The organism is Sphingomonas sp. GlSt437, from assembly GCF_048015635.2.
Lineage (GTDB): Bacteria > Pseudomonadota > Alphaproteobacteria > Sphingomonadales > Sphingomonadaceae > Sphingomonas.
The window spans coordinates 1,255,102-1,312,772 of the sequence record NZ_JBPGYA010000001.1 but is presented as its reverse complement, the minus strand read 5'-3'; the positions used below and the strand labels follow the sequence as shown (position 1 = coordinate 1,312,772).

General features: G+C 65.4%; 51 protein-coding genes and 1 pseudogene (2 of these 52 only partly in view). 34 read left to right on the top strand and 18 right to left on the bottom strand.

The annotated features are described in order from the left end of the window. Nucleotides 1–298, bottom strand: partial view of a hypothetical protein gene (locus tag ACLB0R_RS06415; RefSeq protein ID WP_240885796.1) — the 5' portion only. It extends 68 nt beyond the left edge of the window; 298 of the gene's 366 nt are visible here — the first part of the coding sequence; its start codon is at nt 296–298; the stop codon falls past the left edge of the window. A 102-nt stretch (nt 299–400) separates the two neighbouring features. Between ACLB0R_RS06415 and ACLB0R_RS06410 the strand changes: the two genes are divergently transcribed. Both ACLB0R_RS06410 and ACLB0R_RS06405 read left to right on the top strand, forming a co-directional pair. After that, a complete protein-coding gene (locus ACLB0R_RS06410; protein WP_240885795.1) occupies nt 401–847 on the top strand; it encodes a MerR family transcriptional regulator in 447 nt (148 codons plus the stop codon). Further along, nucleotides 847–1,173 carry a YnfA family protein gene (locus tag ACLB0R_RS06405; protein WP_416642474.1) on the top strand — a complete coding sequence of 109 codons (327 nt, stop codon included), beginning with the start codon at nt 847–849 and terminating at the stop codon, nt 1,171–1,173. The genes ACLB0R_RS06410 and ACLB0R_RS06405 overlap by 1 nt, the downstream gene beginning before the upstream one ends. Before the next feature lie 132 nt (nt 1,174–1,305). Here the strand turns inward: ACLB0R_RS06405 and ACLB0R_RS06400 are convergent, their stop codons facing one another. The 3 genes and pseudogenes from ACLB0R_RS06400 to ACLB0R_RS06390 form a co-directional block, all read right to left on the bottom strand. Beyond that, nucleotides 1,306–3,147: a ParB/RepB/Spo0J family partition protein gene (locus ACLB0R_RS06400; protein WP_416642473.1), complete on the bottom strand. Its 1,842-nt coding sequence runs from the start codon at nt 3,145–3,147 to the stop codon at nt 1,306–1,308. 85 nt (nt 3,148–3,232) lie between these two features. Beyond that, the gene (locus tag ACLB0R_RS06395; RefSeq protein WP_240885792.1) at nt 3,233–3,649 is read right to left on the bottom strand and encodes a DUF2958 domain-containing protein; all 417 of its coding nucleotides are present in this window, start codon (nt 3,647–3,649) and stop codon (nt 3,233–3,235) included. Beyond that, nucleotides 3,646–3,966, bottom strand: a pseudogene (locus ACLB0R_RS06390) (zincin-like metallopeptidase domain-containing protein); the annotation flags it as partial. The gene ACLB0R_RS06395 and the pseudogene ACLB0R_RS06390, both read right to left, overlap by 4 nt. Before the next feature lie 139 nt (nt 3,967–4,105). Between ACLB0R_RS06390 and ACLB0R_RS06385 the strand changes: the two are divergent. Genes ACLB0R_RS06385 through ACLB0R_RS06370 form a run of 4 tightly spaced genes read left to right on the top strand, consistent with a single transcriptional unit; the run spans nt 4,106 to nt 9,267 of the window. Continuing rightward, on the top strand, nt 4,106–5,239 hold the full coding sequence (locus ACLB0R_RS06385; protein WP_184107147.1) for a tyrosine-type recombinase/integrase: 1,134 nt from the start codon (nt 4,106–4,108) through the stop codon (nt 5,237–5,239). Continuing rightward, complete coding sequence (locus ACLB0R_RS06380; protein ID WP_184107145.1) at nt 5,239–7,011, top strand: site-specific integrase; 1,773 nt, start codon at nt 5,239–5,241, stop codon at nt 7,009–7,011. The genes ACLB0R_RS06385 and ACLB0R_RS06380 overlap by 1 nt, the downstream gene beginning before the upstream one ends. Before the next feature lie 44 nt (nt 7,012–7,055). Beyond that, nucleotides 7,056–8,837 (top strand): hypothetical protein, encoded by a 1,782-nt coding sequence (locus ACLB0R_RS06375; RefSeq protein WP_240456262.1) that lies wholly within the window; start codon nt 7,056–7,058, stop codon nt 8,835–8,837. Nucleotides 8,838–8,895: 58 nt separating this feature from the next. Continuing rightward, a complete protein-coding gene (locus ACLB0R_RS06370; RefSeq protein WP_298674892.1) occupies nt 8,896–9,267 on the top strand; it encodes a hypothetical protein in 372 nt (123 codons plus the stop codon). On the opposite strand, the gene ACLB0R_RS06365 is transcribed toward ACLB0R_RS06370, so the two are convergent. Further along, nucleotides 9,174–10,118, bottom strand: coding sequence for an ArdC family protein (locus ACLB0R_RS06365; RefSeq protein ID WP_416642472.1), 945 nt, complete (start codon nt 10,116–10,118; stop codon nt 9,174–9,176). The genes ACLB0R_RS06370 and ACLB0R_RS06365 overlap by 94 nt on opposite strands. Nucleotides 10,119–10,990: 872 nt before the next feature. On the opposite strand from ACLB0R_RS06365, the gene ACLB0R_RS06360 reads away from it, so the two are divergent. Together ACLB0R_RS06360 and ACLB0R_RS06355 are read left to right on the top strand one after the other, a co-directional pair. Further along, nucleotides 10,991–12,205, top strand: coding sequence for a hypothetical protein (locus ACLB0R_RS06360; protein WP_416642471.1), 1,215 nt, complete (start codon nt 10,991–10,993; stop codon nt 12,203–12,205). A 51-nt stretch (nt 12,206–12,256) separates the two neighbouring features. Continuing rightward, nucleotides 12,257–12,757 (top strand): hypothetical protein, encoded by a 501-nt coding sequence (locus ACLB0R_RS06355; RefSeq protein ID WP_240885789.1) that lies wholly within the window; start codon nt 12,257–12,259, stop codon nt 12,755–12,757. A gap of 61 nt (nt 12,758–12,818) precedes the next feature. On the opposite strand, the gene ACLB0R_RS06350 is transcribed toward ACLB0R_RS06355, so the two are convergent. Together ACLB0R_RS06350 and ACLB0R_RS06345 are read right to left on the bottom strand one after the other, a co-directional pair. After that, the gene (locus tag ACLB0R_RS06350; protein ID WP_276616582.1) at nt 12,819–13,112 is read right to left on the bottom strand and encodes a DNA -binding domain-containing protein; all 294 of its coding nucleotides are present in this window, start codon (nt 13,110–13,112) and stop codon (nt 12,819–12,821) included. A gap of 184 nt (nt 13,113–13,296) precedes the next feature. Continuing rightward, nucleotides 13,297–13,605, bottom strand: a complete 309-nt coding sequence (locus ACLB0R_RS06345) for a transcriptional regulator domain-containing protein (RefSeq protein WP_434953783.1) — start codon at nt 13,603–13,605, stop codon at nt 13,297–13,299. Nucleotides 13,606–13,873: 268 nt separating this feature from the next. On the opposite strand from ACLB0R_RS06345, the gene ACLB0R_RS06340 reads away from it, so the two are divergent. From ACLB0R_RS06340 to ACLB0R_RS06305, 8 genes are all read left to right on the top strand, one after another. After that, nucleotides 13,874–14,632 carry a LuxR family transcriptional regulator gene (locus ACLB0R_RS06340; RefSeq protein ID WP_416642470.1) on the top strand — a complete coding sequence of 253 codons (759 nt, stop codon included), beginning with the start codon at nt 13,874–13,876 and terminating at the stop codon, nt 14,630–14,632. A gap of 56 nt (nt 14,633–14,688) precedes the next feature. Then, a complete protein-coding gene (locus ACLB0R_RS06335) occupies nt 14,689–15,303 on the top strand; it encodes an acyl-homoserine-lactone synthase (RefSeq protein WP_416642469.1) in 615 nt (204 codons plus the stop codon). A gap of 16 nt (nt 15,304–15,319) precedes the next feature. After that, complete coding sequence (locus ACLB0R_RS06330) at nt 15,320–16,201, top strand: phytanoyl-CoA dioxygenase family protein (RefSeq protein ID WP_416642468.1); 882 nt, start codon at nt 15,320–15,322, stop codon at nt 16,199–16,201. Continuing rightward, complete coding sequence (locus ACLB0R_RS06325) at nt 16,198–16,806, top strand: GntR family transcriptional regulator (RefSeq protein WP_240885785.1); 609 nt, start codon at nt 16,198–16,200, stop codon at nt 16,804–16,806. The genes ACLB0R_RS06330 and ACLB0R_RS06325 overlap by 4 nt, the downstream gene beginning before the upstream one ends. Before the next feature lie 31 nt (nt 16,807–16,837). After that, a complete protein-coding gene (locus tag ACLB0R_RS06320; protein ID WP_346769089.1) occupies nt 16,838–17,149 on the top strand; it encodes a hypothetical protein in 312 nt (103 codons plus the stop codon). A gap of 132 nt (nt 17,150–17,281) precedes the next feature. Further along, nucleotides 17,282–17,401, top strand: coding sequence for a benenodin family lasso peptide (locus ACLB0R_RS06315; RefSeq protein ID WP_168556591.1), 120 nt, complete (start codon nt 17,282–17,284; stop codon nt 17,399–17,401). A gap of 54 nt (nt 17,402–17,455) precedes the next feature. After that, nucleotides 17,456–18,124 carry a lasso peptide biosynthesis B2 protein gene (locus tag ACLB0R_RS06310; protein WP_240885783.1) on the top strand — a complete coding sequence of 223 codons (669 nt, stop codon included), beginning with the start codon at nt 17,456–17,458 and terminating at the stop codon, nt 18,122–18,124. Beyond that, nucleotides 18,124–19,890, top strand: a complete 1,767-nt coding sequence (locus ACLB0R_RS06305; RefSeq protein WP_416642467.1) for an asparagine synthase-related protein — start codon at nt 18,124–18,126, stop codon at nt 19,888–19,890. The genes ACLB0R_RS06310 and ACLB0R_RS06305 overlap by 1 nt, the downstream gene beginning before the upstream one ends. Here ACLB0R_RS06305 and ACLB0R_RS06300 read toward each other — a convergent pair. The 9 genes from ACLB0R_RS06300 to ACLB0R_RS06260 all read right to left on the bottom strand — a co-directional run bounded on the left by ACLB0R_RS06300 (nt 19,879) and on the right by ACLB0R_RS06260 (nt 34,152). Continuing rightward, nucleotides 19,879–22,023, bottom strand: coding sequence for an Atxe2 family lasso peptide isopeptidase (locus ACLB0R_RS06300; protein ID WP_434953782.1), 2,145 nt, complete (start codon nt 22,021–22,023; stop codon nt 19,879–19,881). The genes ACLB0R_RS06305 and ACLB0R_RS06300 overlap by 12 nt on opposite strands. Next, nucleotides 22,017–24,590: a TonB-dependent receptor gene (locus tag ACLB0R_RS06295; RefSeq protein ID WP_434953781.1), complete on the bottom strand. Its 2,574-nt coding sequence runs from the start codon at nt 24,588–24,590 to the stop codon at nt 22,017–22,019. The genes ACLB0R_RS06300 and ACLB0R_RS06295 overlap by 7 nt, the downstream gene beginning before the upstream one ends. Nucleotides 24,591–24,685: 95 nt before the next feature. Further along, entirely contained in the window at nt 24,686–25,705 is a 1,020-nt protein-coding gene (locus tag ACLB0R_RS06290; RefSeq protein ID WP_276616529.1) for a FecR family protein, read from the bottom strand. A gap of 5 nt (nt 25,706–25,710) precedes the next feature. Further along, a complete protein-coding gene (locus tag ACLB0R_RS06285; protein ID WP_240885777.1) occupies nt 25,711–26,319 on the bottom strand; it encodes an RNA polymerase sigma factor in 609 nt (202 codons plus the stop codon). A 325-nt stretch (nt 26,320–26,644) separates the two neighbouring features. After that, entirely contained in the window at nt 26,645–27,550 is a 906-nt protein-coding gene (locus ACLB0R_RS06280; RefSeq protein ID WP_240885776.1) for a HEPN domain-containing protein, read from the bottom strand. 268 nt (nt 27,551–27,818) lie between these two features. Beyond that, nucleotides 27,819–31,073 (bottom strand): efflux RND transporter permease subunit, encoded by a 3,255-nt coding sequence (locus tag ACLB0R_RS06275; protein ID WP_416642464.1) that lies wholly within the window; start codon nt 31,071–31,073, stop codon nt 27,819–27,821. A 3-nt stretch (nt 31,074–31,076) separates the two neighbouring features. Further along, the gene (locus ACLB0R_RS06270; RefSeq protein WP_240885774.1) at nt 31,077–32,237 is read right to left on the bottom strand and encodes an efflux RND transporter periplasmic adaptor subunit; all 1,161 of its coding nucleotides are present in this window, start codon (nt 32,235–32,237) and stop codon (nt 31,077–31,079) included. Nucleotides 32,238–32,241: 4 nt separating this feature from the next. Beyond that, entirely contained in the window at nt 32,242–33,507 is a 1,266-nt protein-coding gene (locus tag ACLB0R_RS06265; protein ID WP_240885773.1) for a TolC family protein, read from the bottom strand. A 12-nt stretch (nt 33,508–33,519) separates the two neighbouring features. Next, a complete protein-coding gene (locus ACLB0R_RS06260) occupies nt 33,520–34,152 on the bottom strand; it encodes a cation transporter (protein WP_416642463.1) in 633 nt (210 codons plus the stop codon). Between the two features lie 81 nt (nt 34,153–34,233). Between ACLB0R_RS06260 and ACLB0R_RS06255 the strand changes: the two genes are divergently transcribed. From ACLB0R_RS06255 to ACLB0R_RS06210, 10 genes are all read left to right on the top strand, one after another. Next, nucleotides 34,234–34,629 carry a MerR family transcriptional regulator gene (locus tag ACLB0R_RS06255; RefSeq protein WP_240885771.1) on the top strand — a complete coding sequence of 132 codons (396 nt, stop codon included), beginning with the start codon at nt 34,234–34,236 and terminating at the stop codon, nt 34,627–34,629. Between the two features lie 212 nt (nt 34,630–34,841). Further along, nucleotides 34,842–35,960: an aspartyl protease family protein gene (locus ACLB0R_RS06250; RefSeq protein WP_240885770.1), complete on the top strand. Its 1,119-nt coding sequence runs from the start codon at nt 34,842–34,844 to the stop codon at nt 35,958–35,960. Nucleotides 35,961–36,075: 115 nt separating this feature from the next. Beyond that, complete coding sequence (locus ACLB0R_RS06245) at nt 36,076–38,037, top strand: cytochrome c/FTR1 family iron permease (RefSeq protein ID WP_240885769.1); 1,962 nt, start codon at nt 36,076–36,078, stop codon at nt 38,035–38,037. A 32-nt stretch (nt 38,038–38,069) separates the two neighbouring features. Then, complete coding sequence (locus tag ACLB0R_RS06240; protein ID WP_240885768.1) at nt 38,070–38,942, top strand: undecaprenyl-diphosphate phosphatase; 873 nt, start codon at nt 38,070–38,072, stop codon at nt 38,940–38,942. Nucleotides 38,943–39,129: 187 nt separating this feature from the next. Continuing rightward, a complete protein-coding gene (locus ACLB0R_RS06235; RefSeq protein WP_416642461.1) occupies nt 39,130–39,456 on the top strand; it encodes a hypothetical protein in 327 nt (108 codons plus the stop codon). Between the two features lie 134 nt (nt 39,457–39,590). Then, nucleotides 39,591–39,914, top strand: a complete 324-nt coding sequence (locus ACLB0R_RS06230; RefSeq protein ID WP_416642460.1) for a hypothetical protein — start codon at nt 39,591–39,593, stop codon at nt 39,912–39,914. A gap of 190 nt (nt 39,915–40,104) precedes the next feature. Further along, entirely contained in the window at nt 40,105–41,271 is a 1,167-nt protein-coding gene (locus ACLB0R_RS06225) for a TolC family protein (RefSeq protein ID WP_416642459.1), read from the top strand. 2 nt (nt 41,272–41,273) lie between these two features. Next, nucleotides 41,274–42,533 (top strand): efflux RND transporter periplasmic adaptor subunit, encoded by a 1,260-nt coding sequence (locus ACLB0R_RS06220; RefSeq protein ID WP_240885825.1) that lies wholly within the window; start codon nt 41,274–41,276, stop codon nt 42,531–42,533. Continuing rightward, complete coding sequence (locus tag ACLB0R_RS06215; RefSeq protein WP_240885764.1) at nt 42,530–45,676, top strand: efflux RND transporter permease subunit; 3,147 nt, start codon at nt 42,530–42,532, stop codon at nt 45,674–45,676. Before ACLB0R_RS06220 ends, ACLB0R_RS06215 begins: the two co-directional genes overlap by 4 nt. Further along, nucleotides 45,673–46,002, top strand: a complete 330-nt coding sequence (locus ACLB0R_RS06210; protein WP_240885763.1) for a copper-binding protein — start codon at nt 45,673–45,675, stop codon at nt 46,000–46,002. Before ACLB0R_RS06215 ends, ACLB0R_RS06210 begins: the two co-directional genes overlap by 4 nt. Before the next feature lie 230 nt (nt 46,003–46,232). Here ACLB0R_RS06210 and ACLB0R_RS06205 read toward each other — a convergent pair whose 3' ends face one another. Then, nucleotides 46,233–46,580: a copper resistance protein CopC gene (locus tag ACLB0R_RS06205; RefSeq protein WP_240885762.1), complete on the bottom strand. Its 348-nt coding sequence runs from the start codon at nt 46,578–46,580 to the stop codon at nt 46,233–46,235. Between the two features lie 226 nt (nt 46,581–46,806). Between ACLB0R_RS06205 and ACLB0R_RS06200 the strand changes: the two genes are divergently transcribed. From ACLB0R_RS06200 to ACLB0R_RS06170, 7 genes are all read left to right on the top strand, one after another. Next, entirely contained in the window at nt 46,807–48,009 is a 1,203-nt protein-coding gene (locus tag ACLB0R_RS06200) for a TolC family protein (protein WP_416642458.1), read from the top strand. Continuing rightward, a complete protein-coding gene (locus ACLB0R_RS06195) occupies nt 48,006–49,628 on the top strand; it encodes an efflux RND transporter periplasmic adaptor subunit (RefSeq protein WP_416642457.1) in 1,623 nt (540 codons plus the stop codon). The genes ACLB0R_RS06200 and ACLB0R_RS06195 overlap by 4 nt, the downstream gene beginning before the upstream one ends. Before the next feature lie 3 nt (nt 49,629–49,631). Then, entirely contained in the window at nt 49,632–52,748 is a 3,117-nt protein-coding gene (locus ACLB0R_RS06190) for an efflux RND transporter permease subunit (protein WP_240885759.1), read from the top strand. A gap of 104 nt (nt 52,749–52,852) precedes the next feature. Further along, entirely contained in the window at nt 52,853–53,650 is a 798-nt protein-coding gene (locus tag ACLB0R_RS06185; protein ID WP_240885758.1) for a hypothetical protein, read from the top strand. A 38-nt stretch (nt 53,651–53,688) separates the two neighbouring features. Then, nucleotides 53,689–53,964 carry a hypothetical protein gene (locus tag ACLB0R_RS06180; protein ID WP_416642456.1) on the top strand — a complete coding sequence of 92 codons (276 nt, stop codon included), beginning with the start codon at nt 53,689–53,691 and terminating at the stop codon, nt 53,962–53,964. A 29-nt stretch (nt 53,965–53,993) separates the two neighbouring features. After that, on the top strand, nt 53,994–54,407 hold the full coding sequence (locus ACLB0R_RS06175; protein ID WP_240885756.1) for a periplasmic heavy metal sensor: 414 nt from the start codon (nt 53,994–53,996) through the stop codon (nt 54,405–54,407). Continuing rightward, nucleotides 54,404–55,009, top strand: coding sequence for an RNA polymerase sigma factor (locus ACLB0R_RS06170; RefSeq protein WP_240885755.1), 606 nt, complete (start codon nt 54,404–54,406; stop codon nt 55,007–55,009). Before ACLB0R_RS06175 ends, ACLB0R_RS06170 begins: the two co-directional genes overlap by 4 nt. Here ACLB0R_RS06170 and ACLB0R_RS06165 read toward each other — a convergent pair. Beyond that, nucleotides 54,969–55,673, bottom strand: a complete 705-nt coding sequence (locus tag ACLB0R_RS06165; protein ID WP_240885754.1) for a class I SAM-dependent methyltransferase — start codon at nt 55,671–55,673, stop codon at nt 54,969–54,971. The two genes, ACLB0R_RS06170 and ACLB0R_RS06165, sit on opposite strands and share 41 nt — an antisense overlap. A 139-nt stretch (nt 55,674–55,812) precedes the next feature. On the opposite strand from ACLB0R_RS06165, the gene ACLB0R_RS06160 reads away from it, so the two are divergent. Beyond that, a protein-coding gene (locus ACLB0R_RS06160) for a heavy metal translocating P-type ATPase (protein WP_434953780.1) crosses the window boundary here: on the top strand, nt 55,813–57,671 show its 5' portion. It continues 517 nt past the right edge of the window; the window shows 1,859 of its 2,376 coding nt (coding positions 1–1,859); it begins with the start codon at nt 55,813–55,815; its stop codon lies off the right edge, out of view.

The following is a 57,671-nucleotide window of genomic DNA, read 5'->3' as shown; positions in this document are numbered from 1 at the left end:
CGAACAATGCTTCGGCCGCGTCGCGCGCTGCCTCCGGCGCAACGATCGTCAGGCGGACCACGTCGTCCAGTGCGGCGATGTCGAAGGCAAGAAAGGCACAGCAGTCCTGCTCGCCCGCCACCATTCGGCGCACCTCTTCAATGGCGCCAGGTTCGTAATCCAGCGCAAGGCGAAGGTCGTCGCGCCGCGACCTGCGAAGCGCGCGGGCATTGAGATCGGCGATCCATTCGAGACGTTCGTTTAGATTGCCAGCATCGAGCGTGCAGGCGATCGGCGCGGTTTCCCATTGTTCGGTCAATATTGGTCTCCTCCACCCGTCCAATCATGGTTGCGGCGGGCGGCGATCATTGTAGGAGTTGAAGCTACTTGAGGTTCAAGCCCCATTTTCACGAGGCCCTTCATGCCCGGATACAAGATCGGCGAACTTGCCGAACGCACCCGCACCAATGCGCCCACTATCCGCTATTACGAGCAGATCGGCCTGCTCCCACGGCCCGACCGGCAGGAAGGCAACCAGCGGCGCTACGCCGATGCCGATGTCCGGCGGCTGACCTTCATTCGGCGCTGCCGCGATTTCGGCTTCTCGATCGACCAGGTTCGGGCGCTCGTCACGCTGGTCGCGGACCGGTCACGCTCCTGCCTCGAGGCGCGCGAGCTGGCACACGCGCGCCTGCTGGATGTGCGTGCGAAGCTGCGCGAATTTCGGGCGCTGGAGAAGAGTATTGCGGGCTTCGTGGCGCAGTGCGACGCCGAGTGTGTGGGCGGCCCGGGTCCGGACTGTGTGATCCTCGACGATCTTTCGTCACGCGAGCCGAAGGATACCGGCTGTTGCGAGATGGCCGCATAATGGCGACGATTCTCGCCTATGTCGGTGCCGCGCTCGCCGAAATCGCAGGCTGCTTCGCCTTTTGGGCTTGGCTGCACCTCGGCAAATCGTCCTGGTGGCTGCTGCCGGGGATGGTGTCGCTCGCACTGTTCGCATGGTTGCTGACGCTCGTCGACAGCGCGGCTGCTGGACGCACCTATGCGGCCTATGGCGGCGTCTATATCTGCGCGTCGCTCGTCTGGCTTTGGGCGATCGAAGGCGTGCGACCGGACCGCTGGGACGTGACAGGCGCGGCGGTCTGCCTGATCGGCGCTGGCATCATCCTGCTGGGACCGCGCACCACCTGATGCCCTGCACCGATCAGCCAGGGAGCGGGCAACCACCAATAAACCGCGCGCCGCCGCCGGGACGGCGGCGGCGCGCGGCCGGATTTCGAGGGTTTGAAGATGAGAGGGGCGGCTGACGCCGCCCCTCCAAGGTCAGGCGGCGAGACGGTCGGCCCCGCCCTCCTCGTCGGGGTCCGGAAGGGCCATTACCGCGCTCGGCGCACTGGGGTCCGGTTCGTCGTCGCCCGGAACCCGCCGCTCGATCTCCCGCGCCGCCTGCGCCTTGGCATGGGCGGCAACAGTGCCGACGCCGCCGCGCGCGGTGTAGGCGGCGGGCGGGAACGCCATCCAGCGCGGCACCCAATTCTCGCGCCGCTCGCGTCCGTTGGTCCCGTCGAGATGATCGCGGACGATGCGTTTCAGGGTCTTGGTCTTCTCCCCCGCATTGGCGCTGGCGACGGTTTCGCCCGCCACCTCGGCGACGATCCGGGTCAGCACCTCCCGGTCGCGGATCAGCTCGAAAAAGGCGTCGTCGGCCTGCCAGCAGCGGGCCATATCGACGCCGATCTCCATACCCACCGCCTCGACGGCGGCGCTGCCCGACGCCAGCGTTTCGCCCATGACGATGGCGATCACCTCCATGACGACCGTGTCGGGAAGGTCGAGCAGCCGCTGGAAGATGCCGACGACGCCATAGTCGTCGCCATTGCCCCCGGTCACGGTCGGTTCCTCGGCGGAGAAGCCGAGAACTGCCAGCACCGCGCGGCGGCGCTCGTCGAAATCGGCCTCGGCCTTGCTGTTGTCGAGGCTATCGCGGACGTCCTCGTTGCGCGTCGATTGCGGCTCGGCCTTGACGGTCCAGAGGTGCGAGCCGCCGATGGCATGGGCCACCATCAAGCGCAGCGCGATGGCCGGATGACCGGTCAGCGCGGCGCGGACGGCGGCATGGCGATGCAGGTCGACATAGGTCTGCATGGTCGATGTCACCTCGGGCCGCGCCGCTTTCTGGCCGGTCCCGTTTTCCGATCCCTCGGCCTTGGCGATCCGGCGGGCTTCCTTGCCCGACACATAGCCTTCGTGAACGATCACCTCGCCGGTCGCGCGCACGTCGATATAGACGCGCCCGCCCTTGCGCTTGCCGGCCTTCTCATATTCCCATGTCGAGAAATGATCGGACGGCGGCACGATGATCGCGTCGGCCCAGCCCTGTTCGACATAGGCGGCGCGGCGCGCCTCGATTTCGGCATTCTGCGCGGTCCAGAAGGCATCGGCATCGGCGATATAGCGGTCCTCGCCGAACAGGTCGGCGATGGTCGCAAGGCCGCTCGCCTCCACGTCGAACAGCGCATGTTTCACCGGGATCGACTGCCCGCCGAACAGCCATGATTTCAACTGGTGGCCGGTCGGCAGATAGGCATTCTCGTCGTCGGCCAGCGCCAGCCATGCCTTTTGCTGGCTCTTGGACGCCATCGTCAGATGCCGCACGGTCGTCGCGTCGATCCGTTCCTTGCGGTAGAGGTCGCGGATGGCCGGGAGCAGATTGCCGAGCGCCAGCACCCGTTTGACGGTGAGGTCGGGCAATCCGAAGGTCGTGGCGATGTCCTCCACCTTGCGGCCCTCGCGGACAAGGCGGGTGAAATTCTCCCACTGCGTCACCTCGTCGGGGTCAAGCCGTGCCATGTTCTCGATCATCGACGCTTCGATGGCGGCGGCGTCGTCGCCATCGTCTAGGATCGCACAGGGCATCGGCTCCGGTGTCGTATCGCCCGCCGCGCGCCGTTCCTCGGCGACGATCTTGGCGGCATGGAAGCGGCGGCTTCCGGCAACGATCTCGAAGCCATCGGGCGCGCAATTGGGGCGGACGATGACCGGCTGGATGACGCCACGGCTGCGCACGGTCGGCAGGATGTCGGACACGTCCGGGGCTTTCCTGCCGTAGCGCATGTTGGCCTTGCTCACGACCAGCTTGTCGAGCGGGATAAAATCGAGTTTCATGGTCAGCACTCCTTGTGAGTGCCGGTCCGTCGATCTTTCCGGGTGGGCGGACCGGCTTACGATATGCGGCGTTACGCGCCGCGCGTCATCCGCCTTTCCCGCCTTCGGGATCGGTCGGAAGCTCGGGGACCGGCGCGGACTCGATGCGCCAGATAATCGATTGGGCCTGCTGGATCGAACCGGCACGGCGCGCGGTGTCAGCCCAGACCGACAGGCTGGCGGTCGTCGAAAAGCCGATATCGCGCTCGATGCCGAGGCCGAACGGCAGGTGGAGGCTCGCCAGTTCGGACAGGCTGAAACAGCCGAGTTCGGGACAGCCGAAACCGAGGTCGGCCAGCCCGAACAGCGTATCGCCATCGCCGTAAAGCTCGGTCGCAAGCCATGTCGCCGCGCCCAGCGGGTTGAAGAATTTGACGACGGGCACGGGATCATGATCGCTCTCGGCGGAGCGGTCGGCATTCACGCGCAACGCGGCGTGAAGCTCGGGGGTCAACAAGATCATGCCGCCCTCCGTTCGCCAATGTCGGCTTGGGCAGCCTCGGCTCGGGCGGCGGCGTGCCGCGCCAGCAGCCAGTCGGCGGCCTTGCTGGCGGCGCTGGCGGCGCGGAAGATCGCGCGGTTATCCTCGCGCAGCACGTCGAGCCAACTGCCAAGGTAATCGGCATGGCGGACGGTCGGAACGATGCCGAGGGCCGCGCAGAGAAAGGCCGAACCCATTTCGGCAATCAATTCCTCGCGGGCATAATCCTTCGATCCGAAGCTGTTGACGAGGTTCCGGTTCAGCCGCGACTTGTGGCCACTGCCGTGACAAAGTTCGTGTTAGGTCCTGCCCACAGGATGTCCTTTCTGTCCTTTCAGGGCTATCCAGAAGGACACCCTGCACAGGCCCCACTCTCCTTCTTCGCCGAATGGGGTGGGCCCGAGGGCCCACCCCATTCGGCAGCGATCGAGGAGAGGTATGGCGGAGTTGTTGTTCTCGGCAGAAACGTTCAGGCCCGATGGCTCATCGGTTCTGGGCGTGCCGATGCTGCTCGACGCGAAAATGCGACTGATCGAGCCGGCCTGTGCCTGGCTGATGCATGTCGCGCTGGTGCGTGGGCGGACGCGCAGCCCCGAGACCTGGCGCACCTACGGCGAAGCGCTCTATGACTGGTGGCAGACGATTGAGGCGAATGACTGGCGCTGGGACAGTGTCGGCTCTGGTGAGATCGCAGCATACCGGGACAATATGTTGCATCCACCTGATGACGACGAAAAGCCGCTGGCGCGCAGTACGATCAATGGCCGGTTGCGCACCATCGCCCGGTTCTACCACTGGTGTGCCGGGACCGGCCTGATTGATCGAACGCCGTTTACGGCAAGCGACGTCGCACTGTCGCGAAGCCGCCCGCCAGGCTTCTTCGCTCATATCGATGCGAGTGGCGGCCGCGAGCGCGTCAACGAGCTGACCGTGCGCCATGTGACGATGCTGCCGCGTCCGCTGGCGCCGTCGGCGATCCGGCGGATCATAGCGGAAATGCCGGTCAGGGACCGGCTCGTTGTCGAATGGGCGGTCACGACCGGGATAAGGCGCATGGAGATCGCCGGGTTGAAACTCCGCCTTCTTCCGAAGGCCTGCGCCGAACCGATGATGCCGGTGCGAATCGACGCAACAAAGGGCGGAAAAGCCCGCGTCATCTATCCGCCGCCCACGCTTCTGGATCGGACGTGGGCTTATGTGCGGGAGGAGCGCGCCGTCACGGTTAGAAAAATGCAAGCTCGCGCTGGGCCCACTGACCCTGACGCGCTGTTCCTGACCGTAAGGGGGCAGCCGATGACGCCCCGGCGGGTTGGCGCGATGTTCAAAGCGGCGGCAGACGGCGCAGGCGTACCGGCGACGTTCCATGCGCTGCGCCACACGTTCGCGGTAGCGATGCTGAGGTTCCTGCAGCGCGAGGCACAAACCCATCCGGACCTCAATCCGCTGCTCGCGCTGCAGGTGTTGATGGGGCACGCCGATCTTGCGACCACAGCGATCTACCTCCGCGTCGTCGCAACCGACCTCTCGATCATCGAATCCTCAGTCGATGATCTCTATGCGGCACTGCTGTAGTGGCACGCCGCCGGAAGAATTATCGGGTCGCACCATCGCCGATCCCGCTGATCAGCGAGCCCGGTACGCTCGTCGTCAACTTCGTACAAGCAGACGGCACGCTCAAGCGTTCGTTCGATTTTACAATGTTCGGAAAAGTGCCGATGGCGGCCGAGCTGGCGCTGGCGTTCCGACATCATCTTGGCGACAAAGCAGCGTCAACTCGCATCAGCACCTATCGTCGGCTTCCCCTGTGGTTCTCGTTCATCAAGGAACATGATGATGCAATCACGTCGATGCGTGACGTCGATACAGCGGTGCTGCGCGCGTTCATCGCATCGCTCGATACCAAACCCTGGGTGAAGGCGACGAGACATGGGGCATGGTCGTGCATCAAGCAGTTGATCGCATGGTTGCAGCGAAACCGGCCCGAGCTGACCCACTCCGACCTTGATATCCCGTTCAACGCCTTCCCACGCAAGAATGCCGAGACACCGCCTCGAGCGGTGCTGAGCCGAAACGAGATGGAGCGCGTGCTAGCCGCAGCCCGCGCCGATATCACTGCCAGCTGGGCGGTGTTCCAGGCTGGGTGCGCGGCGCTTGCGCGCCTCGACCGTGCCGCGATCGCGGCTGAGGACGATCTGGCGCGGCTTGATCTGGACGATATCGGGGTTCTGCTTGCGATAATCTGCGATCGGTTCGGCGGGATCGTGCCACCGACGCGGGTGATGTCGAAGCCGGGAGCGAAACTGTGGCGCCTTCACTTCGCGATGCTGCGCCATGGCGCCAATCTGAAGGTGGCGGCTCATCTCTACATGATGCCGGAAACGATCGTGCCCTACATGATCGCGATCGGCGCGCAGACCTACGCCAATGCCGAAGCGCTGCGCTTGCTTCGTCGCGACTGCATGAGCGAGCACCTCCTGCTTGACGGCCGCGTGCTCGTCACCTGGAGCAAAGGGCGCTCGAGCCGCGAACAACGGCGCAGCTTCCTCAAGGATAAGAGCTTCTCGGTCCCGACGTTGATCGAGCAAGTGCTGGCAATGACGGCTGCGCTCATCCCGCATGCGCGGCCCGAGGACCGGGACCGCCTGTTCCTGATCGACAATATGAACAGCTCGCGGATCGTCGGCGTGATACCGAACTATCTGGTATCGGCGCATGTCCGGCGCTTCGTGAAGCGTCACGATCTGCGAGACGATCTGGGCAGGCCCTTGCAACTGAGCATCGCCGCGCTTCGGGCATCTGGGCTGACGCTGGCGCATGAGAGGCTGGGCCATGATATCCTGAAAACCCAGGCGCTGGCGAACCATGCGACGCCGGACACCACGCAGCGTTATGTGGATCGGCCGCTCGTCCGACAAGCCCAAGCCATCGCCGTTGGCGCCTTGCAGGCCCGGTTCGTCGAGATCGTGCGGGGGGAGCCGGATGCGGAAATACCCGAACAGCCTGACGTCGACGTTCGCCGTGCGTCGGCCTCGGGCTTCATCTGCGCCGATCCGATGGGTGGGGCGGCGGAAGGCCAGCGTGCGGGCCAACTCTGCACGGCCTGGCTGGGGTGCTTCACCTGCCAGAACGCGGTCATCCCGCTCGATGTGGAGATGCTGGTTCGGCTTAACGCGACGCGATCGGCGCTGATCGACGCGCGAAACGGGATGGTGCCGGGTCGTTGGCGGCTGCTCTATGCCCCCAAACTGGAGATCCTCGAACGCGATATTCTGCCGCGCTTCCCGGACACGCTGCATGATGCAGCGGTCGACCGTGCGCTGCCCGTGCTGCCGCCGATCGAATGAGCGTGCGGCCACAAACGAGGGCGGGGGCGCCGGCCTGGGAAGATATGGCCGTCTCGCCCTGGAGCCGATTCGGCGACGACGAATGGCGCCTCGACATCAGGACGTCGGGTCGCCGCGCCGATCAGAACCGGCTGCGCTGGGTCGTTGCGATGCCAAAGGATGCGAGGATCGGCATCGGGGAGCGCGCGGCCCTGATCCATGCCGCGAAGCACTTCCTCTGGTCGATGCGCGTCGATCCGCCAGCGGGACGAAAGCGATCATCGCTCGCGTCGCTTCATATGAAAGGCCTGATTCTGCGCACGCTGATCGGGTGGATGGCGATCGAGGGGCTGCGCCGCTTCTCCGACATCGACCCGAGCGCTGTCGATCGCCTGTGCGTTTGGTTGCGCGGTCGTCCCGCCCGCAATGGAAAGGCGCGGGTCAGCCCAAGCACGGTGAGCAACTACCTGCTCGCCATAAAGGATCTCTATCGGCAAAGAACCAAGCTGAGCGATGCTCCGCGCGTCGATCCGCTGCCGTTGGACACGACCTTCGAGGCGGCGGGCGTCACGCGCGCGACCAAAGGGACAATCCCGTTCATCCCGGATGAGGTCGCCGTCGCGATCCTTGGCGAAGCGTTGCGCTGGGTGGAGGAGCATGGCGAGACGATCATCGAGGCTGAAACGATCCGCTTACGAGCCAGGGCCATCGGCCTCGCTACCGGCATCTCCCGCCAAGCCTCCTACTATGTGCGCAGGGCGCTGCGGCAAGCGCATCTGACGGGACCGCTGGGGGACAAGTTGGATGGCGCTTACGCCGTCCGTCACGCCGCATGCCACCTCGTCGAAGCCTGCTACATCGTCATCGCGGGCTTCGTCGGGATGCGGGTGAGCGAGATCCTGTCGATGAAGGTCGGGGCGATCGAATACCGCCCGATCGGCGAGACCGGCGTGGATCAGGCCTATGTGGTGGCGCGGTTGTTCAAGACGGTAGACCATCCCGAGGGGCGGGAGGAACGCTGGGTTGCCCCCGCGCCGGTGGTGCGGGCCGTCGATCTGCTCGAACAGCTGAGCGCCCCGCTGCGTGCCGCGTCGGGACGCGATGAAATCTTCCTGGTCAAGAACACGCAATATGGCGAGATCGTGCCGGTGACCCACATGCACATCGGTTGGCGGATCAACGACTTCGCGCGGCACGTCGGCGTGCCCGAACATGAAGGAAAGCCTTGGTCGTTCAGCACGCACCAGTTCCGCAAGACCTTCGCTCGGTTCGTGGCACGGCGGGATCGATCACAGCTTCTCGGGCTGGCCGAGCACTTCAAGCATGCGTCGGTCGCGATGACGGCCCGAAGCTATGTGGGGAACGACTTCGATCTGCACGGCCTTATCGACCATGAGAGCCGCGCCGAAACCGCCGCAGCGCTCGATCAAATGCTGACCAGCAAGCGCCTTGGTGGCCGGATGGGGGAGCGTATCGTTGCCGGCAATGTCCGGTTCCGCGGCCGTGCCGGTGAGCAGGTCCGGCGCGACTATATCGCATTTATCCTCGCGGAGACCGATCTCCGGGTGCATGCCTGCGATTATGGCTGGTGCGTGTTCCAGCAGGAAACGGCGCGCTGCGGCGGTGAGGCCGGGCCGAGCGAAGCCGGGAGGGCGCCAGCGGTGTGCCTGTCGTGCGCGAATATGGTCGTTGAGGAGCAGCATGCCGGCTACTGGCGAGATCGGCGTGCGCGCAATGCTGCCCTGCTTCCCCGAGCCGGAGCGATGACAGCGGCGGTGCTGACCGAGGCGATCGAACAGTGCGACGGCGTGCTGGCAAAGATCGGAGGGCAATATGAGGGGAACTGATGCGTTGCGCCGATCTGACGCGGTCGCAAGGAGCTACCGGGCTGCACTCGCCAGACTTGTGCGCGGCGAAGGGCGGCATGCCGATCATGCTGGGCGCGTCGTGCGGATCAGCCCGGCTTCGGTCGCGCGCGAGGCTGGGCGTAGCCGCAATCCGCTCTACACGACCCATCGCGACATCCTCGACGAGATCGAGGCGGCGGCGGGTGGCCCAACACCGGCGACCGATCTGGCAGCGCGCATCGCCGAGCTTGAATCCGATCTGGCGGACCTGAGGGCAGCCGCGCGCCGTCATGCGGAAGAGAAGCGTCTTTTGGCGAGCGAGAACCTGACGCTGCTTCATCGCGCGAGGACGGCCGAGGACCGGCTCGCCGGCAGCCTACGGCGGATGCCGGACGCACCCGCCGCAATCCCAATTACGCCGCAGCGCTGAGTTGCAGCGCCGGCTGCTGTGCGTGCATCCAGTCGACCCCCGCCTGGGCTTTGCTCGCCGCAGTGAAGATGGCGGAGGTATCGTTCTACAGCACCCTCGCCCGCGCCGCCCGCGACAAGGACACTTGCGATGTTACCTACTTCATGCAGGCACGTCCGGTAATAGTTGATCTGCTCGAAGAAGGCCGGTTGCGGCGGCACCTGCACATAATCCTGCGCGGGCACATAGAAGGCGCGGTTGCCGCCGACGCGGAACTCGATGCCGCTCGCTGCGATCACTTCCTCGGCGATCGGCACGATCTGGCGTTCGGGCAAGGGGGCGGGATCGGGCGCAAGGCCGGGGCGCAATCCCTCGCACTGCGCGACGTTGAACACGGTAAAGCGTTTCAGGAAGGGAATGGTCTTGGCATCGCCGCCGGTTTCGACGGCGCGCGCCTTTTCGGCCTCGGGGGTGAAGCGGTCGGCATAGACGACGGTGGTGCCGCGTTCGCCCTTCCTGACCGCGCCGCCCGCTTCCAGCGCTTGGCGGAAGGTCAGCCAGCCCTGCGAGGGAAAGCCATGCTCGATCACCGCGCCCCACAGGATCAGCACATTGACGCCGGAGTAATGCCGCGCGGTCAGCGCGTTGCGCGGCAGTCCGGGAGCGGTTCCGCCGGGGCGCCCCCAAGGCTGCACCCACGGCACGCGCCCCGCCTCCAGTTCTGCGATGATCCGCGCCGTCACCTCGTCATAAAGGTTGGTGCGGCTCGGTTCGCGGCTGGTCCGGGCAGCGGCCACGGGCTTGGTCGCGGCACTGGCGGCCTTGTGCTTGCCACGCTTGCCGCGCGCGGGAGCGGTCGGGGAGACACGCATCGTTCACCTCCTGCACCGCCCCAAAACCACCATGGCCTCCCCGGAAGCGGGGGTGGGCGGCAGGATGCGAACCGGAGAGGACCGCTTGAGCGGCGCCGGCACCCAGCGGGCCGCAACGCAGTGAAGGAGCCGGGCACAGCCCGGCTTGCCGGGGACGCGAGCGGGCCTAGCAGGGAGCGCCGCCCACTCCCGCGCCACCGGGAGAGGCCACCGACAGCGCCGCCGCGTGAGCGGCGACCGCAGCGCTTCCCGGCGGCGAAGCCGCCGCCAGCAAAGGGATGGCTCCCCGGCCGGCGCGGGCGGATCAGCGGTGCAGGGTCGGGCTTCGCGAGGCCATGGCGGCAATTGTCGCCGGCCTCGCGAAATCGGGCGCACCGCCCGACCGAGAGGCCGGAGTGCCTGCGGGGCCGCCATCGGGCGCCGCACCCTGTCCGGCTGCGCAGCAGTCCGGCAGTGTGCGTCCTCAGCCCCGCTCTATCTGGGTCAGCGGACGCTGACCCGCGCCAGCCGATCGTTACCGCCAGGCCGAGACCCGACAGCGGGGCTCGGGGGCGAGAAGCCTGGCTTCGAGCCGTAGAGCGCGGTCGCGCCGCTTCATCGGCGCGAGGCGCCTGCTCTCCACCCGATCGTGGACCTTCCGGCACACCATTGTTATCCTGAAACCAATCTTTCACCGGACAACGGTTCCGGCAGGAACGCGCCGAATATTGGCCGTTCAACCTTCAGATTGTTGGCCTGAAAGCAAACATCACATCTAAAATGGTGACACGTCCGAGATTAGGTATGATCCAATCAACCGGAATTCCTATGCCGCCTTTGGGGGGCCAGTTAAGCTCGGCCAATAAACAACAGAATGGAAACCAGGGCAGAGTATGAAAATATCGTTGCTTGAGGCAAAATCGATCGCGCGACGCCTGTCGGCTCTCATCGAGAAGCACGATCGCATTTCGATAGCGGTGGCCTGGGGCGGGATCACCTCGGTCGCCGAGACACTTCTCGCCAACAAGTCGAAATTTGAATCCATCCTTCTCGGCGTGGATTTCTCCGCGACGGATCCGGATCTCATCGACCGACTCGTTGGCGTTCCAAACGCCTTCGTCGCGAAGAACCGGCCGGGCTGTTTCCACCCCAAGATCTTCTATTTCCAATCCGGTGCCAAGGCCGAGGCGATCGTCGGCAGCGCCAACTTTACCAAGGGCGGGCTCGGTTCGAACCTGGAGGCGAGTGTTCACGTCAAGGGCGCCGCCGATGACTCCTTCTTCGATCAAATCCGGGACCAGTTGGAGCGCTACAAGCCCCTGCATCTTCCGATCACTAAGCCGCTGGCCGAGAGCTATCGCCGTCAATCCAAGGCTGCCGACAGCGCGCCGAGGCCAAAAAATCCCGTTCTACCGGACGAGGCCAAAGACTGGGCGCGCGTCAATGCGCCACTCGCGGTCATGTCTTGGAAGGACTTCGTCAAAGACGCTCGGGCGGATCTCCATCACGACTTCAAAAAGCGGATGAAGTTACTGCGTGCGATCCAACAGATGTTCTCGAAGGCCCCATCCCTTGGTGATCTGTCCGCCGCTGAGTGGAAGGGCATCGCAGGCGTCCTCGGCGATGTCGAAGCGGATGCTACGCGACTCGAGGGCCTCGACTGGGGCTGGTTCGGATCCATGGGTGGGGCTGGTACTTTCGCTGAGCTGATTGGATTGCAAGACCCCGCACTGGCGGAGGCTCTGGACTCGATACCGAAGCGCGGCGACATAACCGAAGCCCAGTTTGACGACTATGCCGGAGCTTTCACCGCTGCGTTTTCGGGATCCTCACGAACAGCACGCCTTGCACCGGCGACCCGGCTCCTAGCCATGAAACGTCCCGACTTCTTCGTCTGTGTGAACGGCGGTAACAAGACGGGTCTCGCCACGGCGCTCTCGTTTGCGCCGACCACGCTCTCGCTTGAGAATTATTGGGCGCGCGTGATTGAGCCGATCCAACAGGCTCCCTGGTACAACACGCCGCGCCCGTCAGGGCAGGACATGGAGCTGTGGGAATCCCGCGTCGCCATGCTTGACGCCATCTACTACGAACCGCCGTCCAAATGAGATGTCTCATGAATATATCAGGGCAAGCCACGACTTCATTGAGCAGGACGCATGGCTGAAGTTGACGCGTATCCGTGGGTCGGCATCTTCGACGATCTCAGTCCGGAGGATCGCCTCTCGGTCGCGCAACTCGTGGTCGATGGAGGCGCCGTCGAGGGTGATGTAGGGCAGCTCGCCGGGCGGCTGAAGAACGCGCGGATGCTCGCATTGCTTCGCGAACAAGCGACGGATCGCATTGTCGGTGTGGCCTCGCTGAAGAGCCCCGATCCAGGGTATCGGCTGAACAAGTTCGACGATGCAGGCGTTGCTATCACCGGCTACGAGGCCGCACCCGAGCTGGGCTATGTCGTGGTCGCCAAAGATATGCGCGGCAAGCAGCTGTCTGGCCGGCTGGTCGAGCTGATCGCGAAGGAGATCCGCGAACCTACCTTCGCCACGACGGACAGCGATACAATGAAGAGCAACCTCTTTAGATCGGGATTCATCAGGGTCGGTCAGGAGTGGAAGGGCCAAAAGGGCACGTTGTCCCTTTGGACACTCACTCGCCGTTAGAGCCTGAAAGGCTACCCGCGCAGAATTCACCATGGTGGATCATTGAAGGTAAGTCGGATCGTCAGGGCTTGCGCCGCATCAACTGCCGGTACCCGCCGCGCGCCATCGCCCCGGCCTCGTACACCAGCCGCCGGACCCGCGAGCGCAGCGAATCCGAGACGTCATTCCAGTCGCGTACCGCTCGGTCGTCGCCGAACAGGGCAGCACCGATCTCGCGCTGGCTCGCGCCTTGGCCGATTGCATCATGGACGCGCAGCATATCGATCCCGCGGTCGATCCGGGCATCGCGGGGAAACAGCGAGCGTGCAAACCGGCGATGACGGCACAGGTCGAGAAGGCGGCGCAGCGGCAGCAGCCGCGTCTCCGCCGAGGCAAGCCCGCGCAGGCGATAATGGAGCAGAACTGCCTCCTGTCCCTCCAGCCGGCCCTCTTCGATGTCGAGCCGGATATGGTGGAATCCGTCCGACAGGACCGCATGCTCGCGCCCCTCCGGATCGACCGCGATCGCGAGCCAAGGCGCAAGCTGGTCGATGCGGAAGCTATCGCGATCGGATGGATCTGCGGGCTGGGCAGCAACGCTGAGCGTCCCAGGGTCGAGATCGGCATGCCAAATGAGCCGCGCCTCCGGGGCCGGGAGGTCGGGATGTTCCGCGAAAGTGCAGCCCCCAGGGCATGGCGTCGCCGGTCCCGCGCGTCGCGAAGCTGGCGCGCGTGTACCAGCCGACGTAGCCGGGATCGCGGCGCAGCCATTCCCACATCAGCCCCGCGCGATCGATGCCGCGCAAGGCACCATAGGGCGCCGGGTCACGCCAATCGGACCCCGAACCGTGGGATCCCTCCCGCGTCACGCGCGGTTCCGGCTCCGGCCCGCCGCCGCGTGCTCATTCTTCCGGACAGAAACCATGGAGCGGCTTGGCGCGCTGCTGCCGCCATCCACCGACAAGCGGGTTTTACGTTGCAACTCACCATGATATGTCAATTTCATTACGAGACTCGCCGGGTGACGGCTTGAGAAACCGCCGCGCGGCCCAAGGGACCGGGAAAGGGCGACCCAGGGACTACGGTGGCTTGAGGCACCGCCCGGGCTTGCGTCGCTGGCCTATGGGCATGCACAGGATGGCGACGCAGTTCATGCACGTCGTCGAGGCCGTGGCAAACGCGGACGATCTCGCCGCCGCGATGACGGCGGTGACGAAACAGCTCGGCTTCCAGTATTTCGCGCTGACGCATCACGTCGACATCGTCGCGGCGAGCGGCAATGCTATCCGCCTCCATAATTATCCGACGCGCTGGGCCGATTATTATGACGGCAATTCGCTTGGCGTCTCCGATCCCGTCCACCGGGCGAGCCATGTCACCAGCGTCGGTTTTCCCTGGTCGCGGATGTCCGAGATGATTCCGATGACCCGCGACGACCACCGCGTGCTGGCGCTGGGTCGCGACCAAGGTATTGGCGATGGCTTCACCGTGCCGGCGCATGTACCGGGCGAGGCGCGCGGCTCCTGTTCGTTCGCGAACGAGGCGGGTCGGCCGATGCGGCACGAGATGCTGCCGCTGGCGCAACTCGCGGGGATGTTCGCGTTCGAGGGCGCGCGACGGCTCTGGGCGATGCGCGGCGGCTTGCAGATGCCGCCACGCCCGGTGCTCACCGACCGCCAGCGCGATTGCGTGCTCTGGGTCGCGCGCGGCAAGAGCGACTGGGAAATCAGCCACATCCTGGGCGTCGGCGAGGAGACGATCGCCCGTCATATCAAGCAGGCCTGCGAGCGCTACGGCGTGAACAAGCGAACATATCTGGTGATCCTGACGCTCTTCGACGGAACGCTGACCTTCTCCGATATCTTTCGCCGCCGATATTACCCTTTTCCGGAATAGCGGCGTGACCCGCAGCGGGGCGACCCTTGGCCGATCACGGTCAAGGAGTCAGACCCATGTTGCATATCGTACAATCCGCCGCGCAGCCGGCCTCGGACGCCGCGCTGCGTTCGATGTTCGCTGCACGCAAATCCGTCTTCGTCGACCTCCTCAAATGGGATGTCCCCGTCCTCGACGGCCGCTATGAGGTCGACCAGTTCGACGATGTTCACGCCACTTATCTGATCCTCGCTGAGCCGGACGGCACGCATCTCGGATCGGCGCGCCTGCTCCCGACGACGCGGCCCCACATCCTCGACAGCTTCTATGCCGACCTGTGCGACGATGCTCCGCCCCGCGATGCCGGCACGTTCGAGATCACGCGTTTCTGCCTCGATCGCCGGCTGAGCGCCCGCGAGCGCCGCCAGGTGCGCGATACGCTGGTGACCGCGCTGGTCGACCATGCGCTGGCAGCCGGCATCACCGCCTATAGCGCGATCGCGGAGATGGGCTGGTTCCAGCAGATCCTCGCCTTTGGTTGGCGCTGTATGCCACTCGGGCTGCCGCGGGTCATCGACGGCACGATGCTGGCCGCGCTCCGCATCGAGATCACGCCTGAAACGTCGAGCCTGATCGAGACCGGACGCGCCACGGCGGCCGCGCTGCGCGTCGACCGACGCGTCGCGGCCTAACGCGGGGAGGCAAGAGATGTTCGACACCCTCGACCTTTCCGGCGAGATCGCGCGGCACACCGCCGACCTCATGGTCCAAGGCTATTGCATCATTCCCGGCGCGCTGCCGCCGGCGACGATCGGCGCGCTCGACAACGACCTTGCCGGCGATTTCGCCCGCACGCCGTTCGGCCAGGGCGGATTCTATGGCGCCACGACCAAGCGGTTCGGCCGGCTTCTGGTTCGCTCGCCCCACGCGGCGGCGTTGGTCCAGCACCGCTTGGTGCTCGGTATAGCCGAGACGGTGCTGTCGCCCTGGTGCGACCGCATCCAGCTCAATACGACCCAGGCGATTGCCGTGCATCCCGGCGCCCCGGCCCAGCTTCCCCACCGGGACCAGGACATGTGGCGCGGGCCGGTCGGCGAGGTGGAATATCTGGTCAACGTGATGTGGCCGCTGACCGACTTCACCGCGGACAATGGCGCGACGCTCGTATGGGCACGCAGTCATGGCGCACAGGCGCTCGAAGCCGAACCCGAAGCGGCGTCGTTCGCGGCCGAGATGGCGCCTGGCGCGGCGCTTGTCCTGCTCGGCTCGACCCTGCACGGCGCGGGCGCCAACGTCACCGGCGCGGTACGGCGCGGCCTCGTGGTCGGCTACTCGCTCGGCTGGCTCAAGCCCTATGAGAACCAATGGCTCGCCTATCCGCCGGAGGTCGCCAAGGCCTTCCCGCCTGAATTGGCGGCGCTGGTGGGCTATCGCCAGCACCGGCCCAATCTCGGCAATTATGAAGGCCAGTGCCCGTCCGTTCTGCTGGGCGGTCATGCCGGCGAGCCGCTCGGTGCGATCGACGCGCTGCGGCCCGACCAGCAGGCACTGGTTGACGCCTATGCCGAGGACCGGCGAACTGCGCCATGAACTCGGGTCCGACCGCCGAGCGGGTCCATGAGGCACTGAAACGCCGCATCATGGGTCGCGAATTCCGGCCGGGCGACCGGCTCGACCCGGCGGTGCTCGCGGCGCCGCTGTCGTCGAGCGTGACGCCGGTCCGCGACGCGCTCCATCTGCTGACCGGCGAAGGGCTGGTCGAGACGCGCACCAGCGGCGGCTTCCACATCCCCGCACTCGACGAACCGGCGCTGAAGGATCTTTACGACTGGTCCGCCGAACTGCTCGGGCTGGCTATCCGCGCTTGGCCACGCCCGGCCGCGATTGCGATGCTAGCGACCGACGCGGAGGATCGCCCGATCGCCGATCGCGCAGATCAGATTTTTCTCGCGATCGCGCGGCAGTCGGCCAATGGCGAGCATGTCCGTGCCGTCGATCAGTTGAACGCACGACTGCATGCCGCCCGTACCGTCGAACCCCATGTGCTCGACACGGCAGAAGAAGAACTGGCGGCGATCGCATCCGCCGCCGGCAGCGGGGAGCGCGACATGCTTCGTCGGCTCAGCTTATACTATCATCGCCGCCGGCGGCGTGCCGCCGCCGACATAGTCCGCGCCGTGTACCGGGTCGATTGAAGATCGATTTCAACGGAGGTGATTGGTGATGATGCAGAGCAAGACGCTCATTCTCGCCATATTCGCACTTATCATCGGGTTTGCAGGCGGTTTTGTCCTTCGCCCGCTCATCATGCCATCGGGCATGGCAATCGCCGGTAATGCAGCTTCCGTGATAGCGTCACCACCGGCGGCACCGCGCGGCACGCAGTATTTCGCGGCCAACCTCGACGAAGCGCGGCAGATCGTGGCGGGGTGCCAGAGTGGCTCGGTTCGCGGCGACGAATGCGCGAATGCGGAAGAGGCTATCCTGGCCGCTGAAGGCCGGGACCGCTTCAAGCGCTTCATGGGCAAACGACCGTAGCGACGCGCGGCAATCGTCCTCGCCCTCGACCAAACAATATCGATATAGAATCCGTATAAAGTTCGGATAGAGCCCAGCACTTCCTACACTCCCGAGGCTGCGACTTCCCGCAGCTTGTCAGTGGAGTGCATCATGGAACGCGAAGACGACATCATCGATCTCGGCGCGGCGAGCGTCGAAACCCTCGGTGCCGGCGGCATCCCCGTCGACGAGAATCTCGGCCAGTTCCAGGCGGGCCTGTCCGACGACTGAAAGGTCGGCGCGCGGCTGCCGGCCGCGCGCCGCTCTTGCGATAGGGGACGCGCTATGGGCCTTGCGCTGCGCGCCGGCATTTCGTTCTGCGACGTGAGCGACCGCCTCCTGTTCCTGGACGTTGTTGCGGACCGCTATTTTTGCCTCGGCGAAAAGGCGGAATCTGCCTTCCGGAAAATGATCAGCCGGCATGATCTCGATCCTGGGGAAATGCGGGCGCTTGCGGGCCTATTACGATCCGGCATCTTGGCGGAAACGGATGACGCGGACGTTCCCATGGCTTTTTCTCCGCCCGACAATCCGACCGCCAGCTTCCTCGACATATCCGTGCAGCGTGCCGATGTCCGTCAGGTCGCGGCGGCCTTGTCTGCACTGGCCTTCACGCGCCTTTCTCTCCGGTTCGGCCATCTTCATGCCGTTCTTCGCAAGCTGGCCGACGCAAAACCGTCGCCATCCGCCGCTCCGACAATCGCTCCCGAATCGATGCAGAAGGTCGCCGCGGCATTCGAGCGGACCGCGCGCATCGTGCGATCGCACGACCAATGCCTTTCCCGCTCGGTTGCGGTGGCCCGTCGTCTCGCAGCGCTGGGATTGCCGGGCGACCTCGTCATCGGCGTTCGGCTTAGGCCCTTTGCCGCCCATAGCTGGGTGCAGGCCGGCGCATGGCTGGTCAATGACCGCATCGACACCGTGCGAACCTATACGCCGATCCTCTCCGTGTGATGCAGAGCCGCTACATCGCCCTTATCCGGTCAGCAGTCGACGCCAATGCTGACCTGGCGGCACGATTTTCGGCGCGTGCGCGCGACCTCGAAGCGCTTGACCTTCGGTTCGACGATGGCCGGGTCAGCGTTGCCGTGATTGGGGCCATGCCGCTTCGTCTCGAAGGGCGTGGCATCATCCTGGGGTCGCTGTTTGCGCGCGGCGCGGCGCAACCGATCCGGGAACTGGACGCGGTGGAACGGGCGCGCATCGGCGCAACGCGCGGCGTTCACCTGATCGAGCATTATTGGGGGCGCTATGTCGCCATCCTGAATGAGCCGGACGGGCACCGCGTCGATATCGTCCGGGCACCGCTCGGGGACCTGCCTTGCTATGTCGTCGAAATCGAAGGAGTGACCGTCATTGCTTCGGACGTCGCCCTGCTTGTCGCGTTCGGCCTGTTCACCCCCGTCGTCGCCTGGGACGAAGTCGCGCGTCACCTCGCCACGCGCGACATGCGCGGCCCGGCAACCTGCTTTGGCGGCCTGCGTGAATTGCCCGGTGGCGAGCGGCTCAGCATCGTCGGCGGCAAGACAGTGGTCGAGGCGTTGTGGTCACCCTGGGCTTTCGCCGATCGTGGCCGACAGGTCGATGATGCGGATGAAGCCGCGCGCCGGCTGCGCACTACCGCGCTGGAGTGCGTGGCAGCCAGGGCCTCGGAATATGGACGGGTCGTGCTCATGCTGTCCGGCGGTCTCGATTCCTCGATCGTCGCGGCCTGCCTCGCCCGGCAGGGCTTGTCGTTCCATAGCCTGACCCTGGTCACCCAGGACGCGACCGGCGACGAGCGCGACTATGCGCGCCGGACGACCCAGTCCCTGGGCGCCGTCTTGACGGAGGCATATCGAGACGTGTCGCGGATCGATATCGAGCGATCCGGCGCGGCGCACCTCCCTCGTCCGACGGTGCGCGCGTTTGTCCAGGAATCGAACCGTCTGGCCACCGAGGCGGCAGAAACGATCGGGGCAGGCGCGATCTTCAACGGCGGTGGCGGGGACAATGTGTTCTGTTCACTCCAGTCCACCGGGCCGGCAGCGGACCGCCTGCTGACCTCCGGACTTGGCCCCTCCTTCCTGCGCACAGCGCGGGACATCAGCCAGCTCGCACCGGCGAGCCTGTGGGCCGTCACCAGCGACGCCGTGAGGCGTGCCTGGCTCGGCAAGCCGGCCATGCGGCATGTGCAGGACTTGAGTTTCCTGTCGCCGCGGGCCGTGGCGATGGTCGGACCGACGAACCTCCATCCCTGGCTCGTCCTCCCGCCCGGCGCACTCCCCGGCAAGGCGATGCACATCCGGTTGATGGCTTTTGCGCAAAGCTATGTGGAAGGCCATGACCCCCAGGATCTGCTACCGACTGTTTCGCCGCTGCTATCCCAGCCGCTGGTCGAGACCTGCTTGGGCGTTCCGAGCTGGCTGTGGTTCGAGGGTGGACGAAATCGTGTCGTCGCGCGTCGCGCCTTTGCCGGAGATTTACCGGCAGACGTCATCTGGCGACGGTCGAAAGGCACGCCTGATAGCTTCGTGGCCCAGATATTCGAGACGCACCGCGCGGCGATCCGGCGGATGCTCGCCGATGGCGAGTTGGCCGCGCACGACATGCTCGATCTGCCCGCCGTGCTGGGCGTGCTCGACGATCCGCGGCCAGTCCATGGCGATGCGTTCAGGCGCATCCTGCAGTTCGCCGATGTCGAGGCCTGGGCACGCGCCTGGACTCGATCAGGGCGATGACGCCGCTGGTCGGAGCTGCGCGCGCATCGCCTCCCACCGCTTATATTGCGCGGCCTTCGCGGGATCGGGATCGACATGGGATTGCAGCCAGAACTGGAACCAGTCGAGGTTGCGCTCATAGATCGCGCGGCGGTGCGCGGGCTGCCATTTGATGTGGTGCTCACCGGGAAAGACGTACATCTCCACCGGCTGATTGGCCTCACGCAGCGCGGTGAAGGTCTCCAGGCCGAGCAGATATTCCTCGTCGGCGAGCTGCATCAGCAGCGGCCGGCCCATCGCTCGCGCATTGAGCGCCATCGAATAGGGGCTCCAAAACGCGGGGTCGTCGCGGCTCGCGGGCGGATAGCCCATTGCCCGCATCGCATCGGCATAGGCGATGCCGCCATAGATCATGACCGATTTCGGCTCGACGCAGCAGGTGCTGATCGCCGCTGCCGCGAATAGCCGCGTGTTGATCAGCGCGAAGCGCGCAGTCGACGCGCCATCGCTGAGGCCGGTGATGCCGATCCGTGCGGGATCGGCGACGCCCCGGGCGATCACCATGTTCACGCCGGTGACCAGCGAAGACAACAGGCTCCGGCGTTCGGCCCACCCCTTGCCGTTGACGGCATTGACGTCGTCATAGGATCGAATGCCGGGTTTCGCCTCCGCAAAGAAGGCGGGGCGCTCGATGCTCAGTACCGCGAAACCACGCGCCGCAAAGGCATGGATCGGATATTCATCGCCGGTGCCGCCGCGCAGGAAGCCGTCGCTATGATATTGCACGACGATCATCGGCAGCTTTGTGCCGGGTCGATAGTCGGGCGGCAGAACGAGATCGCCCCACGCCTCGAGCCCGAGGTCATTGCGCCACCGCAGCCGCTCGACCTTGCCAAGCCGGATCGATCCGAATTCGGGATTGGGGTCGTAGATCGGCCGCACATCACCGCTACGGGGGTCGACCGATACCAGCCGGCGCGGGGTGACGGCATTCTCGGACGTGCATAGCAACGACAAGCCCGCGGGTGTGCAACCCAGCAGGACATCATCAGTGAGCAGCACGCGCCGCGGCTCGGCAGTGCCGGGAATCCAACGATAGAGCCCCATTTGCCCCTTCGCCCAGCCTTCGCGCCGCAGGAAGCGTAATTCCTTGCCCTCCCTGTCCCACCAGAGGCTCGTAAAGCCGCCGTCGCAATGTGCCCCAGTGCAGATCACGCGATTTCCGGAATCATCGACGACGACAAGCTGGAGGGGGCTGAGTGGAGACGCATCGCGATGTTCGGTCCATGCGTGCCTTCCGTCCGGCGAGACCGCCGACGGCGCGATCGAACTTCCCGACTGATCTTCGATCGGAACAAGCGTCCGCTCGGCAGCGTCCGCCGGCATGACATCCCCGTTTGCCGGATCGATCGTGAAGGCTTCGCGCGGCGCCGAGCCGGGGATGAGCGGCCGGGCCGCGACATTTGGGGCAAAGCGAGCATCATAGAGCCAGCCGCCGCGGCCTTCCTGTGCGATGCGGCGTCCGGCATCATCATCGCCCGGTTGCTCCACATAGACGATGCGCCGTCCATCATGCGTCCAAGCGACCGCCTCGACGTCAACCGGCGACCGGGTGACGACCTGTGCACCGCTGCCATCAGCGCGCGCGCGCCAAGCTTGAGTGACGCCCTGGTCACGCCGGAGATAGGCGATCCACCGACCATCGGGCGACCAGGCCGGCGTCAGCAAGGCCGGGAAACCGATATCGACGATCAGGCCCCTGGCGACGGTGCTGTTGGTGATCATCTCGCCGCCGCGATCGAGGATATGCGGGTTTGGCGGGCCGGACAGACTGATCACGACAAGCGCACGGCAATAGCTGTTGGTGTCGGGATCGGCGCGGCTCAGGATAAATGCCGCCTGATGCCCGTCCGGCGAAATGCCGAGCGGGCTCGGCTGACCGAACATTGACCCGTCAGGCTGCCCTATGTCGCGGAGTCGGAGCAGGTCGTCCGGGGTGATCGACCGAACCGCCTGGCGCGCTGGGCGAGGGGAGGACAATAGATCTTCGCACGCAGCCATGGCGGGGACCGCAGTCGCGAGTATCCAGAGAGCAGGCAGGAAAGCGGCGGCGCGCGCAACGCGGCCTTGGGCCGTGCAGCGCGATGCTACCATGACTTGGCGATCCCGATCCCGATGTAGCGACCGACCGGCAAATAATTGGTCGAGTCGTAAGCGGTGTCGGAATAGACCGATGTCGCGATCGTCGTTGGATGGTCGTCAAAGGCGTTCTGCAAAGTCAGGCTGAGTTCGAGGCCGCGCAGCGGGCCTTGGACGGCGCCGAACGCATAGCGTGCTGTGAAATCGACCGTGTCCATCCCATCGACCGATATGGCCGGGGTCGAACGGATGTCCTCGACGCCCCCGATATGGTTTGCCGTTGCATTGAGGGTCAGGCCACCCTTGCTCCAAGTAATGCTACCCCGGCCTCGCCAATGCGGCGGATTGAAGAGGGTGCCGGCCTTGGCGAGAACCGGCGCTCCAGGCGTGAGCTGCTGGTTGCTTTCGAGGTAGCTGGCGTTAAGCGCGAGGCCCAGCGTGCCGCGATTGGCCCCGAGATCGGTCCGATAGTCGGCGAGGAAATCGACGCCGTGGATCGACTGGCGGCCGGCATTGACGTTGCTGTTGTCGACGATCGCGACGACATTGCCGGGGGTGTAGGCTTGACCCGAGACATTGAAAAATTGCGCCGCGTTGGCGATCGCCGCCGTCACCGCGTTCGCGCCCGGCGCCAGTGCGACCTGGCCCGCATATAGCGGGTTGCTGAGCGCCTGGGCCTGGAAACTGATCGGCGTCACGATACGGTCGGTGTAGTGGGTCGAGAAATAGCCGAGTTGGAGACGTAGCCCCGGCACCGTATGTGGCGTAAACTCGATCGTGGCGGTCCAGGTCCCGGCGCGCTCGGGCTTCAATGTCGGGTTGCCGCCCTGGACCAGCAGAACGGTCGCGCTTGCCGGATAGCCGGCGCCGCCCAGACTGGCGGCTGGGTAGAGGAGCGCGCTTCGGGCCTGATATTGTTGGAAGAGCGTCGGCGCGCGGAACGACCGGCCCCAACTTCCTTTGATGGCGATATCGGCCGTCGGCGCATATATGATGCCGAGCTTGGGGGTCGCGACCGCATCGACGCCGGGGTAGCGCTCGTAGCGGACGGCCCCGCTCAGGTTGAGACGGTCGATCCCAGCAATGCCCTGCCCGGCGGAAACGAGCGGGAGATTGAGTTCGCCATAGGCATAATAGCTGTCCTGCGACTTGTTCACATTGTTGAGATTACCGTCGCCGCGAAAGGCATTGAGGCGATTGTCGCGATAGCCGGCGCCGATGGCCAGCTTCACCGGACCGCCGGGCAGGCGGAAGAGGCTGCCATCGGTGGCCAACTCGACCGAGCGGCCGCTGTTGCAGTAGCAGACGAAATTGGCGCTGGTCCGGGCGGTGCCGGCATAGCTGTCGCTGTGCAGCTCCACCTTTTCCTCGCCATAGACGCCGGAGAGCGACAGGCGCCAGTCCTTGCCCAGGTCGAGCTTGAGCGAGGGCGCGATGGCGAAGGAGCGGCTCGTTGAACTCTGCTCGGTGTGGCTGACGGCGAGATCGCCGGCCGTGTTGAGCGGAAAGCCCGACAGGCTCCAGCGCTTGTTGAAGAGGGCGTCAACCGTGAATTCAAGACGATCGGTGATCGCCTGATGTCCCGCCAGCGCCACGGCATCCCGCCGCAGCGCCGGGTAGATGGTGACGCCGGGACGCGACGATGCATAAGAGCGGTCATCGGAAAGGATGTCGGTGTTGCGTGCGAACTCATAGGCGGCGATCAGGCCACCCGAACCCCATCGCTTGCCTGCGACCGCGCCATATTGCTGCTGGAAATTGCCACCATCGGTCGATCCACCGATGTTCGCACGCGTTTCGAGACCATCATAGTCGCGTTTCAGGATGATGTTGGCGACGCCCGCGACGGCATCGGAACCGTACAGCGCCGATGCGCCATCGGCGACGATCTCGATCCGGTCGACCATGCCCAGCGGGATCGCCGAAACATCGATGCCTTGGCGCGATCCATTATAAGCGAGGCGGTGACCATTGAGCAGCGTCAACGTCGCATCGCTGCCAAGTCCACGCAGGTTGATGGTCGAGGCGCTGCCGACGTTGATACCGCTGGCCGCCGGCACGTTGTTGCCGACACCCGGATTCTGCCCGCCGCCGAAATTCTGCGGGATGTTGCGCACGACCTCGGCGACACTGCTCTGCCCGGCATCGCGCATGTCCTTCTGGTCGAGCCGGATCATCGGCGACGCGACCGGCGCGCCGCGAATCCGGCTGCCGGTCACGACGATGTCCGAACCGTCCGCTTCCGCCGAGACGTCCTGCGCGGCTGGTGCTCGCTCAACGATAAGGCTGGAGCCCGCCAGCCTCGCGCGCAGACCCGATCCCCGCAACAGCGCCGAAATAGCCTCGACAGCGGTGAACCGCCCCGACAAAGCGGGAGCGATTTTGCCATCGACCAGCGCTGAGGAGACAATGACGTTGGTGCCGGACGCATCGGCGACGGCGCGCAGCGACGTCCCAAGGGGCTGGGCGGGAAGATCGTAACGCCGCTGGTCAGCCTGTTGCGCATGAGCTGGTGCCGCCAGCGCGATGATCGATGTGCCCGCAACGCACACGTAAATGCTTCTCGAAAACCGTCCGATCACTCCATGAACTCCCCATTGAGACGCACTTTGCGGCGTCGTTCGGGGCGCTTGACGACAGAGGGCGGCGGCTTGCCCCCTCCCGTGACAAATTTATTTCAGGTGGCCGGGACCGGCGCCAGAGCGGAAATCACGACATCGCCCTCAGGGGTTTTCGCCGCATGTAGGCCGAGCGAGTCGGCGATACCCTGCGCCAGGCCGGCAGCGTCGCCGGTATGATAGGCGCCGGTGATACGCACGTCGCCAAGCGCGGGATCGGCGAGGCTGATCCGGACGGTGCTGTAGCGATTGGCCTGAGCAATGGCGTCGGCAAGCCGCGTGCGGTCGAAGTTCAGCATGCCCGTGGGCCATTGAGCATCGGTCGCGGCGGCCGGCTGCGGGACCACCAAAGGCTCAGCGGCGCCGAAAGCAATCTGCTGGCCCGGGCTGAGGCGCACCATGGTCGGTTGGGACGTGTCCGCGGCCGAAGGACCGTCACGCACCTCGATGACGCCGCGCAGCAGGATCACCTTCACGCGGTCACCGGCAACAGCGACGTCGAAGATCGTCCCGCGGGCGGTCACCGAACCGTTGCCCGCCATGACGACGAACGGGCGCGCGGCGTCATGCGCGACGTCGAAGCGCGCGCGGCCGCGCGAGAGATAGAGACGGCGTTCGCTGGCGGTGAATGCGACGCGCAGCACGCTGTCGGTATCGAGCGTGACAGTCGAACCGTCCGCCAGCGCAACCCGGCGTATCTGGCCGATGTTCGACGCGAATTGCGCGGCCTGGGGCGGACGATCGTGCCGGAACAGTCCGACGCCGCCGATGGACAGACCGAGGATCGCCACGACCAGCACGGCCGCCGCGGCAAAGGCGTAGCGCAGCTCGGTCCGCTCGAAAAAACGCCGCCGTTCGGGCAGAGCGCGTGTGCGCCCGAAACTGGTCTGGGCGAGGAACGCGGCGCTGTCCCACGCGCGCTCGGCGCGCGCATAGGCCGCCGCATGGCGCGGATCGGCGGTTCGCCAGCGCTCGAACGCCGCGCGATCGACCGCGGCGTCGGGATCATGGATCAACGCCACCCAATCGGATGCCTCGCGACGCACCGCGTCATCGGATTTTGTACCACGGCCGGACATTGTCGTCACTCGTCGCCCAAGACACGCTCGATCTCGGCGATGGCCCGGCTCATCTGCTTGCGCACGCCGCGCACGCTCATGCCGATGCGTTCCGCGACTTCCGCATGACTATATCCATCGAGTCGACACGCCATGAATATCTCCCGCGTCCGTGGCTGGAGCCGCTGCATAGCGGTTTCGAGACGATTGATCATATCCCGCGCCTCCAACTGGTCGAGCGGATCGCGCCCGGCGAGCGGGATCTCGTCGATCGGCACATGAAAGGCGGCGGAGCGGCGCGCGGCGAATTTCGCGCGGTCGCGCAGGAGATTGCCGGCGATCCGGGACAGATAGGCTTCGGGACGATCGACGGCGGCGCCGGCATCGCCGTCACGCCGGGCCAACCGCTCGAAGGTCTCGTGGACGAGATCGAGCGCGTCGTCGTTGCCTGAGCGACGGGAAAAGAAACGCAGCAGGCGCGGCGCGTGCGCGCGATAGAGCGCGTCGAGCGAGCGGGCCGGTGTGGGAGATGGGGTGAGAGGCGAAGCGCGGTCTTCGGGCGGCAGCGGATCATCATCGGCGACGCGCGGCGCGCCAACAGCGATGATCTCGTCGGACGCCAGGTTCAGCCGCATCGGTCGGCACCGGCATGCCGGCTCAGCTCATCGGGCGATATCCGTTCTCGGCGCATATCCGGCCTGCCTCCAGGTGCGAGGCGGACCTGCGGGAGCCGGGCGTTGAGAACATGCAAAAGAACATGCGCCGCCACCTTTAGCCGAAACGGCCTGGACAGATGCGACGGCCACCCGGCCGCAACGACGAGGTGCGGAGGGATCGATTTCTCAAGCGGGGTTCTCAAGCCCCGGCGGCGCTACGCGACGCAGCCGCAGATTAGGCGCAGATCAAAGATAAAGGCAAGACGGCCGACAGCGTCGCCAAATTGATGCCGGAAAGGGAAAATCAGTGCCCGGCTTTGGTCCGAAGCGTTTCGAGATGCTCGCGCGAAACTTGCTCGACCACGTCGCGCAAGGTTCGCACGCAGGCGAGGATCGCGGTCAGATCGTCGACGTCGATCTGATAGGCGGTCGAATAGCGCGCCTCGACATAGGCACGCTTGAGGAGCTGGAAGCGGCGGCGGTCGAGACGCCGATCGCGCGGCCAGACATCAATCAGCCGGGGTTCGCTGTCCTCCGCGAGCGAGCGGAGGAACTTGATGTTGTGCGAGCGCGGGAAATAGAGCGTCCGCACGAGCAGGAAGCAGATATAGGCGCGTTCGGTAGCCTGATGCAGCGTAAAGGCTGCGTCCTTCCACTTGCCTTTTTCAATGCAAAATTCAGCAATCTCTATCGCGTCAGTGACCTTTTCGAGCCACTCCTCGAAATAGGCCTTCGCCATCAGATAGGCATCGGTCGAGGTGAGCGGCATCGGCGTCGCCAGCGGATGGCAGGGCAGCTCGTAGAGCACGATGCCGTCGCGCGCGATATCGACCCAGAAATACTCGCCGCGCTTCAATGACTGGTTCACCTCGTCGAGCGCATGGACGATGATGTTGACCGGCCGTTGGATCGCGGCGTCGCGCAGAATTCTGTCCTCGGCGACGTACCAGTAATGGGCGATATCGGTCAGGTCGCTGTGGTTGACGACCACGAGCAGATCGAAATCGGACTGATAGCCATTCTCGGGTTCGTCGACCCAGTCGTCGCGCGCATAGCTTCCGAACAGGATGACTTTGAGGATCTTGCCGTTCTTGCGCGACGGCGAGGTCGCCTTGGCGATGGCCTCGGCGAACTCGTCCATCAGCACGCCCTGGACCCGGTCCAGTTCGCCCCGCTGCGCCGCAGGCAGATGATCGATATCCTTTCTCATTGGGGAGATTCTGTGCGAGCGGGCCGATATTGGCAAGCATAAGCCATGGTCAGCTCACGAATTTCACACTATCCCCAAGATGTTCGGCGGTGCTGGATGGCCGGCCTCGCCGGCGGCGCGGCACTCAAGCGCGTTTCTCAACTTCCAGTACCGTCGGACACCGACATCCGAAGCCACGAGAGCCGGGCGTTGAGACCACGCTTGAGAACATGGGCCGACGCCTTTGGCCGCAAGCGGCTTGGACATGCGCGTCGGCCACCCGGCCGTATCAGGCGTTCTGAGGTGCGGGGCCGCCATGGTGACCCACGGTCGGAGCCGCGCCTGCTTCCCCCTGCTCGTCGTGCGACCGTGGCAATTCCCGCCGGCCGTAGCGCGCGTAGAGCGTCGGCAGCACGAACAGAGTCAGCAAGGTCGCGGAGATCAGGCCGCCGATGACGACCGTGGCCAGCGGTTTCTGGACCTCAGCACCGGCACCATGCCCGAGCGCCATCGGCACGAAGCCGAGCGAGGCCACCAGCGCCGTCATCGCCACAGGGCGAAGCCGGGCCAAGGCACCGTCACGGCTCGCCGTCGCCCGGTCCATGCCGTTGCGCATAAGGTCCTGGATCGACGTCACCATCACCAGCCCGTTGAGCACCGCGATGCCAGACAAGGCGATGAAGCCCACGGCCGCCGAGATCGAGAAGGGCATGCCGCGCAGCACGAGCGCGAGGACGCCGCCGACCAGCGCGAGGGGAACGCCGGTGAAGACGATCGCGGCATCGCGCGCCGAGCCGAGCGCGCCGTAGAGCAGCAGCAGGATCAGCGCGAAGCAGGCCGGCACGACCAGCATCAGCCGCGCGCGGGCTGATGCGAGATTCTCGAACTGACCGCCCCATTCGAGATAGGTGCCCGCCGGCAGTGCCACGTCGCGCGCGATCGCCGCCTGCGTTTCCGCGACCACGCTCGCGACATCCCGACCGCGAACATTGGCCTGAACGACGACGCGCCGTTTGCCGTTCTCGCGGCTGATCTGGTTGGGACCATCATTGATCTGGATGTCGGCGACACTCGCCAGCGGCACCGATACGCCCGACGGCGTCGGCACGGGCACCTGTCCCAGTCTCTCGAAATTGGCGCGATCGACGTCGGACAGACGGATGACGACCGGGAAGTGGCGATCGCCCTCGAAAATGACCCCCGCCTCGCGGCCGCCGACCGTCGCGGCGATGGCCGCCTGGACGTCTTTGGCGGTGACGCCGAGACGCGCCGCTGCATCGCGGTTGAAGGCGATATCGAGCATCGGCAAGCCTTCGGTCTGCTCGACCTTCACGTCCTCGGCGCCTTTCGCGCGGCGCAGCACCGCCGCAATCTTGTCGGCGACGTCGTTCATCTGGCCGAAGTCGTCGCCGAACACCTTGACCGCGACATCGCTGCGGACGCCGGCGATCAGCTCGTTGAAGCGCATCTGGATCGGCTGGGTGACCTCGTAGGAATGGCCCGGAACGCCAGCCAGACGTTTTTCGATGCGCTCGACCACCTCCGCCTTCGCCTCACCCGGATCGGGCCATTGGTCACGCGGCTTGAGCATGACGAAGGTGTCGGTTGCGTTGGGCGGCATCGGGTCCGACGCCAGCTCGGCGGTGCCAGTTCGCGAGAACACCGTCTTGATCTCGGGCATCCCGGCAAGCACCTTCTCGATCTGGAACTGCATCTTCTGGCTTTGCTCGACCGAGGTGCCCGGCACGCGATAGGCGGAGACGAGGACATTGCCCTCGTCGAGCTGGGGCAGGAACTCCTGGCCGAGGGACAGATAGCCCCCCACGGCGAGCGCGAGTGACGCCACGGCGATGCCGATCGTGAGCTTGGGACGGCTGAGCGCCCGGTCGAGGCCCGGTTCGTAGCGGCGGCGCAGCCATCCAACGATCCGGCCTTCCTTCTCCTCCACCGGCTTGCTCAGCCAGACGGCGATCGCCGCCGGCACGAAGGTGAGCGACAGGATGAAGGCGAACAGCAGCGCCATGATGACGGTGAGCGCCATCGGCTCGAACGTCTTGCCCTCCACACCCGAAAGGGTCAGCAGCGGCACATAAACGATGATGATGATCGCCTGCCCATAGACCGAGGGGCGGATCATCTCACGAGCGGCCTGGGCGATCACGGACAGGCGCTCGCCAATATCGAGATGATGGCCGTGGCGGTGCTGCCGCTCGGCCAGGCGACGCAAGGCATTCTCGACGATGATAACGGCGCCGTCGACGATCAGACCGAAATCGAGTGCGCCAAGGCTCATCAGGTTCGCCGAGACCCCGACGCGGAGCATGCCGAAGCTGGTCAGCAACATCGTGACCGGGATGACTGCCGCCGCGATCAGAGCAGCGCGAAAATTGCCGAGCAGCAGGAACAGGACGACGATAACCAGCACCGCGCCTTCGCCCAGGTTGCGAGCAACAGTGGAGATGGTCGAGTTCACCAGCGCGGTCCGGTCAAGCACGGGCTCGATCACAACATCGGGCGGAAGCGACGGACCGATCTTGCGCAACCGTTCGCCCACGCCGGTTGATACGGTGCGGCTGTTCTCGCCGATCCGCATCACGGCGGTGCCGGTCACGACTTCCCGGCCATTCTCCGACGCCGAACCGAGGCGGATTCCCTGGCCGAGACGGACATCGGCGACCTGCCCGAGCAGGATCGGCACGCCGTCGCGCGTCGCGACCACCGTGTTGCGGAGCTGCGGGATGCTGCGGATGCGCGCGTCGGCGCGCACCGCGAGCCCTTCGCCGTTGCGATCGACCACCCCGGCCCCGATCGCGCTGTTGTTCGCCTCCAGCGCGTCGGCAAGTTCGGCCAGGCTGAGCTTGATCGCGGCGAGCTTCTGGACGTCGGGTACAACCAGATATTCCTTGTCGAAACCGCCGAGCGAGTCGACGCCGGCGACACCGGCAACCGATTTCACCTGCGGCGCGACGATCCATTCCTGGACGCTGTGGAGATAGGTCGCCCGGTCGGCCTCGCTGACGAGGCGATCCCCCTCGGGCGTTATATAGCTGCCATCGGGCTGGATGCCGGGCTCGCCGGGCTTGTGCCGTTCATGACCACGCTCTTGATAGTGGAGCGTCCACATGTAGATGTCGCCGAGGCCGGTCGCGATTGCGCCCATTTCCGGCGTGACACCGGCTGGCAGCGATTCCTTCAGATCGTTGAGCCGCTCGGCCACCTGCGCCCGCGCGAAATAGATGTCGGTCGCGTCGGAAAATACCGCCGTTACCTGGGCGAAGCCGTTGCGGCTCAGCGAGCGCGTGCTCTCGAGGCCCTTGATGCCGGCGAGCGCGGTCTCGACCGGGAATGTGACCTGCTTTTCGATCAACTCCGGCGAAAGCGCCGGCGCCCGCACGTTGATCTGCACCTGATTGTTGGTGACATCGGGAACGGCGTCGATCGGGAGCTGCCGGAGCGACACGATGCCGATGATGGCGGCAACGACGGTCAGCAGCAGGACAAGCCAGCGACGCGCGACCGCAAGGGTAACGATGCGTTCGATCATGGCTTAATCCTCGTCCCCACCCGCGCTCTTGCCGAGTTCGGATTTCAGGATGAAGCTGTTGGTGGAGGCAACCTGCTCGCGTCCGGTGAGGCCCGAGGCAATGACCACTGTCTCGCCCGACTGGGCGCCGAGCGTCACCGGCGTCGCCTTGAAGCCATCGTCGGTCCGGACGAACACAACGGACTTGCCGTCGATCGTCTGGATCGACGTGAGCGGCACGCGAATACTGGTATCGCCTGCGCCGACGAGCTGGATCGCGGCGGTCACGGATTCGCCGACGCGCCATTGGCCGCCTCGGTTGTCGATGGTCGCGACGACGGGCACGAGCCGCGTCTGGGGATCAAGCGCAGGCGAAACGAAGGTGACACGGGCCTGCGTTGTCCGTCCCGGCGCCGTCATCTCGACGGTCGCGCCCGGGTGCACCCGGCCTGCATCCGCCGGCGAGAGCGACAGCGAAAGCGAGACGGTCGAAAGATTGGCAACGCGGAACAGCTCGGCATCGGCCGCGACGGTCTGCCCAAGCATGGCGTTCCGGCCAATGACCTGGCCCGCGATCGGCGCGACGATGCCGACGCGGTTGAGTGACCCGCCGCCGCCGCCGGTCGCGGACAGTTGCTGGCGCGCGAGGCGAAGCGCGATGTTCGCTTCCGTCGCTGCGGTGCGCGCCGCGATCAGATCCTGTTCGGGCGACACGCGCTCGGCATAGAGGCGCTGCTCGCGTGCATAGTTCGACTGTGCGAGCGCGAGCCGTGCGCGCGCCGCCTCGACTTCGCCCTTGAGCGAGGCTGCCTCGCGGCTCTCAACCACCGCTAGCGTCTCGCCGCGCCGGACGGCCTCGCCAAGATTGCGATTGAGCGCCACCACCCGCCCGGCGATCGCGGCGGACACGATTTGCGTGCCTTGCGGATTGCCCTCGACGGTCGCCGGCAGCTCGATCGCGCCGCCATTCCCGCCGACGGTCGGATGGACGATCTCGATTCCGGCCGTCCTGATCTGGTCGGCCGACAGCTTGACCGTATCGGCCTTCTTGCCGCTCTCGCCCTTGGCTTCTCCGGCCGCTTCGGTCTTTTCGCCGGAGGCTTCCTTGGCCGCCTGCCCACTGCATGCAGCAAGCAGCACTGCCAGGAGAAGCGGTGAAGCCGCCTGGAAACGGGATGAGGTCATCGGGTCAGTCCTTTGCGGAGGCGGTCAGGCGATCGAGCTGGGCCTGGGCGTTGTGGAAGGCGGCAAGCGCGTCGATCGCGGCCGACCGGGTATCGGCCAGAGTGCGTTCCGCCTCGAGAAGATCGAGCTGGCCGAACTTGCCTTCGCGATAGCCGATGCGGGCGATGCGCGCGGCCTCCTGGGCCGCGGCGAGCGACGGCCCCGCCGCGGTCCTGGCCGCTGCTGCGGCGTTGGCGACATCCGCCTGTGCCTGCCCGATTGCCTGCTCATTTTCGAGTTCGGCCGCGCGTCGCAGCGCCGTGGCCCTGTCCCGTTCGGCGCCTGCCTGCGCGATCGACGATGTGCCGCTGTTGAAGAACGGTAACGGCACGGACACGCCAAACACCGCAGCCACGTCATTGTTGATCGGCAGGCGCCGCAAGCCTGCGCTCACCGTCACATCGGGCAGCCGCTGCGATCGCGCCAGCCGAAGCTGTGCGTCGGCCGCTTTTTCGTCGGCTCGCGCCGAAGCGACGGCAAGACTGCTGCCGGCGTCGAGCTGCGACGGCCCATAGCTGTCCACCCGATCAAACCATGCTTCATCGAGCGCGCCCGTCGCGGGACGGCCGATACGGCGACCGAGGTTCGCCCTTGCCAAGTCCGCGAGGCGCGCCGCGCGGTCGACGGCTGCGTCCGCGCTGATCCGCAGCACTTCGGCGCGCTGTTCCTCCAGCGGCGACGCGCGCCCGGCCACGACGCGAACATGGGCGGCACGGACCGCCTCTGCCGCGATCGCCGCCTGGTCACGTGCGGTCGCAAGACGCCGATCGGCTGCGAGAGCTTCCACATAGGCTTGTGTCACGGCCACCCGGAGATCAGCGCCGGCAACGACCCGCTCGATCTGCGCGCGGTTGCCTTGAGCATCGGCGACCGCGATCCGGGCGGAGCGCTTGCCTCCCAGTTCGACCGGCACGCCGACCGAGACCGTCTGTTTGGGCGCTTCGATCTCGTTATACGCGCGCGAACCGCCGACATTCTCGATGTCGGCATTGAGCAACGGGTTCGGCCGAAGAGCGGCGACCCGCCGAGCCGCGCCCGCGGCGCGCACGCCGGCATCGGCGGCGTCGATATTGGGCGAAGCCGAACCGGCGAGGTCGAGCGCGTCGGCCAGCGTCAAGACAGGGGCGTTCGCCGACGCCGATGTCTGGGCATGAGCTGCGGGGACGCCGGACGCTGAGGCGAGGACGGCTGCGGCGAGCGCGCAGGCCAAGGGGTTCGAAATTGGTGGCATGATACCCAAGGATCAGGGGGTGGAGCTGAGTTCGGCCCGTGCGTTGCGGACGATCTCATAGGCGGAATGGAGGAAAAGAAGAGCGATCACGCCGGCCACCACGAGGTCGGGCCATGCGCTGTCCGTCCATGCGACGAGCCCGGCCGCGACGATGACCGCGATGTTCGCGATGGCATCGTTGCGGCTGAACAGCCAGATCGCCTGCACATTGGCGTCGCCTTCGCGGAAGCGGGCAAGCACCAAGGCCGCGGTGACATTGACGGCAAGCGCCACGACACCGATCCCGCCCATCAGTTCCGCCTCCGGCACGGCTGCATTCAGCGCCCGCCAGATTGCGAAGCCGATGACCACGAGGCCTAACGCTCCTAGGAAAAGTCCTTGGCTGAGCGCAATCCGAGCGCGGCTACGCGGGGACCATGTCAGCGCGATCAGCCCCAACAGGCTGATCGAGCCATCTCCAAGGAAGTCGAGTGAATCCGCCTTCAGGGCCTGGCTGTCGGCAAGGAAGCCACCGACCAGCTCACACAGGCCAAATGCGAGGTTGAGCACGACGACGACCGTAAGCGCGTGTCGATAGGCCGGGTCGTGTTGTGCGCGTTTCTCGTCGCCATGACAGGCGCAGGATGAGGAGGCGGATTCGGTCATCAGCCTTCCCTACAATCTCTAGTCACTGTAGGAGCAAGCACTAAAGCGACGCGCTCGCAACAGATCGGAGACGAAAACCGCATGAAAATCGGGGAGCTATCGCGCGCGACCGCCACCAAAGTGACGACGATCCGCTTCTATGAGGAGATCGGGTTGCTCGATCGGCCGGTGCGGACTGAGTCTAATCGGCGCACTTATGCGCTTCGCGATGTCGATCGGCTCAACTTCGTTCGCAACGGCCGCAGGCTGGGCTTCTCGATCGAGGAGATTCGTTCGCTCATTGCACTCGCCAGCGAGCCGGGGCGCGATTGCGGGGAAGCGATGGCGATCGCATCTCGTCACCTCGCCGCAGTAGAGGAACGATTGGGACAGCTCGCAGCCCTTCGCGATGAACTGGCCGCGATGAGTCAGAATTGCGATCGCCAGCGGATCGCCGACTGCCGCGTCATCCAGGCCATTGCCCGACCAGTCGCATAGCAAACACGCCACCTCGTGGCGAAAAGGCTTGATCCTCCAGCGGCTGGAGGAGGTAGGAACCGACCGATCGCTGCGATTATGGGCAGTGACCAATCAGGTAATGTGGTGAACGCAATTCGGACGCCTTGACCGTGCAGCGACGAGCGATACTCGCCGGCCTTCTGTCCGGTAGTGGCTTGGCGTTGGCTACCACGCCGTCCCGCTTGCTCGCCATGACGGCGCATCGGGGCGGATTGTGGAGCGGGCTCGCTTCCGATGCCGCTTGGGACAGCTTCGAAATGGCAACCGGCGATACGCTGGTGGTGCGTGCGGACGTCGGCGGAATTTCGGTGGCGGCCATTCTCGACAGCGGCAGCGCGGCCTCCATCATCAGCGCTTCGCTCGCGCAGCGACTGGGGCTGGACGGGGCCGAGACACGCACGATCCGCGGATTGGGCGGACGAGCCTCTGCGAGGATCGTCCGCGACCTCGATGTCGTGATCGGCCGGCAGTCACGCCACCTCGCCCTGGCCTATACTGCCGATCTCGATACGGCGTCGGCCGCGTTCGGGAGGCCGATCGATCTCATATTGGGCCAGGACGTGCTCGCCGGTCGGTGCCTGGCGCTGGATTTCGCGAATGCTCGCTACGCCCTGGCCGAGCGCTTTGCAGGCGGACCGGATTGGGCTTTCGCGCCGATGGGGCACGGGAGCAATCGCGAGCTGTTGGTCTATGCGTCGATCGCCGGACTCGATCCTGCGCCGCTCGTGGTCGACCTCGGGAGCAGCACGGCGCTGATAGTGTCGCAGGGCTATGCCGATCGGCACGGCTTGCTAGACGGCAAGCCGCGTTCAACCGCGGTTCTCGGCGGCGTGGACGGCAAGCGTCTCGCAACCACGTTCATGGTGGATCGTACCGAGGTCGCGGGCCTTGGCGTGGATGTCATCCCCGCGCTCGCCGTCGACGATTGGCTTTCCGGCAGCACGGTCGGCAATATCGGCCTGCCGCTGCTTGCCCAATTCGACGTGGTGCTCGACTTCACGGTCGGACGGCTGTGGCTCCACGCACTCGCATCCGACCGCCGACCGGCCATGCTGGAAGACCATAGCGGCCTCGGTCTCGCGGCTTCCACCGACGCCCTCATTGTGGTCCATGTCGCGGCGGGAAGTCCTGCGGCACGCGATGGTTGGGCGATCGGAGAGCGGATCATTGCGGTCGACGGCCGGCCGGTCGACTTTACCTATACCCGGGGAGCGCTCTGGCGCTGGCGCTTCGGACCTGTCGGAAGGCGTGTGAAGCTCACGGTCGATGGCGGTGCCGTCCGCGAGATCCGGCTTGCCGACTATTACTGATCCTGGCCGATCGGACATCGTCCATGTCGTGCATCACACTGCCCTGACAATTGCTATTGCGTCGTGCTCGCAAAGTTCTTGCTTCTACAGCTACTGGAGGTTGTAGGGCAGAGCGATGTCCCACCTCCCATTTCGCCGATTCTCAGCGGCAACGGCTCGGCGCGTCTTCGCCTCGGTAATCGCGCTTTTTTGGCTGGCCGCGATACCGGCCGGGCTGAGCGCGGCACCGGCAGCGGACCCGAACGACGTGCAAACCGCCTGGCGGCTGCTCGACTATATGGCCGTGGACTATGGCGGCGCGGTCGATGGGGGCCGGATAAAGAGCGCGTCTGAATATGCCGAGATGACCGAATTCGCGGCATCCGTGTCGGCGCGGCTCGCAACCTTGCCGCCGACACCGCAGCGCGGGGCATTGATGTCGGGCGCCGCGCACCTCCAGGCTGTCATCGGCCGCAAGGGATCGCCGGAAGAAGTCGCAACGCTCACGCACGGACTGGCAGCAGACCTCCTCCAAGCCTATCCCGTTCCGCTTGCCCCCGCCACGCCGCCGAGCTTCGCGCGGGGCGAGGCATTGTTCCAGACGACCTGCGCCGCATGCCATGGCGCGACCGGCGATGGCCATGGCCTGAATGCGGCCAAGCTCAGCACATCGCCGATCGCTTTCACCGATCTGACCCGTGCCCGCCAGCGAAGCATATTCGCGCTCTATCAGGTCATCGGCCAGGGCATTGACGGCACCGCCATGCAGAGCTTCGCGGACCTTCCGAGCGACGATCGCTGGGCGCTTGCGCTTCGCGCCGGGAGCTTTGCCTTGACCGATGACCAGGCCCGCGAGGGCGAGCGTCTGTGGAAGGCAGACCCCACGCTGCGGCAGCGCATACCGGACCTCAAGACGCTGGTTTCGCTCACGCCGGCCACGCTTGCATCGAGCATCGGCGAACGACCGGCGCTGGCGGTGATGGCCTATCTGCGCCGTCACCCGGAAGCCGTGGTCGCGCAGGCGCCGGGCTCGCTCTCGCTGGTTCGGCAGAAGCTCGCAGCCAGTCTCGACGCGTTTCGCAAAGGCGACCGCCGCGCCGCCAAGGAGATTGCACTCTCCGCCTATCTTGACGGATTCGAGCCGGTCGAGCCCACCCTGGGCGCGCGCGATGCGACATTGCTCAGCCGGATCGAAGGCGCGATGGGCGAGTATCGCGCCGCAATCGACCAGGGCGTTTCGGCGGACGATCTCGCGAACCGCGCGCTCGTCCTGAACGGCTTGTTCGACGATGCCGAAGCGGCCCTGGTACCGAGTGCGTCCAGCCAAGCCTCGACGTTCCTGGGCGCGTTGACGATCCTGCTGCGCGAGGGGCTGGAAGCCCTGCTCATCATTGTCGCCATGATCGCCTTTCTCCGGAAGGCGGAGCGGACAGAGGTTCTGCCCTATGTCCATGGAGGATGGGTCGGTGCCCTCGCGGCGGGACTGCTTACCTGGTTCGTCGCCACTTATGCGATCGGGATCAGCGGCGCGAGCCGCGAGCTGACCGAAGGGTTCGGCTCGCTGTTCGCTGCCGTGGTTCTGCTGTCGGTCGGAATCTGGATGCATGGCAAGGCACAGGCCGATCAATGGCAGCGCTACATCCGGGACAAGATGGCGCATGCCCTGTCGGATCGCTCGGCCTGGCTCCTGTGCGGCCTCGCGTTCGTGGTCGTGTACCGCGAGGTGTTCGAGACGATTCTGTTCTACGCAGCGCTCTGGGTGCAGGGTAATGGTGGTGCGCTGCTCGCGGGTGCTGCGGCCGCGGTGCTGATGCTGGGGGTGATCGCCTGGGCCATGCTGCGCTACAGCCGTCAACTGCCGATCGCCCAATTCTTCTCCTACAGTTCGTGGCTGATGGCGGGGCTGACAGTCGTCCTCGCCGGGAAGGGCGTCGCCGCTCTCCAGGAAGCCGGCATTATTGACATCGCGCCGATGGCGGCCGCGCCGCGGCTTTCGATGCTCGGCATCTTCCCGACCTGGCAGTCGATCCTGACGCAGCTTGCGATGGCCGCCGCGATATTTATCGGTTTCTCGTATAATCGGCGGCGGGCGTCCTGACGCAGCCCGCTCCATCCAGGGAAAGATAGCCCATGACCGCTGCATGCTCGCCTGGCGTCGATACCGGCTTCGTGTCCCTCGGTCATGCCAAGGTCGCGTGGCTGGGATTGGTCCAGGGGATAACCGAGCTGCTTCCGATCTCCTCGACGGCCCACATGCGCGTCGTTCCCGCGCTGCTGGGCCGGCGCGATCCCGGCGCGGCGTTCTCGGCGGCGATGCAGCTTGCTGCTCGGGTGGCGGTGGTCAGCTATTTTCGGCGGGACGTGGTCCGGCTCGCTGGTGGCTCCGTTTCGGCCATCACTCAGCGGCGTTTTGACGACGCCGACCTTCGGCTGACGCTGCGCATCGGGCTCGCCACCCTTCCGATCGTGATCGCCGGCGCCGCACTGAGCACCATCCTCAATCAATGCGCTTCGCCGCTTCGCAGTCTCACGGCGATCGGCTGGGCCTGTATCGGCATGGCGCTCCTGATGGCGCTGACCGAGATTACGGCACGTCATCGCCGAACCGTCGAGAGTTCCTCGCTTGTTGATGCAATTCTCGTCGGACTTGCTCAGGTTGGTGCCCCCATTCCCGGTATTTCGAGATCGGGCTCGACCCTGACCGCGGCCCTGGCGCTCATCTTCAGGCGCGAGGAGGCGGCGCGTTTGTCCTTCCTGATAGGTATTCCGGCTATCGCGCTCGCGGCACTCAAGGAGATTTGGGAACTCCACCGGCCGGGGCTCGACTTGCGCGGCTGGTCGGTGCTGATGGTCGGTCTGTTAACGGCTTCAATTTCCGCGTTCATCGCGATCTGGGCGCTGAAGCGCATTCTCGAGCGCTTCTCCGCATGGCCCTTTGTTGTTTATCAAGGACTTCTCGGCGTGTTGTTACTCATCATGATGGCGTGGAGTTCCTTCGCTTAAGGGACGAAGTGGATATGGCGAAATGCCGTTTCAATTCCGACATTGTCTCAGTTAGAAACAGCCGGTCAGGTCAGCCGAGCCGATGGGCCGATTATCCGATCCGCTGTCGCGCATCGGTGCCATGAGTCCACAGCGCTAAGTCGCATTGTTTTGTAACTCATAGCGGTTGTGCTACGAATAGCCCACCATGAAGCGTCTACTCATCCTGATTCTGGCGATGTTTGTCGTGGCGGCTCCGGTTCCGGCGCTCGCGACGCAGGCGATGTGCGCCGATGCGATGCCGGTAATGGCGTCGATGGATCATGGCATGAAGAAAGGCTCGTGCTGCGACGAGAAGCACAAGGCGTGTATGCTGGCGTGCGACGCGATGTGCGTCGTCGCGCTGGCGACGCCCGCGCCGCAGCCTTCTGCCCGGGCGATTGAGCTCAGCGTTCGCCCGTTACCGCAACTGGTATCGTTCACGATCGCCAAGCCCACGCGCGGGCTTGATCCTCCTCCTCGAAACGTCGCCTGACCCAAGCGCCCGACGGCGCTCCCACTTTACCGGATGCGGATCGCGACTGCCGAATGGCCCGCGCCCGCATGGATCAAGCGACATAACCGGCCCGACCCAGAGCGGCGGGACTGGCATCATTCGAGGAACTTATCATGACCCGTTTTTCAAGCATCGTTCTCGCTGCGACCGCGCTTGCCGCAGGCCTTGGCACCACCGCCCCGGCTTTCGCCGCCGCCCATGGTAGCGATGGCTATCATTGGGAATACACGCCCGGCCCGCGTGGCACGGCGCATCGCGTAGCCGACCGTCCCGCCAAGCCTGTCGAAACGGCTGTTATAAAAGGGCACTGGCGTTGGAATGCCGGCCCCCGCGGCGGCGTTACTTGGGTCCCCACCGTCACCGACCGCCGGATGGTTCCGGTCGGGCAAAAGGCCGACATGAAGGCTACGCCGGAGATGGCCGCGAGCGCATCGTAACTCCCCCTTCGCCCGATGGACTGACGTCCATCGGGCGACATTCTGTCACGCACAAGGACCGTCTTCTATCGACGGTCCTCTTTGCCGTTTCAGCTCGATCAGCCATAAATGGCGAAGGGGGATTATGATGCACCGAAGGATCATTACTGCGGTCGCAATATTCGCGTCGGTTCCGGCGAACGCGGGGCCATTGACATTCGATCAGGCGCTGGAGCGCGCCGATCATGATGCGCCGAGCATTGCTGCGCGCGCCGCGTCTGCCGATGCGGCGCGATCGGCGGCGATTGCCGCTGATCGGCTGCCCGATCCCAAGCTCGAAGTTAAGCTGCAAGACTTTCCCTTTACCGGTCCTGACGCGGGCAAGTTCAACAGCGACAACTTCACGATGGGCGTGCTCGGCATCAGCCAGGAAGTGCCCAACATCGCCAAGCGTCGAGCGCGCGCCGCGCGCGCGACTGCCGATATCGGGATGGCCGATGCCGAGGGCGCAGCGGAACGTCGACGGGTCCGTGTCGCAGCGGGGATGGCGTGGGTCGATCTCTATTATGCCGAGCGCCAGCTGGCGATCCTGGACCGGCTGGGCCAGCGACTGAATGATCTCGCAACGACCGCGCCGGCCCGGCTGGCGAGCGGTGCCGCCCGTCCGGCCGAGGCGATCGAGCCGCAGCGACTGCGCGCTGCGCTCGATGACCGCCGCAGCGATCTCAAGGCGGCAATCGCCAGCGCCCGTGCCCAGCTGACGCGCTGGACGGGCGAGGCCGATCCGCAGGTGGTCGGTCCGCCGCCGGATGCGACGCTCAACGAGGCCGGCCTGCGCGCCGGACTGGCGACGCTCCCGTCGCTCCAGGTCAAGGACGCGCTGATCGGCCAGGCGGCCGCTGAGATGCGTCTGGCGGAGGCTGCCAAGCATCCCGATTGGGAAGTTAGCGGATCGATTGGCAATCGCGAGCCGCGTTACGGCAACCTGTTCTCGCTGGGCGTCAAGATCGACCTGCCGTTGTTCGCGGGTAAACGCCAGAATCCGGTGATCGCGGCCAGGGCGAGCGAGATGGCACGCGCCCGCCTCGACCGAGCCGATGCCGAACGCGAGATCATCGCGGCGTTCGAGAGCGATCTTGCCGATCATCGGATGCATCATGAGCGGCTTGAGCGTGCGCAGGATATTTTGCTCCCGCTGGCCCGCCAGCGGAACGATCTGGATCGAGCGAGCTACGCCGCCGGAAGGATCGATCTCGGCACCGCGCTGCAATCGTCGATCGCGCTGGCCGAGGCGGAGGTCGACCTGCTCGACCGCGAGGCCGAGGTGGCGCGCGACGGGGTGCGGATCACGCTCAGCTACGGAGGAGATCGGCCGTGAAGATGAACGCAGATCGGGCCTCCCAACTTGCCGCAGCGTTGGCCTTCGTCGCGCTGATCGGGTTCCTCGGCGGTCGTTATTCCTCACCGCCAAATGGTGGTGCGTCCACCGGGTCGGAAGCGGCCGGCGGCAAGCAGCCGCTTTATTATTACGATCCGATGTTCCCGAACCAGAAGTTCGACAAGCCCGGCAAGTCGCCGTTCATGGATATGGAGCTGGTCCCCAAATATGCCGATGGGGGTAGCGGCACAGGGGGCACGGGTGCGAGCGGCCCCCCGGCAGTGACGATCAACCCGGCGGCGATGCAGAATCTGGGCGTTCGCATCGCCGCAGCGAAGCGCGATACCCTCGCGACCGGCGTTGATGTCACCGGCGTCATCGCCTTCAACGAGCGCAACGTTGCGGTGGTGCAAGCGCGCAGCGCCGGGTTCGTGCAGCGCGGCTATGGCCGGGCACCGGGCGACGTGGTTGCCGCCGGAGCGCAGATAGCCGCGTTGCTCGTGCCCGAATGGGGCGGCGCGCAGCGCGAATATCTGGCGGTTCGGCGCACCGGCAATGCCGCACTCGCGGCAGCGGCACGCCAGCGGCTCGCGCTACTCGGCATGCCGCCGGGGTTGATCGCTGCCGTTGCACGGAGCGGGCGCGTTCAAGACGTAACGGCGATGACCACGCCGATAGCAGGCGTCATCGACACGCTCGACGTGCGACCTGGCATGACACTCGCCGCAGGCCAGCCGCTCGCGCGGATCGTCGGCCTGCAATCGGTATGGCTCGACGCGTCGGTCCCCGAGGCTCGGGTTGGCGAGGTCCATCCGGGTGGCACGGTGACGGCGGAACTCGCCGCCTTTCCGGGCGAGCGCTTTCCCGGGCGGGTGCAGGCGATCCTGCCGACCGCGCAGAGCGACAGCCGCACCGTCACGGTGCGGGTCGAGCTGCGCAATCCGGGGCTGCGATTGCGGCCCGGCATGTTCGCCCGCGTGGCGCTGGGCGAAGGCGAGCGCAGCGCGCTGTTGATCCCGACCGAAGCGGTGATCCGCACCGGCAAGCGCACGCTCGTGATGCTCGCGGCAGGCGATGGCCGCTATCATCCCGCCGAGGTTCAGATCGGCCGCGAAAGCGGCGGTCGCAGTGAAGTCCTTGCCGGTTTGGCCGAGGGCGAGAAGGTCGTCGCCTCGGGCCAGTTCCTGCTCGACTCCGAAGCGAGTCTGACCGGCATCCCGGTCCGCCCGATCGGCGCGGCTCCTGCGGGAAGCCACAAGTGATTGCCGCCGTCATTCGCTGGTCGATTGCGCAACGACTGTTCGTGCTGCTCGCTGCGGCGATGATCGCGGCGGCAGGGTTCATTGCGGTGCGCTCGACCGCGATCGACGCGCTTCCGGACCTGTCCGACGTGCAGGTCATCATCCGCACCAATTATCCGGGCCAGGCGCCGCGTATCGTCGAAAACCAGGTCACCTATCCGCTCGCGACGACGATGCTGTCGGTGCCCGGCGCCCGGGTCGTGCGCGGCTATTCCTTCGTCGGCTACAGCCTCGTCTACGTGCTGTTCGAGGACAATACCGACCTCTATTGGGCGCGCAGCCGCGTGCTCGAATATCTGAGCCAGGTCCAGGGACAGTTGCCGGCGGGCGCCAAGACCGAGCTCGGGCCCGACGCGACCGGCGTTGGCTGGATTTACGAATATGCGCTGGTCGATCGCAGCGACCGCCATGACCTGGCCGAGCTCCGGAGCTTGCAGGACTGGTTCCTCCGCTATGAGCTGAAGACGATCCCCGGCGTCAGCGAAGTCGCGACCGTTGGCGGCATGGTGCGGCAATACCAAGTCGTGCTCGATCCCGACAAGCTGATCGCCTACGGCGTCACGCACGAGGCGGTGATCGACGCGATCAGGCGCGGCAACCAGGAAGCGGGCGGCTCGGTGATCGAACAGGCCGAAGCCGAATATATCGTCCGCGCGAGCGGCTATCTCGCCAATCTCGACGATTTCCGGGCGTTGCCGATCAAGACGACGGCGGGTGGCGTGCCCGTCACGCTTGCCGATGTGGCAACCGTACAGGTCGGCCCCGACATGCGGCGCGGTGTGGCCGAATTGAACGGACAAGGTGAAGTCGCCGGCGGCATCATCGTTCTGCGCTCGGGCGCAAACGCCCGGGCTGCCATCAGCGCGGTCAAGGCCAAGCTCGAAACGCTGAAGGCCAGCCTGCCGGCCGGCGTCGAGATCGTTCCCACTTATGATCGATCGGCGCTGATCGGGCGATCGGTCGATAATCTGACGAGCAAGCTGATCGAGGAGTTCATCGTCGTCGCGATCGTCTGCGCGCTGTTTCTGTGGCACGCGCGATCGGCCTTGGTCGCGGTCGTGACGCTCCCGCTCGGCGTTCTTGCCGCTTTCATCGTGATGCGGGTGCAGGGGATCAACGCTAACATCATGTCGCTGGGCGGCATTGCCATTGCGATTGGCGCGATGATCGACGCCGCCGTCGTGATGATCGAGAACGCACATAAGCATCTTGAGCGCTGGGCGCACGATCATCCCGATGAGGAGCTGAAAGGCGCCCGCCGTTGGGCGGTGATCGGGAATGCAGCTTCGGAAGTCGGACCGGCGCTGTTCCTCAGCCTCATGATTATCGCCTTGTCGTTTGTTCCGGTTTTTGCGCTTCAAGGGCAGGAGGGGCGGCTGTTCGCGCCGCTTGCCTTCACCAAGACTTACGCGATGGCCGCCGCCGCCATCCTGTCGATCACCCTGGTACCGGTGCTGATGGGGTATCTGATTCGCGGTCGCATCCCGCCGGAAAGCGCCAATCCGATCAACCGCGTGCTGACCGCGCTCTATCGGCCCGCGCTCGATTGGGTGCTCGTTCATCCGAAGCGCACCTTGGCCATCGCTGGCCTCGTCTTTGCGACCAGCCTCTTCCCCCTCTCGCAACTGGGCGGCGAATTCATTCCGCAGATCGACGAGGGCGACCTGCTATACATGCCATCGGCCCTTCCCGGCATCTCGACCGCCAAGGCCGCGCAACTGCTCCAGCAGACCGACCGGCTGATCAAGACCGTCCCCGAGGTCGACAGCGTGTTCGGCAAGGCGGGACGTGCCGAAACGGCGACCGACCCCGCGCCGATGGAAATGTTCGAGACAATGGTCCGCTTCAAGCCGCGCGACCGGTGGCGCCCCGGCATGACGCCGGAGAAGCTGGTCGATGCGCTCGACCACGCGGTCAAGGTGCCGGGCCTCGCCAATTTCTGGATTCCGCCGATCCGCAACCGGATCGACATGCTGTCGACCGGGATCAAGAGTGCGATCGGGATCAAGGTGGCGGGTTCCGATCTGACGCAAATTGACGCCACGGCGCGCCATATCGAGGCCGTCGCCAAGACCGTGCCCGATGTGAGTTCTGTGCTCGCGGAGCGGCTGACTGGCGGACGCTACATCGACATCGATATCGATCGCTTTGCCGCCGCCCGGTTCGGGATGAATATCGCGGATGTCCAGTCGGTTGTCTCGAGCGCGATCGGCGGCGAAACCGTGGGCCAGACGGTGGAGGGGCTGGCGCGCTATCCGATCAGTGTCCGATATCCGCGCGAGTTGCGCGACAGCGCGGACGCGCTGCGCAATCTCCGCTTCCTGGCGCCGGGCGGTCAGCAGGTGACGCTGGGGACGGTGGCGACGATCACGACCAGCGAAGGGCCGCCGATGCTGCGTAGCGAGAATGGACGGCCTGTCACGTGGATCTATGTCGATGCGCGAGGGCGCGATCTCACCTCGATCGTCGCCGATCTCCAGCATGTGATCGACCGCGACGTGAAGCTGCCGCCGGGGATCAGCGTCAGCTTCACCGGCCAGTTCGAATATCTCGCGCGTGCAAGGGAGCGGTTGACGGTCGTCGTGCCGGCGACGCTCCTCATCATCTTCGTGCTGCTCTATGTCACCTTTGGCCGGTTCGACGAGGCATTGCTGGTCATGGCGACCCTGCCGTTCGCGCTGACCGGCGGGTTCTGGCTGCTTTGGCTATTGGGCTACAACCAGTCGGTGGCGACCGCAGTCGGCTTTATCGCGCTGGCGGGAGTCGCGGCGGAGTTCGGCGTGGTCATGCTGATCTACCTCAAGCACGCGCTTGCCGAGCGCGGTGCGGACCCGTCAGCCGAAAATGTCGAGGCGGCGGTGCGCGAGGGCGCGCTGCTACGCGTGCGGCCCAAGGCAATGACCGTGGCCGTGATTTTGGCCGGGTTGTTCCCGGTTCTGATCGGAACCGGCACGGGTTCGGAGGTCACCAGTCGCATCGCCGCGCCGATGATCGGCGGGATGCTGACTGCCCCGCTTCTGTCGATGCTCGTCATCCCGGCAGCCTATCTGCTAATGCGTCGACGCACCCGCTTTCGACCTGGAGATGAAGGAGTATTTTCGTGAAAAAGATCATTTCTATCGCCCTGCCGCTGATGCTGGCTGGCTGTGGCAATCCCGACACCAGCCCTGGCACTAATGTGCATGCCGCCGAGGCGCAGACCGAGCCCAAGATCGGCAACGGTGAGGGTACCGTCACCGCCATCGATGCGAGCACCGGCAAGATCACGCTCTCACATGGCCCGGTAACCGAGCTGCAATGGCCTGCAATGACGATGGGCTTTTCCGCCAAGGATGGTCAGACGGGCGGGCTTAAGGTTGGCGACCGGGTTAAGTTCAGCTTCCGGTGGGACGGCAAGACTGCGGAGATCGAGTCGATCGAGCGCAAATGATCTGGATGGAAATCAGTTCGGAAGGTCCGATCCGATCGATGGCAACGCTGTTATGATCCAGTGTCCCGTTGCCCCGTCTTATCGACACTCTATCATGCCGCTCACAAGACTATTGCGGTCCTGTCGTCGCAATGCAGCCCAGGCAGTTGTCCGGCGCCCAGAAGCCGTACGACTGAGGAATTTCCTTTCCGCGAGCCTGCACGGCGCGGCTATTCGACTAGCCGATCGGCTCAACGAACGACGAACCGCACCGTCCCGTCGGTTCTGTCGCCATCGGTGGCGATGGCGTGCCAGGCGATTAGATAGCTACCCCTGGCGAGCGGTTTCTGTGGCTTTGTGATGAGCGTCCTCGCGTCGCCGCCAAGGGTCGTCGCGACGCCGATAGGCATCGGGCTGCCCGCTGCCTTCCCGGGAGCGGCAGTCATGAACAGTTCGACGCGCGATTTGGGCGAGAGCTTCTCGTCGTAGCGAAGTTCGAGCCGGGCCGGCGCAGCGACGGTGGCATTCGCGGCTGGCGTCGATGCGACCAATTTGGAATGCGCCTGCGCGGCGGTCCCGGCCAACAGCGCGGCCGCCACAGCGGATATCGTCAGCAAGGTTCGATTAGTGGGCATCACAACAATCCTGCGCGGTTGGTTCGATCTCTTTACGCACGCCGACCGGGCTCCCCTCATCGACGGCGCGAATTTCTGAGCGGGTTAGCGAGTGGAATAATCTGAGGGCCGAACCCCTGCGCTGCGTATCGGTCTTGAAACTACAGTGGAGGACGTGCGGTCAATGCAGCGGGGGCAAGGTGCAAATTGGGTGCTGCGGCTGGCAATCGTCGTCTCGACGATCGTTGTCGGGTCAGCAGGCCTTGCCCAATCGGAGCCGCCCGCGCCCGCCGCTCGCGATCTGCATGAAGCCGTCGATATCGCCATCCGCTTGTCTCCCGACGCTGCCAGCCTGCCGGCGCTCAGGGATCAGGCGAGTGCGCTGGCGCGCGCCGGTCGCGGCCCGTTCGCAGGACCGCCGGTGGCGGCAGGCGATGTGCTGACGCGGGGCAGCGGGTCGATCGAGCAGGAAGTCTCGGTATCCGCCGGCTTGCGCTGGCCCGGCGAGGGACGCGCAATCCGATCATGGGGCGCGAACACCGGCCGGGCAGCGGACTCGGGATTCGCCGCCGCCCAGCTCCGCATTGCAGGGGAGGTGCGGGACGCCTGGTGGGCGCTGGCTGGTGCTCGGGCGATGGTGGCGGTGAACCGCGATCAACTTGCGATCGCGACTACGACCGGGTCGCAGGTTGCCAGGCTCGAAGCCGCCGGCGAGGAGTCACGACGCGATCTGCTGCTGGCGCGAAGTGAGACGGCAGCGGCGGCGGCGCGGCTCAGCCAAGCGGAAGCCGAGCTGGCGCGCGCCGAGGCGGCTTATGCGGCACTTGCAGGTGCCCCGCCGAACGATCTGACACCCGAAATATTAACGCGCCGTTCCAGCATCGAGGATCATCCCGCGCTTCGCGCGGCCAGCGACCGCGCGATCGCGGCAGACGCCCGCGCACGGGCGCTCGCTTATGGCGCGCGCATCCGGCCGGAAGGACAGGTCGGTGCGCGCCGTGAACGGATCGGTCCGGGACAGGGGTCGGCGACATCGCTTCTGCTCGGAATACGCGTGCCGCTGGGACGCAATCAGCTTGCGGTCGCCGACGCTTCCGGCGCTCGCTCCGAAGCGCTCGCCGCCGTTGCCGAGGCAGCCCGCCTCCGCGCCCGCTTGATCGCCGAACAAGCCGCCGCGCAGCGCCGGCTGGGCTCGGCTCAAACCGCGCTCGACGCCGCCGAGGCGCGTCGATCCGCGTTGGCGCAATCGTTCGCGCTGACGCAAAAAGGTCAGCGCGAAGGCGAGATCGGCTTCATCGAAGCCTTGCGCGCCCGCCAGACACTGTCCGAAGCGGAGCGCGACCTAGCGGCGGCAAAGGTTGCCTACGACGCTGCGATTTCGGCCTTCAATCAAGCCATGGGTGTGCTGCCGTGACGAAACGCATGATGAAATTGCTGGGGCTGATGGCGCTTGCCCTGAGCGCGTCGAGCGCCATGGCGCACGGCGATGAGGATCATGCCGCGGCGAGTGCGCCGACGGGCGTAGCGATTGCTCCCCGGATGGAGGCGGCCACCGAAACCCTTGAGCTGGTGGCGGCGGCCAAGGCTGATGATTTGACGATCTGGATCGACGGCTATGCCGACAATGTACCCGTCACGAACGCCAATGTGAGCGTCACGCTTGACGGCAAGACCATTCCGGCGGCCGCCAAGAACGGCGTTTATGTGTTATCCGATGACGGACTGTTGAAGCCGGGCAATCACGAACTTTCGTTCCTCGTGACGCGCGGGGATGCGATTGAATCGCTGTCAGGTGATCTTGCAATACCGAAGCCTGCCGCCAGCAGCGGCGTGGCATTGTCGTGGACTTGGCTGCTCGCCGGGATCGCGCTGCTGATCGTGCTCGCGGCGGCGTGGTATTGGCGCTCACGGCGTCTGGTCGCGGCAGGGCTGACGCTGCTGATCGGCGCGCAGCTTGCGACAGGTATCCCGGTATTGCCATCGCCTGCCCTGGCGCATGGCGATGAGGACGCACCCGGCGCACCGGCCGGCTCGGGCGAAGCGGCGGTTCGGACGGCCGACGGCAAGTTGTTCGGACCCAAATCGGTCCAGCGCATTATCGGCGTCCGCACGTCACCCGCCGTCAGCGGCACCGCGCAGCCGGTGGTCAGTCTGACCGGCACCGTCGTCGCCGATCCGCAGCGCGGCGGGCTGATCCAGAGCGCGACCGGCGGCAAGGTTGGTGCACCCGCGTCGGGCCTTCCGACGATCGGCCAGACCGTCCGCGCCGGGCAGGTTCTTGCCTATATTGAACCGCCGCTCCAGGCGATCGACCGCGCCGACATCGCGCGCGAACTGTCGGACCTCGATCAGCAGGTCGCGCTCGCCGCCAACGCGGCGGCGCGATTGCGGCGGCTCGATGGCGTCGTGCCCCGGCGCCAGATCGAGGAGGCGGCGATCACGCTTCGGGGATTGCAGCGCCGCCGAGCGGCGCTCGGCCAGGCGCGCAGCGCCCGTGAAGTCCTCGTGGCGCCGATCAGCGGTGTCGTCGGATCAAGCGCGGCGCGGGTCGGGCAGGTCGTGCCGGCAGAAACCACGTTGTTCGAGATCGTCGATCAGTCGCGCACCTTTGTCCGCGCCAATCTGTTCGATCGCCGCACATTGTCGTCCGGCGCAAGAGCCGTCGGCAAGACCGCCGACGGCGTGACCTTCGATCTCGTTTTCGAAGGCGCGGGTCTGGTCGATCTCGGTCGCGCCGCGCCCGCGCTGTTCCGCGTGACGGGCGGTGCCGCCAATCTCCGCATCGGGGAGCCGATTACGATCGAGGCGCCGGTCGGTGCGCCCGTCGCGGGCGCAGTAATTCCGCGTGGTGCCGTCATCACCAACGCGAACGGGCTGGAATCGGTGTTCGTCAAGGCTCGCGCCGAGCTGTTCGAGCAACGCACCGTCAAAACGTCCCCGGTCGATGCCAATCGGGTGGCGTTGCTGTCGAACGTCAAGCCGGGCGAGCGCGTCGTGACAGCGGGCGCGGAACTGCTCGGACAGGTGCGCTAGGCGATGTTCGACCGGCTTGTCGCCTTTTCGCTTCGCAACCGGATACTCATCCTGTTCCTGTCGGCGGCGCTTCTGTTGTTCGGCGGCTTCGCCGCGAGCCGCCTGCCGGTCGATGTGCTTCCCAATCTCAACCGGCCTGTCGTCACCATCTTGACCGAGTCGCCGGGACTGGCGCCGGAGGAAGTCGAGACGCTTGTCACCCGGCCGATCGAGACCTCCATGAGCGGCGTCCCAGGCGTCGATCGCGTACGCTCGGTGTCGGGGATCGGCTTGTCGATCGTCTATGTCGAGTTCGGCTGGAAGGAGGACGTGTTCCGGGCGCGGCAGCAGGTCGCCGAACGGTTGACGCTGGTGCGCGAGCAAATCCCCGCCGACACGGTGCCGCAAATGGGGCCGGTGACGTCGATTATGGGCGAAATTATGCTGGTCGCGATCCCCTATGGCCGCGCCAGCCCGATGCAGGCGCGCGAAATCGCCGATTTCCAGCTTCGCCCGCGGCTGCTGGCCATCCCGGGCGTCGCGCAGGTCATCCCGATCGGCGGCGAGGTGCGGCAATATCGGGTGTCACCCGATCTCGCGGCGATGAACGCCGCAGGCGTCAAGCTCAAGGATGTCGAGGAGGCGGTGCGGGCCTTCGGGACGAACACCGGCGGCGGCTTTGTCGATCAGTTCCAGCGCGAGTTCCTCATCCGCAATGTCGCGCGTACCACCCGGATCGAGGACTTGCAGCAACTCGTCGTCGGCAATGACGCCAACGGGCCGATCCGCCTTTCGCAGGTGGCCAAGGTCGATTTCGCCGCCGCCTTCAGGCGCGGCGATGCAGGTTATGACGGCAAGCCCGCCGTGGTGATCGCGATCCAGAAGCAACCGACGGCCGATACCCTGACCGTGACGACCGAGGTCGAAAAGGCGCTCGAGGAAGTCACCGCGACATTGCCGTCAGGATTGCGCGCCGACCGTGTTCAGTTCCGTCAGGCCGACTTCATCAATACGTCGATAAACAGCCTCAATCGCGCGCTGATCGAAGCTGCGATCATGGTCGCGATCGTCCTGTTCGCCTTCCTTCTCAACGTGCGGACGACCGCAATCTCGCTCGCCGCGCTGCCGGTTTCGATCCTGATCACGGCTGTCACGTTCGAGGCGTTCGGCTTGTCGATCAACACGATGACGCTTGGTGGCCTCGCGATCGCGATCGGCGAACTGGTCGACGATGCGGTAGTCGGCGTCGAGAACGTCTATCGCCGCTTGCGCGAGAATGCCGCCAGCGACGATCCGCGCCCGGCCCTCGCGGTGATCGCCCATGCAACGGGCGAGGTCCGCTCCGGGATCATCTATGCAACCGCGATCATCATCCTGGTGTTCCTGCCGCTGTTCTTCCTCGGCGGCGTCGAGGGCCGGTTGTTCAGTCCGCTCGGCATCGCCTATGTCATTTCGATCCTCGCCAGCCTGGTCACCTCGATCACGCTGACGCCGGTCCTGTGCTATTATCTGCTGCCCAAGCTCGCCAAGACGCACGCCGAGGCGGAATCGGGCCTGGTCCGGCGCCTTAAGGCCGCCAATCGTCGCCTGCTCGACTGGGGCTTCAGCCGGTCGCGCCCGATCCTGATCGCAGGTGCCGTCGTGACGGGCGTGTCAATGCTGGGCGCATACAGCCTGCCCCGCGCGTTTCTGCCGCCGTTCAACGAAGGCAGCTTCGTCGTCAGCGTGCTTTTCCAGCCGGGTATTTCGCTGGAGGAATCGAGCAAGCTCGGTGCCGCCGCTGAACAGCTTCTGCTTCAAATTCCCGAGATAGCGTCGGTCAGTCGCCGGACCGGTCGCGCCGAACTCGATGAACATGCCGAGGGCGTCCATTCCAGCGAGATCGATGTGGCGTTGAAGCCCGGCACCGACGATCGCGAAAAGGTCGCCGGCGAGATCCGTGAGAAGCTTGCCATCTTGCCGGGGTCGATCGCCGTCGGCGCGCCGATCGGCCATCGCCTCGAACACCTGTTGTCGGGCGTACAGGCGCAGATCGCGATCAAGATTTTCGCCGAAGACCTCGATGCGTTGCGGACCACCGCCGAGACGTTGCGCGCCCGGATCGCCGCCGCGCCGGGAATCGCCGATTTGACCGTCGAGCGGCAAGTCCGCGTGCCCGAACTCGACATCCGGGTGGATTATGATCGCGCCGCATCTTACGGGGTCGCCCCCGCTGCGGTTGCCGAGGCGGCCGAGACGCTGTCGAACGGCAAGATCGTCAGCGTGATCGTCGACGGGTTGCGTCGGTATAACGTTGTGCTGCGGTTGCCCGACAGTGAGCGAACCACGGCTGCGCTTTCCGACCTGTTGATCGAGACGCCCAAAGGTCCGGTCCCCCTGCGCAATCTCGCCGAGGTCCGCGAAACGGATGGCCCCAACCAGATCCTGCGCGAAAATGGCCGCCGACGTATCGTGCTGTCTGCCAACGCGGCGCCCGGCGCCAATCTCGGCACTATCGTCGGCGTTATCGATGCCGAAGTCGCGAAGTTGAAGTTGCCGCCCGGCGGATCAGTCAGCGTCGAGGGGCAGTATCAGGCGCAGCAACAGGCGGTACTCACGATCGGCGGGCTGAGCGCGATCTCGTTCTTGATGATCTTCGCGCTCCTGTTCACCCGCTATCGCTCGACCACGCTCGCACTCATCGTCATGGCGGGTGTGCCAATGGCGCTGGTCGGCTCGGTCGTCGCGCTGTGGATCGCCGGCCTGCCCCTGTCCGTCGCGAGCCTGATCGGGTTCGTCACGCTCACCGGCATCGCTGCGCGCAACGGCATCCTCAAGATCAGCCATTATATCAATCTCGTCCTCCACGAAGGCGAATCCTGGGGCGACGCGATGATCGTGCGCGGGACGTTGGAACGCCTGACCCCGGTGCTGATGACCGCGCTCGGCGCCGGATTGGCGCTGGTGCCGCTGCTGCTCGGCGCCGACGAGCCGGGCAAGGAAATCCTGCATCCCGTCGCGGTCACGATCTTTGGCGGACTGCTGTCGGCGACGCTGCTGGACGCTCTCGTCACGCCGATCCTGTTTCGGCTCTACGGCCGTAAGCCCCTTGAAAACCTCGTCGCTGAGGCTCGCGCCAGCGGCAGCACCGACGCCTTTTAACATATGAGGAATGATCCATGAGAAGCTCGCCAGTCTTGTTACTCCTCCCGATCGTGGCGTTGGCTAGCTGCGGCGCGCCCAAAGGGTCGAACAATCCCGATGCCATGTCCGAAAACGCCGCAGCGGCGGGCGACCACATGGCCATGGGCGGCCAGGCGATGGGCAAGGAACGCAAGGGCGCCCCTTCGATGTCGCTCGCTTTGAAGCCCGCCGGACCTTTTGCAGTCGGCAGATCGCAAGCTGTGGCTCTGATGCTCACCGATCTCGCCACTGGCAAGTCGATGGGACCGGACGACATGGCGGTCGCTCATACCAAGAAGCTGCACCTCCTGATCATCGATGGCAGCCTCAGCGACTATCAGCATATCCATCCGCAATATGACCCGTCGAAGCCGGGCACCTGGCGGTTCGACTTTGCCCCGCGCTTTGGTCGTACCTACAAGGTCTGGGCGGATGTGACCCGACCGAACGGGGGGCAGGAATATGTCGGCACCGAAATGGTGGCAGGCGACCAGCCTGCTCCAAAACCGAGCAGCGCAGTGGCGACGAAGGCTGCGGCCGATGGCCTGATTTTTTCGCTCTCCTTTTCGGGTCCGTTGAAGGTTGGGCAAGGCGCGCAAGGGTCGATCGCGATCGCCGACGGCAAGACGGGCCAGCCGTTCGCCGGTTTGCAGCCGATCATGGGTGCGTTCGGCCATATCGTCGCCTTCGCCGGCAACTGGAACTCGATCGAGCACGTCCATCCACTTGGCGCCGAACCGACACTGGAAACCGAGCGGGGTGGTCCCGTCATTCGCTTCCATATCAAGCCTGAGCAGGCCGGCACCTTGAAGCTATTTGCGCAAATCCGTGCAAACGGGCGCGAGACGATCGTGCCCTTTACCCTGACGGTTCAGCGGTGATGCGATAAGATGGCCGAAGAATGAAAGGCTAAAGGCTGATGGACACTCTCGACACCATGCTGGCCGGGCTCGCGTCCGCGCCGACACCCGCCGCGCTCGACGCGCTCGACGAGCGCGTCTTCGCGGACCTGCTTGCGCGCGCGGCCCATCCGGGTCCCTCAATCGCCGCCTTTGGCAGTGGCGCTGCAATGGTGGCGTTGGCGGTCGGCGTGGCAACGGCGCAGCTTTCGATCGCGCCGCAAGCGAAAGCCCCGGAACTAGCAGCACTTTCATCGCCGACGGCCTATGCGCCATCGACCCTGCTCGGCCAATGATTACGAGCCAAACCCGGCGCCTCGCCCTGATGACCGTCCTGGCGTTCGTCGCCGGGATGTCAGGCGTTCTTGCAGGCCGGGCTTTACTTGCACCAGATACACGACCGACGAGCGATTTTCACGAGTTTGTTCATCAAGGTCTCGATCTCGATAGCGCTCAAAAGGCGGCGCTGGAACAACTCGAACAACGCTTTGCGACCCGTAAGCGCGCGCTTGAGCTCGAACTCCGCAGCGACAATGCGCGTCTGGCCGAAGCGATCCAAATCGAGCACGGTAATGGTCCGCAAGTGGCCGCAGCAGTGGATCGCTCGCACATCGCCATGGGTGAACTTCAGAAGGAAACGATCGCGCATATTTTCGCGATGCGGCAGATATTGCGGCCCGATCAGGCGGGCCGGTTCGATGCGGCGGTCGTCCGGGCGCTGACCGAAGAAAAACGGTGAGCCTGGACCTTTCGGCGGCGACCGAAGGAGAATTGGCTGCGCTGACCTTAGCTGGCCGCCAGGCGGCGTTTGCCGAGATCATGCGGCGCCACCGCGATCCGATCTTCAGGCTTGTGCAGGCTCATCTCGGCAGCGCCGATGATGCGCTGGATGTCGTGCAGGAAAGCTTCGTCGCGGCGTTCGTGCATCTGCGCCGTTACGACGGCGCGCGACCGATGCGGGCATGGCTCTCGCGCATTGCCATCAACAAGGCGCGCGATTTTCGGCGTAAGGCCGCGGTACGGAGATTGCTGAGAAACGGATTCGCTGAGGCAGAAACCCAACTTCTGTCGTTGGCAGACGATCGTCCGAGTGCGGACCAGGAATACGATGGGCGCGCTCAACTACAGCGCATTGGCGCCGCCATTTCGAATCTGCCGCACAAATTGAAAGAGCCGCTGCTTCTGAGGGCGATCGAAGGACTCTCCCAATCGGAAACTGCGATGACGTTGCGAATAAGTGAAAAAGCCGTGGAAACCCGGATCCGGCGTGCCCGTATCAAGCTCAGGGAGGCGCTCGACATTACCGAGCAGTCGGGCCGAACGGTGCGCGGCAAGCCGTAAATACGCTGATCGATCCGCTCGGCGTGGCCACTATCGCCGCCTCGTTGACGTCAACGAAGCCAGCCTCTTCGATCAATCGAGGCAGGATGCCATCGGCATTCGGCTGTGTATCGGCGCGGCCGTCGATGCGCTGCACCTTGAGGCGAAACAGCGTCCGCATCAACCACGATCGTTGTAACGAATAGTCGGCGATGACCAGACGACCGCCGGGTTCGAGCGCCGCGAACATGGCTGCGAGCGCCGCGCGTTTGCCGGCTAGCGGTATTTGATGGAGCACCAGCGTACAGGTAAGGGCGCCGAACTGACCCTGCGCCGCTGTCTCGTCGGCGAACCCGAGACGAAATTCGGTGGCAATGCCCGCCTTCTCTGCCTTGCTGCGGGCCATTTGCAGTGCTTCGGGATCGGGATCGCGACCGAACGTACGCGCCGCTGGCTGAAGCCTTGCGATCGCAAGTATCAGAGTTCCAGTCCCGCATCCGACGCCAATGAGCTTTTCGCCAGCGATCGGTGCCAGCTGGCGGAGAACGGCAGCGCGCCAAGCCTGTTCGCGTGTGAAAATCCGAAGCGCGAGGTCGTAGAGGCGCATCGGTGCCGAGCCAAGGGCAGGCGTGTATGCCTTCGCGCCGCTCGCGATCGGGTTATCATCGCCCGAACCTGCCTGCATTGACCAATCTCCATCCGCGCCCGTTACCACGAGGGATTACGCGGCGAGGGACGTAATCCGTTATGGCAGCACCGTGTTTTCGAGGGCTTGACCCTGACATGATGTCAAACTCCATATCGGTGTGCTCTGGAGAACTGACATGACGAATCAGGCGCGCGAGCACGGTCACGATCACGAGGCAGGGAACTGCTGTTCAACCGGGGCGACACCTGGTGAAGCGGCAGCCCCGGAGACCGTCAAGGATCCCGTTTGCGGGATGGACGTCGATCCCGCGAAGACGCAGCATCACGCAACCCATGGTGGCACCGAATATCATTTCTGTTCGGGTGGGTGCCGGACGAAATTCGTCGCCGATCCGGAACGCTACCTGAGCGAGCACCCCCGTCCCGAACCCGTAGCGGCGCCGGGTGCGATGTGGACTTGCCCGATGCACCCCGAAATCCGTCGCGACGGGCCGGGAACGTGCCCGATCTGCGGAATGGCACTGGAGCCGGAAGAGCCGTCGCTCGATGACGCGCCCAACCCCGAACTCGTCGATTTCACGCGGCGCACCTGGCTCGCCGGTGCGCTGACCGTTCCGCTGCTCGCGATTTCCATGGTCGCCGAGATGATCGGGGTTCACTTCATCCCGCCCGCGCTCAATCCGTGGGCGCAGCTCGCGCTGACGGCACCGATCGTTCTGTGGGCGGGGTGGCCGTTCTTTCAGCGCGGCTGGACGTCGATCGTCACGCGCCACCTCAATATGTTCACCCTAGTCTCGATCGGGGTCGGCGCGGCCTTCGTCTACAGCGTCGTCGCGACATTGGCACCGGGCCTGTTTCCGCCGACGTTCCGCATGCACGGAATGGTGCCGGTCTATTACGAGGCTGCCGGTGTCGTGGTGACGCTCGTGCTGCTCGGTCAAGTGCTCGAACTCCGCGCTCGGGCAGCGACGGGGCGTGCGATCCGTGCGCTGATAAATCTGGCGCCAAAGACAGCGCGCCGGATTGCCGGGGACGGGGCCGAGGAAGAAGTCGATCTCGCCGCAGTCGCCGCGGGCGACCGACTGCGCGTTCGCCCGGGTGAGGCGGTGCCGGTTGATGGCGTCGTCGTCGAGGGCCGCTCGTCGGTCGACGAGTCGATGCTGACCGGAGAGCCGGCACCTGTCTCGAAGGAGGACGGCGCGAGCGTCACCGGCGGCACCGTGAATGGCACCGGCACACTGGTGGTTGAAGCGCGCGCGGTGGGATCGGACACGGTTCTGGCGCGGATCGTGAAAATGGTTGCCGAGGCGCAGCGCAGCCGGGCGCCGATCCAGGCGGTGGCGGACCGCGTGTCGGGCTGGTTCGTGCCGCTCGTTGTGGCTATCGCAATCGCGACGTTTGTTATCTGGAACCTCTTTGGCCCCGAGCCTCGGTTCGGTCACGCGCTGCTTAACGCGATAGCCGTGCTGATCATCGCCTGCCCCTGCGCGCTTGGGCTGGCGACGCCTATGTCGATCATGGTCGGCACCGGGCGGGGCGCGCACGCGGGCGTGTTGATCAAGGATGCCGAGGCACTCCAATTGATGGATACGGTCGATACGCTGGTGATCGACAAGACCGGGACGCTGACCGAAGGCCGACCTGCAATCGTCGCGGTCGAAACCGCCGAAGCGTTCGCACGAAACGACGTGCTGGCAGCCGCGGCCGCGGTCGAGGCGCGATCCGAACACCCGCTCGCCTATGCGGTCGTGACCGGCGCTCGCGATGACGGGCTTGAGGTCGTGTCGGTCGATAGGTTCGACTCGCAAACCGGCCTCGGCGTCAGCGGTCAGGTCGATGGCCAAGAGGTGGCCGTGGGCAATTCGGCGCAGATGGAGCGCGTCGGCGCCGACGTGTCGGCGCTCAGCGACGTAGCCGACCGCCACCGCGCGGAAGGCGCCGGCGTTATGTTCGTCGCGATCGATGGACGGCTAGCCGGACTGCTGGCGGTCGCCGATCCAATCAAGACGTCGGCACGCGAGGCCATCGCCGCCTT

Bases quoted from the DNA above. Each gene is read 5' to 3' on its own strand.
- ACLB0R_RS06335 (WP_416642469.1), top strand. From the start codon at position 14,689: ATGTTGCATATCGTACAATCCGCCGCGCAGCCGGCCTCGGACGCCGCG.
- ACLB0R_RS06265 (WP_240885773.1), bottom strand. From the start codon at position 33,507: ATGCCACCAATTTCGAACCCCTTGGCCTGCGCGCTCGCCGCAGCCGTC.
- ACLB0R_RS06300 (WP_434953782.1), bottom strand. From the start codon at position 22,023: ATGGTAGCATCGCGCTGCACGGCCCAAGGCCGCGTTGCGCGCGCCGCC.
- ACLB0R_RS06315 (WP_168556591.1), top strand. From the start codon at position 17,282: ATGGAACGCGAAGACGACATCATCGATCTCGGCGCGGCGAGCGTCGAA.
- ACLB0R_RS06340 (WP_416642470.1), top strand. From the start codon at position 13,874: ATGGCGACGCAGTTCATGCACGTCGTCGAGGCCGTGGCAAACGCGGAC.
- ACLB0R_RS06330 (WP_416642468.1), top strand. From the start codon at position 15,320: ATGTTCGACACCCTCGACCTTTCCGGCGAGATCGCGCGGCACACCGCC.
- ACLB0R_RS06375 (WP_240456262.1), top strand. From the start codon at position 7,056: ATGGCCGTCTCGCCCTGGAGCCGATTCGGCGACGACGAATGGCGCCTC.
- ACLB0R_RS06355 (WP_240885789.1), top strand. From the start codon at position 12,257: ATGGCTGAAGTTGACGCGTATCCGTGGGTCGGCATCTTCGACGATCTC.
- ACLB0R_RS06270 (WP_240885774.1), bottom strand. From the start codon at position 32,237: ATGACCTCATCCCGTTTCCAGGCGGCTTCACCGCTTCTCCTGGCAGTG.
- ACLB0R_RS06230 (WP_416642460.1), top strand. From the start codon at position 39,591: ATGACCCGTTTTTCAAGCATCGTTCTCGCTGCGACCGCGCTTGCCGCA.
- ACLB0R_RS06275 (WP_416642464.1), bottom strand. From the start codon at position 31,073: ATGATCGAACGCATCGTTACCCTTGCGGTCGCGCGTCGCTGGCTTGTC.
- ACLB0R_RS06180 (WP_416642456.1), top strand. From the start codon at position 53,689: ATGGACACTCTCGACACCATGCTGGCCGGGCTCGCGTCCGCGCCGACA.
- ACLB0R_RS06395 (WP_240885792.1), bottom strand. From the start codon at position 3,649: ATGATCTTGTTGACCCCCGAGCTTCACGCCGCGTTGCGCGTGAATGCC.
- ACLB0R_RS06360 (WP_416642471.1), top strand. From the start codon at position 10,991: ATGAAAATATCGTTGCTTGAGGCAAAATCGATCGCGCGACGCCTGTCG.
- ACLB0R_RS06260 (WP_416642463.1), bottom strand. From the start codon at position 34,152: ATGACCGAATCCGCCTCCTCATCCTGCGCCTGTCATGGCGACGAGAAA.
- ACLB0R_RS06185 (WP_240885758.1), top strand. From the start codon at position 52,853: ATGTCCGAAAACGCCGCAGCGGCGGGCGACCACATGGCCATGGGCGGC.
- ACLB0R_RS06405 (WP_416642474.1), top strand. From the start codon at position 847: ATGGCGACGATTCTCGCCTATGTCGGTGCCGCGCTCGCCGAAATCGCA.
- ACLB0R_RS06290 (WP_276616529.1), bottom strand. From the start codon at position 25,705: ATGTCCGGCCGTGGTACAAAATCCGATGACGCGGTGCGTCGCGAGGCA.
- ACLB0R_RS06245 (WP_240885769.1), top strand. From the start codon at position 36,076: ATGTCCCACCTCCCATTTCGCCGATTCTCAGCGGCAACGGCTCGGCGC.
- ACLB0R_RS06235 (WP_416642461.1), top strand. From the start codon at position 39,130: ATGAAGCGTCTACTCATCCTGATTCTGGCGATGTTTGTCGTGGCGGCT.
- ACLB0R_RS06190 (WP_240885759.1), top strand. From the start codon at position 49,632: ATGTTCGACCGGCTTGTCGCCTTTTCGCTTCGCAACCGGATACTCATC.
- ACLB0R_RS06285 (WP_240885777.1), bottom strand. From the start codon at position 26,319: ATGCGGCTGAACCTGGCGTCCGACGAGATCATCGCTGTTGGCGCGCCG.
- ACLB0R_RS06325 (WP_240885785.1), top strand. From the start codon at position 16,198: ATGAACTCGGGTCCGACCGCCGAGCGGGTCCATGAGGCACTGAAACGC.
- ACLB0R_RS06400 (WP_416642473.1), bottom strand. From the start codon at position 3,147: ATGAAACTCGATTTTATCCCGCTCGACAAGCTGGTCGTGAGCAAGGCC.
- ACLB0R_RS06220 (WP_240885825.1), top strand. From the start codon at position 41,274: ATGAACGCAGATCGGGCCTCCCAACTTGCCGCAGCGTTGGCCTTCGTC.
- ACLB0R_RS06240 (WP_240885768.1), top strand. From the start codon at position 38,070: ATGACCGCTGCATGCTCGCCTGGCGTCGATACCGGCTTCGTGTCCCTC.
- ACLB0R_RS06310 (WP_240885783.1), top strand. From the start codon at position 17,456: ATGGGCCTTGCGCTGCGCGCCGGCATTTCGTTCTGCGACGTGAGCGAC.
- ACLB0R_RS06250 (WP_240885770.1), top strand. From the start codon at position 34,842: ATGACGGCGCATCGGGGCGGATTGTGGAGCGGGCTCGCTTCCGATGCC.
- ACLB0R_RS06165 (WP_240885754.1), bottom strand. From the start codon at position 55,673: ATGCAGGCAGGTTCGGGCGATGATAACCCGATCGCGAGCGGCGCGAAG.
- ACLB0R_RS06305 (WP_416642467.1), top strand. From the start codon at position 18,124: ATGCAGAGCCGCTACATCGCCCTTATCCGGTCAGCAGTCGACGCCAAT.
- ACLB0R_RS06320 (WP_346769089.1), top strand. From the start codon at position 16,838: ATGCAGAGCAAGACGCTCATTCTCGCCATATTCGCACTTATCATCGGG.
- ACLB0R_RS06255 (WP_240885771.1), top strand. From the start codon at position 34,234: ATGAAAATCGGGGAGCTATCGCGCGCGACCGCCACCAAAGTGACGACG.
- ACLB0R_RS06385 (WP_184107147.1), top strand. From the start codon at position 4,106: ATGGCGGAGTTGTTGTTCTCGGCAGAAACGTTCAGGCCCGATGGCTCA.
- ACLB0R_RS06410 (WP_240885795.1), top strand. From the start codon at position 401: ATGCCCGGATACAAGATCGGCGAACTTGCCGAACGCACCCGCACCAAT.
- ACLB0R_RS06175 (WP_240885756.1), top strand. From the start codon at position 53,994: ATGACCGTCCTGGCGTTCGTCGCCGGGATGTCAGGCGTTCTTGCAGGC.
- ACLB0R_RS06365 (WP_416642472.1), bottom strand. From the start codon at position 10,118: ATGCGTGTCTCCCCGACCGCTCCCGCGCGCGGCAAGCGTGGCAAGCAC.
- ACLB0R_RS06280 (WP_240885776.1), bottom strand. From the start codon at position 27,550: ATGAGAAAGGATATCGATCATCTGCCTGCGGCGCAGCGGGGCGAACTG.